The sequence below is a fragment of the Arthrobacter sp. STN4 genome (genome assembly GCF_024539665.1).
Taxonomy (GTDB): domain Bacteria; phylum Actinomycetota; class Actinomycetes; order Actinomycetales; family Micrococcaceae; genus Specibacter.
Genome location: NZ_JAKZGX010000008.1, coordinates 1 through 57,671, shown reverse-complemented (window position 1 = coordinate 57,671; position 57,671 = coordinate 1). Strand labels below are relative to the sequence as shown.

At 64.4% G+C, this 57,671-nt stretch carries 50 protein-coding genes, 1 tRNA gene and 3 pseudogenes (1 of these 54 running past the window's edge); 29 read left to right on the top strand and 25 right to left on the bottom strand.

Features of this window, described 5'->3' with window-relative positions; translation table 11 throughout:
- The 10 genes from MMF96_RS08185 to MMF96_RS08140 all read left to right on the top strand — a co-directional run.
- Positions 1-508: the 3' portion of a Trp biosynthesis-associated membrane protein gene (locus MMF96_RS08185; protein WP_256883212.1), read on the top strand. 89 nt of this gene lie to the left of the window's left edge; the window shows 508 of its 597 coding nt (coding positions 90-597); its start codon lies beyond the left edge, outside the window; the stop codon is at positions 506-508.
- Positions 509-597: 89 nt separating this feature from the next.
- On the top strand, positions 598-888 hold the full coding sequence (locus MMF96_RS08180; RefSeq protein WP_371130838.1) for an HGxxPAAW family protein: 291 nt from the start codon (positions 598-600) through the stop codon (positions 886-888).
- Between the two features lie 2 nt (positions 889-890).
- A complete protein-coding gene (gene trpC, locus MMF96_RS08175; protein ID WP_176615736.1) occupies positions 891-1,727 on the top strand; it encodes an indole-3-glycerol phosphate synthase TrpC in 837 nt (278 codons plus the stop codon).
- Between the two features lie 76 nt (positions 1,728-1,803).
- Complete coding sequence (trpB, locus tag MMF96_RS08170) at positions 1,804-3,222, top strand: tryptophan synthase subunit beta (protein ID WP_176615735.1); 1,419 nt, start codon at positions 1,804-1,806, stop codon at positions 3,220-3,222.
- On the top strand, positions 3,215-4,072 hold the full coding sequence (gene trpA / locus MMF96_RS08165; RefSeq protein ID WP_256883211.1) for a tryptophan synthase subunit alpha: 858 nt from the start codon (positions 3,215-3,217) through the stop codon (positions 4,070-4,072). The genes trpB and trpA overlap by 8 nt, the downstream gene beginning before the upstream one ends.
- Before the next feature lie 6 nt (positions 4,073-4,078).
- A complete protein-coding gene (gene lgt / locus MMF96_RS08160) occupies positions 4,079-5,305 on the top strand; it encodes a prolipoprotein diacylglyceryl transferase (RefSeq protein WP_256883210.1) in 1,227 nt (408 codons plus the stop codon).
- Positions 5,306-5,785: 480 nt separating this feature from the next.
- Entirely contained in the window at positions 5,786-10,432 is a 4,647-nt protein-coding gene (gene gltB, locus MMF96_RS08155) for a glutamate synthase large subunit (protein ID WP_256883209.1), read from the top strand.
- Positions 10,425-11,879, top strand: coding sequence for a glutamate synthase subunit beta (locus MMF96_RS08150; protein WP_256883208.1), 1,455 nt, complete (start codon positions 10,425-10,427; stop codon positions 11,877-11,879). The genes gltB and MMF96_RS08150 overlap by 8 nt, the downstream gene beginning before the upstream one ends.
- A gap of 69 nt (positions 11,880-11,948) precedes the next feature.
- Complete coding sequence (gene pyk / locus MMF96_RS08145) at positions 11,949-13,433, top strand: pyruvate kinase (RefSeq protein WP_256883207.1); 1,485 nt, start codon at positions 11,949-11,951, stop codon at positions 13,431-13,433.
- Between the two features lie 248 nt (positions 13,434-13,681).
- A complete protein-coding gene (locus MMF96_RS08140) occupies positions 13,682-15,781 on the top strand; it encodes a hypothetical protein (protein WP_256883258.1) in 2,100 nt (699 codons plus the stop codon).
- A 119-nt stretch (positions 15,782-15,900) separates the two neighbouring features.
- Here the strand turns inward: MMF96_RS08140 and MMF96_RS08135 are convergent, their stop codons facing one another.
- Positions 15,901-16,503, bottom strand: coding sequence for an ANTAR domain-containing response regulator (locus MMF96_RS08135; protein WP_176615729.1), 603 nt, complete (start codon positions 16,501-16,503; stop codon positions 15,901-15,903).
- A gap of 185 nt (positions 16,504-16,688) precedes the next feature.
- Here MMF96_RS08135 and MMF96_RS08130 point away from each other — a divergent pair.
- The 4 genes from MMF96_RS08130 to MMF96_RS08115 all read left to right on the top strand — a co-directional run bounded on the left by MMF96_RS08130 (position 16,689) and on the right by MMF96_RS08115 (position 18,922).
- Positions 16,689-16,769 (top strand) — tRNA-Leu (locus MMF96_RS08130).
- A 366-nt stretch (positions 16,770-17,135) separates the two neighbouring features.
- Complete coding sequence (locus MMF96_RS08125) at positions 17,136-17,273, top strand: hypothetical protein (RefSeq protein WP_256883206.1); 138 nt, start codon at positions 17,136-17,138, stop codon at positions 17,271-17,273.
- Positions 17,274-17,402: 129 nt separating this feature from the next.
- Positions 17,403-17,774 (top strand): hypothetical protein, encoded by a 372-nt coding sequence (locus MMF96_RS08120; RefSeq protein ID WP_256883205.1) that lies wholly within the window; start codon positions 17,403-17,405, stop codon positions 17,772-17,774.
- 470 nt (positions 17,775-18,244) lie between these two features.
- Positions 18,245-18,922, top strand: coding sequence for an SDR family NAD(P)-dependent oxidoreductase (locus MMF96_RS08115; RefSeq protein WP_256883204.1), 678 nt, complete (start codon positions 18,245-18,247; stop codon positions 18,920-18,922).
- A 257-nt stretch (positions 18,923-19,179) separates the two neighbouring features.
- On the opposite strand, the gene MMF96_RS19870 is transcribed toward MMF96_RS08115, so the two are convergent.
- The 9 genes and pseudogenes from MMF96_RS19870 to MMF96_RS08070 form a co-directional block, all read right to left on the bottom strand.
- Positions 19,180-19,836, bottom strand: coding sequence for a hypothetical protein (locus MMF96_RS19870; RefSeq protein ID WP_375141413.1), 657 nt, complete (start codon positions 19,834-19,836; stop codon positions 19,180-19,182).
- 439 nt (positions 19,837-20,275) lie between these two features.
- Entirely contained in the window at positions 20,276-20,644 is a 369-nt protein-coding gene (locus MMF96_RS08105) for an AAA family ATPase (protein ID WP_256883202.1), read from the bottom strand.
- The gene (locus tag MMF96_RS08100) at positions 20,641-21,000 is read right to left on the bottom strand and encodes an MmcQ/YjbR family DNA-binding protein (protein WP_256883201.1); all 360 of its coding nucleotides are present in this window, start codon (positions 20,998-21,000) and stop codon (positions 20,641-20,643) included. The genes MMF96_RS08105 and MMF96_RS08100 overlap by 4 nt, the downstream gene beginning before the upstream one ends.
- A 131-nt stretch (positions 21,001-21,131) precedes the next feature.
- A pseudogene (locus MMF96_RS08095) lies at positions 21,132-21,302 on the bottom strand (MmcQ/YjbR family DNA-binding protein); the annotation flags it as partial.
- Between the two features lie 303 nt (positions 21,303-21,605).
- Entirely contained in the window at positions 21,606-22,397 is a 792-nt protein-coding gene (locus MMF96_RS08090) for an SDR family NAD(P)-dependent oxidoreductase (protein WP_256883200.1), read from the bottom strand.
- A gap of 170 nt (positions 22,398-22,567) precedes the next feature.
- Entirely contained in the window at positions 22,568-23,389 is an 822-nt protein-coding gene (locus tag MMF96_RS08085; protein WP_256883199.1) for a sugar phosphate isomerase/epimerase, read from the bottom strand.
- A gap of 189 nt (positions 23,390-23,578) precedes the next feature.
- Entirely contained in the window at positions 23,579-24,997 is a 1,419-nt protein-coding gene (locus MMF96_RS08080) for an MFS transporter (RefSeq protein WP_256883198.1), read from the bottom strand.
- Positions 24,998-25,388: 391 nt separating this feature from the next.
- Positions 25,389-25,937: an AAA family ATPase gene (locus MMF96_RS08075; RefSeq protein ID WP_256883197.1), complete on the bottom strand. Its 549-nt coding sequence runs from the start codon at positions 25,935-25,937 to the stop codon at positions 25,389-25,391.
- Positions 25,934-26,581, bottom strand: coding sequence for a bifunctional 4-hydroxy-2-oxoglutarate aldolase/2-dehydro-3-deoxy-phosphogluconate aldolase (locus MMF96_RS08070; RefSeq protein ID WP_256883255.1), 648 nt, complete (start codon positions 26,579-26,581; stop codon positions 25,934-25,936). Before MMF96_RS08070 ends, MMF96_RS08075 begins: the two co-directional genes overlap by 4 nt.
- Positions 26,582-26,732: 151 nt before the next feature.
- Here MMF96_RS08070 and MMF96_RS08065 point away from each other — a divergent pair, with 151 nt between their 5' ends.
- The 6 genes from MMF96_RS08065 to MMF96_RS08040 all read left to right on the top strand — a co-directional run bounded on the left by MMF96_RS08065 (position 26,733) and on the right by MMF96_RS08040 (position 32,151).
- Positions 26,733-27,716, top strand: a complete 984-nt coding sequence (locus MMF96_RS08065) for a Gfo/Idh/MocA family protein (RefSeq protein WP_256883196.1) — start codon at positions 26,733-26,735, stop codon at positions 27,714-27,716.
- On the top strand, positions 27,703-28,698 hold the full coding sequence (locus tag MMF96_RS08060; RefSeq protein WP_256883195.1) for a LacI family DNA-binding transcriptional regulator: 996 nt from the start codon (positions 27,703-27,705) through the stop codon (positions 28,696-28,698). Before MMF96_RS08065 ends, MMF96_RS08060 begins: the two co-directional genes overlap by 14 nt.
- Positions 28,695-29,264, top strand: coding sequence for a VOC family protein (locus tag MMF96_RS08055; RefSeq protein ID WP_256883194.1), 570 nt, complete (start codon positions 28,695-28,697; stop codon positions 29,262-29,264). The genes MMF96_RS08060 and MMF96_RS08055 overlap by 4 nt, the downstream gene beginning before the upstream one ends.
- Before the next feature lies 1 nt (position 29,265).
- Entirely contained in the window at positions 29,266-30,168 is a 903-nt protein-coding gene (locus MMF96_RS08050) for a sugar phosphate isomerase/epimerase (RefSeq protein ID WP_256883193.1), read from the top strand.
- Positions 30,165-31,160, top strand: a complete 996-nt coding sequence (locus MMF96_RS08045; RefSeq protein ID WP_256883192.1) for a Gfo/Idh/MocA family protein — start codon at positions 30,165-30,167, stop codon at positions 31,158-31,160. The genes MMF96_RS08050 and MMF96_RS08045 overlap by 4 nt, the downstream gene beginning before the upstream one ends.
- 241 nt (positions 31,161-31,401) lie before the next feature.
- The gene (locus tag MMF96_RS08040; protein WP_256883191.1) at positions 31,402-32,151 is read left to right on the top strand and encodes an SDR family NAD(P)-dependent oxidoreductase; all 750 of its coding nucleotides are present in this window, start codon (positions 31,402-31,404) and stop codon (positions 32,149-32,151) included.
- A 1,375-nt stretch (positions 32,152-33,526) separates the two neighbouring features.
- On the opposite strand, the gene MMF96_RS08035 is transcribed toward MMF96_RS08040, so the two are convergent.
- The gene (locus MMF96_RS08035; protein ID WP_176618124.1) at positions 33,527-33,985 is read right to left on the bottom strand and encodes a MarR family winged helix-turn-helix transcriptional regulator; all 459 of its coding nucleotides are present in this window, start codon (positions 33,983-33,985) and stop codon (positions 33,527-33,529) included.
- Positions 33,986-34,048: 63 nt separating this feature from the next.
- Here MMF96_RS08035 and MMF96_RS08030 point away from each other — a divergent pair, with 63 nt between their 5' ends.
- Positions 34,049-34,417 (top strand): VOC family protein, encoded by a 369-nt coding sequence (locus MMF96_RS08030; RefSeq protein WP_256883190.1) that lies wholly within the window; start codon positions 34,049-34,051, stop codon positions 34,415-34,417.
- Between the two features lie 154 nt (positions 34,418-34,571).
- Here MMF96_RS08030 and MMF96_RS08025 read toward each other — a convergent pair.
- Positions 34,572-35,964: pseudogene (locus tag MMF96_RS08025) on the bottom strand (IS1380 family transposase).
- A gap of 754 nt (positions 35,965-36,718) precedes the next feature.
- Complete coding sequence (locus MMF96_RS08020; RefSeq protein ID WP_256883189.1) at positions 36,719-37,513, bottom strand: creatininase family protein; 795 nt, start codon at positions 37,511-37,513, stop codon at positions 36,719-36,721.
- A gap of 39 nt (positions 37,514-37,552) precedes the next feature.
- On the opposite strand from MMF96_RS08020, the gene MMF96_RS08015 reads away from it, so the two are divergent.
- A complete protein-coding gene (locus MMF96_RS08015; protein ID WP_256883188.1) occupies positions 37,553-38,179 on the top strand; it encodes a TetR/AcrR family transcriptional regulator in 627 nt (208 codons plus the stop codon).
- On the opposite strand, the gene MMF96_RS08010 is transcribed toward MMF96_RS08015, so the two are convergent.
- Together MMF96_RS08010 and MMF96_RS08005 are read right to left on the bottom strand one after the other, a co-directional pair.
- On the bottom strand, positions 38,174-39,565 hold the full coding sequence (locus MMF96_RS08010) for an MFS transporter (RefSeq protein ID WP_256883187.1): 1,392 nt from the start codon (positions 39,563-39,565) through the stop codon (positions 38,174-38,176). The genes MMF96_RS08015 and MMF96_RS08010 overlap by 6 nt on opposite strands.
- A gap of 525 nt (positions 39,566-40,090) precedes the next feature.
- Positions 40,091-40,654: a TetR/AcrR family transcriptional regulator gene (locus MMF96_RS08005; RefSeq protein WP_256883186.1), complete on the bottom strand. Its 564-nt coding sequence runs from the start codon at positions 40,652-40,654 to the stop codon at positions 40,091-40,093.
- A gap of 436 nt (positions 40,655-41,090) precedes the next feature.
- Between MMF96_RS08005 and MMF96_RS08000 the strand changes: the two genes are divergently transcribed.
- Complete coding sequence (locus MMF96_RS08000; RefSeq protein ID WP_256883185.1) at positions 41,091-42,005, top strand: MBL fold metallo-hydrolase; 915 nt, start codon at positions 41,091-41,093, stop codon at positions 42,003-42,005.
- Positions 42,006-42,723: 718 nt separating this feature from the next.
- Here MMF96_RS08000 and MMF96_RS07995 read toward each other — a convergent pair.
- The 4 genes from MMF96_RS07995 to MMF96_RS07980 all read right to left on the bottom strand — a co-directional run bounded on the left by MMF96_RS07995 (position 42,724) and on the right by MMF96_RS07980 (position 45,236).
- Positions 42,724-43,407 carry a hypothetical protein gene (locus tag MMF96_RS07995; protein WP_256883184.1) on the bottom strand — a complete coding sequence of 228 codons (684 nt, stop codon included), beginning with the start codon at positions 43,405-43,407 and terminating at the stop codon, positions 42,724-42,726.
- A gap of 90 nt (positions 43,408-43,497) precedes the next feature.
- Complete coding sequence (locus MMF96_RS07990; RefSeq protein WP_256883183.1) at positions 43,498-43,764, bottom strand: hypothetical protein; 267 nt, start codon at positions 43,762-43,764, stop codon at positions 43,498-43,500.
- 631 nt (positions 43,765-44,395) lie between these two features.
- Positions 44,396-44,818, bottom strand: a complete 423-nt coding sequence (locus tag MMF96_RS07985) for a hypothetical protein (protein ID WP_256883182.1) — start codon at positions 44,816-44,818, stop codon at positions 44,396-44,398.
- Positions 44,819-45,032: 214 nt separating this feature from the next.
- Positions 45,033-45,236: a cold-shock protein gene (locus MMF96_RS07980; RefSeq protein WP_256883181.1), complete on the bottom strand. Its 204-nt coding sequence runs from the start codon at positions 45,234-45,236 to the stop codon at positions 45,033-45,035.
- 1,209 nt (positions 45,237-46,445) lie between these two features.
- Here MMF96_RS07980 and MMF96_RS07975 point away from each other — a divergent pair.
- The gene (locus tag MMF96_RS07975; protein ID WP_256883180.1) at positions 46,446-46,763 is read left to right on the top strand and encodes a hypothetical protein; all 318 of its coding nucleotides are present in this window, start codon (positions 46,446-46,448) and stop codon (positions 46,761-46,763) included.
- An 808-nt stretch (positions 46,764-47,571) separates the two neighbouring features.
- Here MMF96_RS07975 and MMF96_RS07970 read toward each other — a convergent pair.
- From MMF96_RS07970 to MMF96_RS07950, 5 genes are all read right to left on the bottom strand, one after another.
- Positions 47,572-48,150: a DinB family protein gene (locus tag MMF96_RS07970; protein WP_256883179.1), complete on the bottom strand. Its 579-nt coding sequence runs from the start codon at positions 48,148-48,150 to the stop codon at positions 47,572-47,574.
- Between the two features lie 86 nt (positions 48,151-48,236).
- Complete coding sequence (locus MMF96_RS07965) at positions 48,237-48,599, bottom strand: hypothetical protein (RefSeq protein ID WP_256883178.1); 363 nt, start codon at positions 48,597-48,599, stop codon at positions 48,237-48,239.
- 154 nt (positions 48,600-48,753) lie between these two features.
- Positions 48,754-49,107: a hypothetical protein gene (locus MMF96_RS07960; protein ID WP_256883177.1), complete on the bottom strand. Its 354-nt coding sequence runs from the start codon at positions 49,105-49,107 to the stop codon at positions 48,754-48,756.
- A 225-nt stretch (positions 49,108-49,332) separates the two neighbouring features.
- Complete coding sequence (locus MMF96_RS07955) at positions 49,333-49,920, bottom strand: helix-turn-helix domain-containing protein (RefSeq protein ID WP_256883176.1); 588 nt, start codon at positions 49,918-49,920, stop codon at positions 49,333-49,335.
- Positions 49,921-50,185: 265 nt separating this feature from the next.
- On the bottom strand, positions 50,186-50,512 hold the full coding sequence (locus MMF96_RS07950) for a hypothetical protein (protein WP_256883175.1): 327 nt from the start codon (positions 50,510-50,512) through the stop codon (positions 50,186-50,188).
- Positions 50,513-51,099: 587 nt separating this feature from the next.
- On the opposite strand from MMF96_RS07950, the pseudogene MMF96_RS07945 reads away from it, so the two are divergent.
- The 5 genes and pseudogenes from MMF96_RS07945 (at position 51,100) to MMF96_RS07925 (ending at position 56,179) form a co-directional block, all read left to right on the top strand.
- A pseudogene (locus tag MMF96_RS07945) lies at positions 51,100-51,846 on the top strand (IS982 family transposase).
- 1,562 nt (positions 51,847-53,408) lie between these two features.
- Positions 53,409-53,636: a CsbD family protein gene (locus MMF96_RS07940; protein WP_176616672.1), complete on the top strand. Its 228-nt coding sequence runs from the start codon at positions 53,409-53,411 to the stop codon at positions 53,634-53,636.
- 164 nt (positions 53,637-53,800) lie between these two features.
- Complete coding sequence (locus MMF96_RS07935; protein ID WP_256883174.1) at positions 53,801-54,061, top strand: DUF4235 domain-containing protein; 261 nt, start codon at positions 53,801-53,803, stop codon at positions 54,059-54,061.
- 93 nt (positions 54,062-54,154) lie between these two features.
- Entirely contained in the window at positions 54,155-54,820 is a 666-nt protein-coding gene (locus MMF96_RS07930) for a PAS and ANTAR domain-containing protein (protein WP_256883173.1), read from the top strand.
- Positions 54,821-55,369: 549 nt separating this feature from the next.
- Positions 55,370-56,179: a GAF and ANTAR domain-containing protein gene (locus MMF96_RS07925; protein WP_256883172.1), complete on the top strand. Its 810-nt coding sequence runs from the start codon at positions 55,370-55,372 to the stop codon at positions 56,177-56,179.
- Between the two features lie 65 nt (positions 56,180-56,244).
- Here MMF96_RS07925 and MMF96_RS07920 read toward each other — a convergent pair whose 3' ends face one another.
- Complete coding sequence (locus MMF96_RS07920) at positions 56,245-56,664, bottom strand: hypothetical protein (RefSeq protein ID WP_256883171.1); 420 nt, start codon at positions 56,662-56,664, stop codon at positions 56,245-56,247.
- Positions 56,665-57,671: the final 1,007 nt, after the last annotated feature.

Below are 57,671 nucleotides of genomic sequence, written 5' to 3'. Positions count from 1 at the left end.
CACCACCCAGACCTGGCTCCACGTCTCCATCGCCCAGGGCGCGGTCCAGCAGTCGGACCTGAACATCCCGGGCAGCAAGGCTGCCGTCGCCGTCTCCGCGCTGGCCCTCGTGGCCCTGGCCGGTGCCTTGGCGGCGACCATCGCCGGCCGGGTGGCGCGGATCATCACCGGCGTCATCGTCCTGCTGGCCGCGGCGGGGATCATCGTCGTCGTCCTGGGTGTGCTGGCGGACCCCTCCGCGGCCGCCATGGCCGAGGTGGGCAAGGCCACCGGGGTGGTTGGGGTGGCCAGCAATGCCGCCACCACCTGGTTCCCCGTAGCTGCCGTGATTGCCGCCGCCGTGCTCGCCCTGGCCGCCGTGCTCATCCTGTGGGCGGGCCGCGGCTGGACCGTGCGCTCCAGGTACGACGCCGCTGCCGCCCCGGGTGCCCAGCCCGCCCCGGGCGCCCCGATTGACGAGGTGGACAGCTGGGACAGGCTCAGCCGGGGCGATGATCCCACGGCCTAGGCCGGGCAGTCGTCCACGGCGTGGCCGCGTTTCGGCTTCCACCAGCTTCTAATGGCAGAATGTATTGCAGTATCCGCAGCAAAGGGAGAATTACCATGAGCAACAAGTCGGCCACCACGTCCGCAACGGTCAGCACCGAGGGGCCCATCGACCACAGCATTGACCTGGGGCACGGAAACAGCCCCGCAGCCTGGACCTGCGTCACCGTCATGCTCGTGGGCGTCATCGTCGGATGCATCGCCTTCCTCATTGGCGAAAGCGCCACGATCCTGTTCTGGATCGGCGTGGCCGTGATCGTCGTCGGACTCATCGTGGGCCTGGCCATGAAGGCCGCCGGCTACGGCGTGGGCGGCAGCAAGCTGAAGAACAACGGCCACTGAGCGTGACCGTTTTGCAGGACATCATTGCGGGCGTCAAGGAAGACCTTGACGCCCGCAGGCGGGCTGTGCCGCTGGAGGAATTGAAGGCACGTGCCGCCGCGGCACGCCCCGCCCTGGACGCCCATGCGGCGCTTGGCGGGGACAGTGCGGTGCGCCCCGAGGTGCGCGTCATCGCCGAGGTCAAGCGCCGCAGCCCGTCCAAGGGCGCCCTGGCCGGCATTGCCGATCCGGCCGCCCTCGCCGGTACATATGCAGCCGGCGGCGCATCCGTGATCAGCGTGTTGACCGAGGAGCGCCGCTTTGGCGGCTCCCTGGCCGACCTCGACGCCGTGCGTGCCGCCGTGGACATTCCGGTGTTGCGCAAGGACTTCACCTGCGACCCCTACATGATTTGGGAGGCCCGGGCGCACGGCGCCGACGTGGTCCTGCTCATCGTGGCAGCGCTGACGGACGGTGAACTGCGCAACTACCTGGCGTTGGCGCACGAGCTGGGCATGAACGCGATCGTCGAAACGCACACGGCCGAAGAAATTGAACGCGCCGTGGCCGTGGACGCCAGGATCATCGGCATCAACGTCCGCAACCTGAAAACCCTTGAGGTGGACCGCGGCAACTTTGCCGCGCTGGCCGGGAACATTCCGGCCGGGCCGGTGGTCATTGCAGAATCCGGCGTGCGCGGCGCACAGGACGTGCGCCACTATGCCGGGCACGGTGCGAACGCCGTCCTGGTGGGGGAGGCGCTCGTCACCGACGCCACGCCGCTGGAACGGATCACCGAATTCCGGCAGGCCGGCGCGGACGCCATCAAGGCGCTGCAGGCCGGTGTGCGCCAGCCCTGAACCCGGTTCCGCCGCCCGCCCGGAAACAGCAACGACCCATTCGAAACTATGAGCAACGAACAGGACGGTGGAACTGATGGCCCATGAGCCCACAGCTTCGTCATCAGGACCTGCCGGCATGGAGGATCCCGCAACGGCGTTCCTGGCCGGCGGGCACGGACCGGACGCCGGGGCACCGGCGCATTCCCTGCGCCATGCGCCGGGTCCCTACTTTGGCAGCTACGGCGGGCGCTGGATGCCCGAATCACTCATCGCCGCCCTGGACGAGCTCGAGGACACCTTCGAAAAGGCCAAGGCCGATCCGGAGTTCCTGGCCGAAGTGGCCGAGCTGAACAAGAACTACTCCGGCCGGCCATCGCTGCTGACCGAGGCCAAGCGCTTCAGCGAACACGCCGGCGGCGCCCGGATCTTCCTCAAGCGCGAAGACCTCAACCACACCGGTTCGCACAAGATCAACAACGTGCTCGGCCAGGCGCTGCTCGCCAAGCGCATGGGCAAGACCCGCATCATCGCCGAGACCGGGGCCGGCCAGCACGGGGTGGCCAGTGCCACCGCCGCGGCCCTCCTCGGCCTGGAATGCGTCGTGTACATGGGGGCCGAGGACTGCCGACGGCAGGCCCTGAACGTGGCCCGCATGCAACTGCTCGGCGCCACGGTGGTGCCCGTGACCAACGGCTCCCAGACCCTCAAGGACGCCATCAACGACGCCCTGCGCGACTGGGTGGCCAACGTCGACACCACCCATTACGTGCTCGGCACGGTCTCCGGCGCCCACCCGTTCCCGGCCATGGTGCGCTTCTTCCACGAGGTGATCGGCGCGGAGGCCCGCGAGCAGATCCTCGAACAGCTCGGCCGCCTCCCGGACGCCCTGTGCGCCTGCATCGGCGGCGGGTCCAACGCCATCGGCCTGTTCCACAGCTTCCTGGACGACGCGTCGGTGAAGATCTACGGCTTCGAGGCCGGCGGCGACGGCGTCGACACCGGCCGCCACGCAGCCACCATCACGCTGGGCCGTCCGGGCGTGCTACACGGCGCCCGCTCCTACCTCATGCAGGATGAGGACGGGCAGACCATTGAGTCGCACTCCATCTCCGCCGGCCTGGACTACCCGGGCGTCGGCCCCGAGCACGCCTACCTGCACGACGTCGGGCGCGTCACCTACGAGCCCATCACCGACGTCGAGGCCATGGACGCCTTCAGGCTGCTGAGCCAGACCGAGGGGATCATTCCGGCCATCGAGTCCTCGCACGCCCTGGCCGGTGCCATCAAGGTCGGCAAGCGGCTGACGGAAGGCGTGGCAACGCCGTCGGACATCGTCATCATCGTCAACCTGTCCGGCCGCGGCGACAAGGACGTGGAAACGGCCGCGGAGTGGTTTGGCCTGCTGGATGAAAACGGACACGTCAAGGGCACCACCTTGTCCACGCGGCGCGCCAAGGGTGCCGCACCGGCCGCCGGTGCCGATGAAAACGCAGAGGATGCCACCCATGAGTGAAAGCAACGCCCCCGCCGCCGTTGACGCCAGGTCCACGGTGAGCAAGTCCGCCGCAGCGATCGAACGCGCCAGGGCGGCCGGACGCAAGGCCCTGATCGGGTACCTGCCCGCGGGCTACCCGGACAAGCAGACCTCCATAGATGCGGCCATCGCCGTGGCCCGCAACGGCGCCGACATCATTGAAATCGGCATCCCCTACTCTGACCCGGTCATGGACGGAGCGGTCATCCAGGCCGCCACGACACAGGCCCTGGCCAACGGCTTCCGCGTCGCGGACGTGTTCGACGTCGTCGCCGCCGTCACGGCCGAAACCGACGCGGCCGTGCTGGTCATGACCTACTGGAACCCCGTGCTGCGCATGGGCGTGGACGAGTTCTCACGCCGGCTCGCCGAGGCCGGCGGGGCCGGTCTCATCACCCCCGACCTCATTCCGGATGAAGCGGCCGAATGGTTTGCCGCCTCGGACAAGTACGGGCTGGACCGCGTGTTCCTCGTGGCGCCCTCGTCCTCGCCGGAACGCGTGGCCATGACCGTGGAGGCCACCCGGGGCTTTGTGTACGCCGTCTCCATCATGGGCGTCACCGGTGCCCGCGCCTCGGTGTCCAGCACCGCGCAGGCCGTGGTGGCAGCGGCCCACGCCGCGGGCGCCGAGCGCGCCTGCGTCGGCCTGGGCGTGTCCCGTCCGGAGCACGTGCGTGAAATTGCCGCCTACGCCGACGGCGTCATTGTGGGCACCGCCCTCGTGGCGGCCCTGCGCGACGGCGGTGTGCCCGCCGTGGGCGCGCTGGCCAGGGAACTCAGCTCCGGCTTCGGCACAGACGCCGCCACACCTTCCAGCACGGGAGCATAACCGCCAGTGACCTTTACCGCCATCTCCCAATCCCTGGCAGCATCTGCGGCCACGGCCATTCCCGCACCCGTGTGGTCCGGCTTCAACGTCGGCCCGCTGCGCATCCACGCCTACGCGCTGTGCATCCTGCTGGGAATTGTCGCATCGATCTGGCTGACCAACATCCGCTGGCGGCGCCGCGGGGGCCCCGAAGGCTCCATCTGGGACATCGCCATCTGGGCCATCCCCTTCGGCATCATCGGCGGCCGGCTCTACCACGTGTTTTCCTCCCCGGACGCGTACTTCGGCCCGGGCTACAACGGCACGGGCGACCTGTGGTTGATCCCGCAGATCTGGCGCGGCGGGCTGGGGATCTGGGGCGCCGTGGTGCTGGGCGTCCTCGGTGCCTGGATCGGCTGCCGCCGGGCGGGCGTGCGGATCTCCGCCTTCATTGACGCCGCGGCGCCGGGAATCCTGCTGGCCCAGGCGATCGGCCGCTGGGGCAACTACTTCAACCAGGAACTGTTTGGCGGGCCCACCACCCTGCCCTGGGGGCTGCATGTGGACCCCCAGTATGTGCCCGCCGGGTTCAGCCCGGACACGCTCTTCCACCCCACGTTCCTGTACGAATGCGTCTGGGACGTGCTGGGCGTGGTGGCGCTGCTGCTTATTGACCGGCGCTTCCGGCTGCGCCGGGGGCGGATGTTCCTGATGTACGCCATGGTGTACACTGCCGGCCGGCTGTGGATTGAAATGCTGCGCATTGACGCCGCCGAACACATCACCTTCTTCGGCATCACGGCCCGGCTGAACGTGTGGACCAGCATCTTTGTCTTCACCGCCGCGCTGATCGTGTTCCTGCTCCTGACGTTCATCCGCCGCAAGTCCGTCACGCACTCCGTGTTCCTGCCCGGCCGCGGACCGGCCGCCGCCGTGGCCGGCGGCGTGTCCACGGAAACGGACATGGGGGCCCGGGCCAAGGGGTTCCAGGAGAAGGGTGCCAGGGACACGGACGCCCCGGACAAGGCCGCCCCCGAGAAGGCCGCCCCCAAGAACGGCGAGGGCACCGGGGGAGCCGCCACGGCGGACGCACCGGACCAGGACTCCGGCGCCCGGCACGCCGGGCCGACGGCAACCGACGACGCGGCCCTGCCGACCACCGGCGGCGCAGCGGACGACACCGCCCCTGGCGCTGACAGGCCCACCGCCAAGGACGCGGCGACACCCGAGGAAACCGGCAAGTCCGGCCACTGACAACGCACGCAGCCGGCCCGGCTGCACCACTCAATCTGGCGGCCCCGAAGCTTCGGGGCCGCCATTTTTGTGCCGCTTTTGTGCCGCGGGCAGCTGGCCCGGCGGCGCAGCCCGGGCCCGCGGGCACCAGTGACGTGCGGTCCGGACGCCCGGTCGGCCCCTTCCAGCAGCCGGGAACACGTCTCTTTCCCGCTTTTTATTACTGATCTTGCATATGCTTCCAAAATGTAAGATCGAAGTATTCAGCGTCGATCGATGCCTTATATAGTGAAAACCGCCGCACAGGACGGGCGCGGGACTTGACCGGGCCCAATTGTGCACTTGCACCAAGGAATGACATTCCGGATGTGCCAGCCACAATGTGCGGCCGTGCACCACCACGGTTACACACCGAAACCGCTTCCCGGGGAACCCTCCCCGGTCGCCATGGGCCACTGTCGTCCCCACTCACCACTCGACCAGGGGAAGGACTTCACCGTCATGACTCGATTCACCCAGCAGCCCGCCGGCCGCGCCGTTTCGCCCTTCGTGCGATTCGCCGCCATGCCGGGGCAGGCGGGCCTGTACCGCCCCGAGGCCGAGAAGGACGCCTGCGGGCTGGCCATCGTCGCCACCCTGCGCGGCACGCCCGGCCACGACATCGTCCAAAACGCCCTCACCGCCCTGCGCAACCTGGAGCACCGCGGCGCCGTGGGCGCGGACGAGGGGACGGGTGACGGCGCCGGCATCCTGGTTCAAGTCCCCGACGAATTCTTCCGCGCCGTCGCCGGCCTGGAGCTGCCGAAGGTGGGGGAGTACGCCGTGGGCACCGCGTTCCTGCCCAGCGAGCCCAAGGAGCAGGAGTCGGTGCGGGCCGGCATCGAGGCCCTGGCGGAACGCGACGGGCTGGCGGTGCTCGGCTGGCGCGAGGTTCCCGTCGTGGCGGAGCTCGTGGGCACCAGCGCCCGCGCCTGCATGCCCCACTTCAGCCAGCTGTTCCTGGCCGAAGCACCCGCCGCAGACGGCCACACCGGCCCGGCCAAGGATGGGGCCCCAAGTGCCGCCCACGAGCTGGACGCCAAGGCCTTCCGGCTGCGCAAGCGGGCCCAGCACAAGTTCGGGGTCTACTTCCCGTCCCTCTCCTCCAAGACGATCGTCTACAAGGGCATGCTGACCACCGCCCAGCTGGAGCCGTTCTACCCGGACCTCTCCGACAGCCGCTTCAAGACGCTGCTGGCCGTGGTGCACTCACGCTTTTCCACGAACACCTTCCCGTCCTGGCCGCTGGCCCAGCCGTTCCGCACCATCGCCCACAACGGCGAAATCAACACCGTCAAGGGCAACCGGAACTGGATGCGTGCCCGCCAGTCCACCATGTCCCACCCGCTGCTGGGGGATGCGCCGGAGGAACTGTTCCCGATCTGCACCCCGGGCGCGTCGGACTCGGCCTCCTTCGACGAGGTGGCCGAGTTGCTGTGGCTCTCCGGCCGGCCCATCACCGAGGCCATCATGATGATGATCCCCGAGGCCTGGGAGAACCACGCCACGATGGACCCGGACCGCAAGGCGTTTTACGAATACCACTCACTCATGATGGAGCCGTGGGACGGCCCCGCGGCCGTATCCTTCACCGACGGCACGCAGGTGGGTGCCACGCTGGACCGCAACGGCCTGCGCCCGTGCCGCTACTGGGTGACCGACGACGGCCTGGTCGTCTTCGCCTCCGAGGTGGGCGTGCTGGACATCCCCGCGGACAAGGTCGTGGAAAAGGGCCGCGTGGCGCCGGGCAAGATGTTCGTGGTGGACACCGAAAACGGCCGGCTGATCCGTGACGGGGAAATCAAGGCCCAGCTGGCCGCGGCGAACCCGTGGGCCGAATGGGTCAAGGAAAACACCATCCGCCTGGCCGGCCTGCCCGAGCGCGAGCACGTGGTGCACACCGCGGCGTCCGTCGTCCACCGCCAGCGCACCTTCGGCTACACCACCGAAGAGCTGAAAATCCTGCTCGGCCCCATGGCGCAGACCGGCGGCGAGCCGCTGGGTGCCATGGGCACCGACACGCCCGTGGCGGTGCTGTCCAAGCGCCCGCGCCTGCTCTTTGACTACTTCGTCCAGTCGTTTGCCCAGGTCACCAACCCGCCGCTGGACTCCATCCGTGAGGAACTGGTCACCTCCCTCAACACCGCCATCGGCCCGCAGGGCAACCTGCTCTCGCGCGCCAAGGTGACGATGCCTCAGGTGGCCCTGACGTTCCCCGTGATCAACAACGACGAACTGGCCAAGATCGCCAACATCGAGAGCCCTGCCAACGCCGACGGCACCGGCGGGGAGCGCATCGCCATGAAGGTGCGCGGCCTGTACAAGTTCGACGGCGGCGAGCCCGCCCTGCGCGCCCGCCTCACCGAGATCTGCGAGCAGGTCTCCGGCGCCATCAACCGCGGCGTGCAGTACGTGGTGCTTTCCGACCGCGACTCCTCCGCAGCCTGGGCGCCCATCCCGTCGCTGCTGCTGCTCAGCGCCGTCCACCACCACCTGCTGCGCAGTTCCAACCGCACCAAGGTCTCCCTGGTCGTGGAAGCCGGCGACGTGCGCGAAGTCCACCACGTGGCCGTGCTGATCGGCTTTGGCGCGGCCGCCGTCAACCCGTACCTGGCCATGGAATCCGTGGAGGAACTGGTCCGCAACGGCGACATTTCCGGCGTCACCGCCGAGCAGGCCGTGCACAACCTGATCAAGGGCCTGGGCAAGGGCGTGCTGAAGATCATGTCCAAGATGGGCATCTCCACCGTGTCCTCCTACTGCGGCGCCCAGACCTTCGAGGCGCTGGGGCTGTCCCAGGAACTCGTCAACGACTACTTCACCGGCACGGCTTCCCAGCTGGGCGGCGTCGGGCTCGATGTCATTGCCGCCGAGGTCGGGGCCCGGCATACGCTGGCCTACCCGGTCGACGGCGTCGAGGTCCCCCACCAGCCGCTGGCGGGCGGCGGCGAGTACCAGTGGCGCCGCGACGGCGAACCGCACCTGTTCAACCCGGACACCGTGTTCCGGCTGCAGCACGCCACGCGGGAACGCCGTTATGACATCTTCAAGAAGTACACGCAGGGCATCGACGAGCAGGCCGGGAAGCTCATGACGTTCCGCGGGCTCCTGAAGTTCCGCGACGGCGTCCGCCCACCCGTGCCGCTGGATGAAGTGGAGCCGGTCAGCAGCATCGTCAAGCGTTTTTCGACGGGCGCCATGAGCTACGGCTCGATCTCCCGCGAGGCCCACGAAACCCTGGCCATCGCCATGAACCGGCTCGGCGCCAAGTCAAACACGGGCGAAGGCGGCGAGGACGTGGACCGACTGCTGGACCCGGAGCGCCGCTCGGCCATCAAGCAGGTTGCCTCGGGCCGCTTCGGCGTCACGAGCCTGTACCTGACCAATGCCACGGACGTCCAGATCAAGATGGCCCAGGGCGCCAAGCCCGGCGAGGGCGGCCAGCTCATGGCCAAGAAGGTCTACCCGTGGATTGCCGAAACCCGGCATTCCACCCCCGGCGTCGGGCTCATCTCCCCGCCCCCGCACCACGACATTTACTCCATTGAGGACCTGGCACAGCTGATCTACGACTGCAAGAGGGCCAACCCGGAGGCGCGCGTCCACGTGAAGCTGGTCTCCGAGATGGGGATCGGCACCGTGGCGAGCGGCGTGACCAAGGCCAAGGCCGACGTCGTGCTGGTGTCCGGGCACGACGGCGGCACGGGCGCCAGCCCGCTGAACTCGCTCAAGCATGCCGGCATGCCGTGGGAGCTGGGCCTGGCCGAGACACAGCAGACGCTGCGCCTGAACGGGCTGCGTGACCGCGTGGTGGTGCAGGTGGACGGGCAGCTGAAGACCGGCCGCGACGTGGTGGTGGCGGCGCTGCTGGGCGCCGAGGAATACGGCTTCGCGACGGCACCGCTGGTGGTCTCCGGCTGCGTCATGATGCGGGTGTGCCACCTGGACACCTGCCCGGTGGGCGTGGCCACGCAAAACCCGGAGCTGCGCAAGCGCTTCAGCGGCAAGCCCGAATTTGTGGTGAATTTCTTTGAATTCCTGGCCGAGGAAGTGCGCGAGATCCTGGCCGGGCTCGGCTTCAGGAGCCTCGAGGAGGCCATCGGCCAGGGCGGCGTGCTGGACACCCGCCCGGCCCTGAACCACTGGAAGACCCAGGGCCTGGACCTCTCACCCATCCTGTCCGACGCCGGCGTCCCGGCGGCCACGCCGGTGCGCAACTTCACCACGCAGAACCACGAGCTGGAGAAGCACTTTGACCAGCAGCTGGTGGCCATGAGCGCCGAGGCGTTGGCCGAGCGGGCCCCGGTGCGCATCAGCGTCCCGGTGGTCAACACCGACCGCTCCGTGGGCACGCTGCTGGGCTGGCACGTGACCAAGACGTTCGGCATCGACGTGCTGGGCCCGGACACGATCGACGTGACCCTCACCGGCCAGGCCGGCCAGTCGCTGGGCGCCTTCCTGCCCGCCGGCATCACGCTGCGGTTGTTCGGCGACGCCAACGACTATGTGGGCAAGGGACTCTCCGGCGGGCGCATCACGGTCCAGCCGGACCGTGCCAACGCGTTCACCGCGGCGGAGAACGTCATTGCCGGCAACGTGATCGGCTATGGCGCCACCAGCGGGGAGATGTTCCTGCGCGGCCAGGTGGGCGAACGCTTCCTGGTCCGCAACTCCGGGGCCACGGCCGTGGTGGAGGGCATCGGCGACCACGGCTGCGAATACATGACCGGTGGGCTGGCCCTGATCCTGGGGCCCACGGGCCGCAACTTCGGCGCCGGCATGTCCGGCGGCACCGCCTACATACTGGACCTGCAGGAGAGCAGCGTCAACAAGGCCGCCCTGGACTCGGGCGAGTTGCAGCTGCGCCCGCTCGACGCCGGCGACGCGGACGTTGTGCACACACTTCTCACAAAGCACCGCGACGAGACCGGCTCGGAGGTGGCCGAGGCGCTGCTGGCGGACTTCCCGGCCACCACGGCGCGCCTGGTGAAGGCGCTCCCGCGCGACTATGCAGCAGTTTTGGAAACCCGCCTGGCAGCAGCCGGGCTGGGCGAGGACCCCGACGGTGACTCCGTCTGGCAGAAAATTTTGGAGGTTACCGGTGGCTGATCCCCGCGGTTTTTTGAAGAATCGGGAACGCATCACCCAGGCCCGCCGGCCCGTCCCGGTACGGATCATGGACTGGAAAGAGGTGTACGAGTCCCAGGAAAAGGGCGTGCTGAAGGCCCAGGCCGGGCGATGCATGGACTGCGGCGTGCCGTTCTGCCACCAGGGCTGCCCGCTGGGGAACCTGATCCCCGAGTGGAACGACCTGACGTGGCGGGACAAGGGCCAGGAGGCCATTGAACGGCTGCACTCCACCAACAACTTCCCCGAATTCACCGGCCGGCTGTGCCCGGCACCGTGTGAGACGGCCTGCGTGCTGGGCATCAACCAGCCGGCGGTGACCATCAAGCAGGTGGAGGTCTCCATCATTGACGAGGCCTTCGCCCAGGATTGGGTGCACCCGCTGCCGCCGGCCCGGCTCACCGGCAAGACGGTCGCCGTCGTCGGGTCCGGCCCGGCCGGGATGGCCGTGGCCCAGCAGCTCACGCGCACGGGCCACACGGTTGCCGTGTACGAACGGGATGACAGGATTGGCGGGCTGCTGCGCTACGGCATCCCGGACTTCAAGCTGGAGAAGGAAACCCTTGACCGCCGCCTGGAGCAGATGGCGGCCGAAGGCACCCGCTTCCGCACCGGCATCGAGGTGGGCAAGGACATCGGGTGGGAGGAGCTGAGAAGGCGCTACGACGCCGTCGTGGTGTGCACCGGGGCCACGGTGCCCCGGGACCTGCCCATTCCGGGGCGGGCGCTGGAAGGCGTGCACTTTGCGATGGACTACCTGGTGCAGTCGAACAAGGTGGTGGCCGGGGATGTGGTGGAGAACCAGATCGACGCGGGTGGCAAGCATGTGGTGATCCTTGGCGGCGGCGACACCGGGGCGGACTGCCTGGGCACGGCGCACCGCCAGCAGGCGGCGTCGGTGACCACGCTGGCCATCGGCAAGCAGCCGCCGGCCGAGCGCACCTCCGCCCAGCCGTGGCCGACGTTCCCGAACCTGTTTGAGGTCGCCAGCGCCCACGAAGAGGGCGGGGAGCGGACCTACCTGGCCTCCACCGTGGAATTCCTGGGTGAAAACGGCGTGCTGACCGGGCTGAAAATTGCCGAGACGGAGTACGTCGGGAACCGGCGCGTGCCCAAGGAAGGCACCGAGCGGACCATCCCGGCCGACCTGGTGTTCCTGTCGCTGGGCTTCACCGGCCCGGAGACCGCAGAGCTGACCCACCAGCTGCCCGTCGAGCTGGACGGGCGCTCCAACGTGGGCCGCGACGGCTACTACATGACCACCCGTCCGGGCGTGTTTGCGGCCGGCGACGCCGGCCGTGGCCAGTCGCTGATCGTGTGGGCCATTGCCGAGGGGCGCGCCTGCGCCGCGGCGGTGGACAAGTTCCTCATGGGGGAGACGTTCCTGCCGGCGCCCGTCTCACCCAGTGACTTGGCTATCAGTGTGTAGCAGCCAACCGCTAGGCTTGAGGCAGGGACCAAAGTTTTCCACTGTCAACCACACCCATAGGTAGGTAAATTGAGACGCGCTAAAATTGTGGCCACATTCGGGCCGGCCATCGCCAGCTACGAAAACACCCTGGCCGCGCTGGATGCCGGCGTTAACGTTGCCCGGATGAACATGAGCCACGGCGACTACACCGTTCACCAGAACACGTATGACAACGTGCGCAAGGCGTCGGGGCAGCTGCACAAGACGGTTGCGATCATGGCAGACCTCCAGGGTCCGAAGATCCGCCTGGGACGCTTTGAAAACGGCACGGGCTACGAATTGGCCGTGGGCGACGTCTTCACCATCACCACCGAGGACGTCCCGGGCACCAAGGATATCTGCTCCACCACGCTGAAGTCCCTGACCGAGGACGTCAAGGTGGGGGACACCCTCCTCATTGACGACGGCAAGGTTTCCGTGCGCGCCACCGCCGTTGACAAGGTCAAGGTCGTCACCGAGGTCACCGTTCCCGGCAAGGTGTCCAACAACAAGGGCATCAACCTGCCCGGCGTGGCCGTCAACGTGCCCGCACTGAGCGAAAAGGACGAGTCGGACCTGCGCTGGGCGCTCAAGTGCGGCGTGGACCTGGTGGCCCTGTCGTTTGTGCGTGACGCCGCGGACATCAACCGCGTCCACGAAATCATGGACGAGGCCGGCCGTCGCGTTCCCGTGATTGCCAAGATTGAAAAGCCGCAGGCCGTGGACAACCTCGAGGCCATTGTTGACGCGTTTGACGCGATCATGGTGGCCCGTGGCGATCTGGGTGTGGAGCTGCCCCTAGAGGACGTGCCGCTGGTGCAGAAGCGCTGTGTGGAAATGGCGCGGCGCTGGGCCAAGCCGGTCATCGTGGCCACGCAGGTGCTCGAATCCATGATTGACAACCCGCGCCCCACCCGCGCGGAGGCCTCGGACTGCGCCAATGCGGTGCTCGACGGCGCCGACGCAGTCATGCTGTCCGGCGAAACGAGCGTGGGCGCCTACCCCATCGAGACCGTCAAGGTCATGGCCCGGATCATCGAGGCCACCGAGAAGGACGGCCTCAAGCGCATCCCGAGCCTGGGCTCGGAGCCGAAGACCCGCGGCGGCGTCATCACGGCCGCGGCCGTGCAGATCGCCGACCAGCTCGGCGCGAAGTTCATTGCCACGTTCACCCAGTCCGGCGACTCGGCCCGGCGCCTGTCCCGCCTGCGCCCGTCCAAGCAGGTCTTTGCCTTCACCCCGGTGGAGCAGGTCCGCAACCAGCTGGCGCTGACGTGGGGGATCGAGCCCGTGCTGGTGCCCATGGTGGCGCACACGGACGCGATGACCGAGCAGGTTGACCACACGCTGCTGGAGAAGGGACTGGTGGCCGAGGGCGACATGGTTGTCATCGCCGCCGGTTCCCCTCCCGGACAGGCCGGCTCGACCAACCTCGTCAAGGCACACAAGGTGGGCGACCTCTCCGACATTGGCAAGGCATCGGACGGCACCCCCGTGAAGCGGGAAAAGGTTGGCCCCTGGCCCACTGCGTAAGGACGGATATCCGGCCACAGCGCACGGCACGACGGCGGCACCCACGGCGGGTGCCGCCGTCGTGCGTTAAGCGGTGGTCGAGACCTCCGGCGGTCGAGCTTGTCGAGACCCTCCACCGGTGGCCAAAGTTATCCACAGGCGGGCGGATTTTCCGGGTTTCCGGGTGCCCGCGTGCCTTACGGTTTCCAGTATCGGATGAAGCGGCGTTTGAGCTTTTTGGCGGGAGTGGCGGACTGGAGGCGATGGATGTGGGGCGCAGGAAAACGGTGTGGGCGGCCTGCCTGGCTGGCGCCGGGTTGCTGGCGGGCATGGCGTGGGGCGGGGTCGCGCCGGCGGCTGCGGTCCCGGGTGACGAGGGTGCCTCGGTGGATGTCGTGGAGCCGGGGCGGGCGCCCGTTGTGCTGAAGGCGGGACCTGACGGCAAGAGTTATTGGGAACTGACGGTGGAGGGCGGAGGTGCCTACATTGCCTCCTGGGAGCGTTCAAGCGGGTTGTGGGGGAGTGCCGGCGAGGCGGCTGCAGCGCTGAAGGGCATGTATGACTGCAGGAACAATGCAGTGTTGAAATATGCCAGCAGGTTTGCCACCTATGGGGCCTTCAACCGCGCCGCGGGGACCAAGCACGGCGCCGGCACCGGGCTGAGCTTCACGGATCCGGCAACGGTCAAGGCGTTTGCAGCATGCATGAAGGACTCCCACATCAGTTCGGATCAGGTCAAGTCCGTCAGGGCCAAGGCGGGCAAGGGAAAGCCTGCTGCTGCGCAGGTGATTCAAATCCCGGCGGCCCTGACAGGCCCGGGCACGCACGAGCTGTTCATTGCCAGGTACTCCCTGCTGGCCTTGGGCAACCCGATGTGTCCGCGAATGACGTGGGGCTCCAGTCCGGGAGTCGAGGGCGGAACCATCACCGGCAGGTGCAATCCCAGCCTGAAGGACCTCAAAACGTTCACGGTCACGATCCCGCGTGAAGCGTCGGACACGGTCCTGGGCGGGCCCGTGGTTGAGCCGGGCAGCTGGTTCGAGCCGAGCTCCTATAGCAATTTCCGGGCGTTCACAGCGCCTGCCACAGGGTCTTCGGCTCCGTTCCCCGCCGGGTTGTGGGCGCTGGCATGGCCCATCCTGTTGCTGGGCATGGTGGTGGCGCTTCTGCTGGCCGGCTCGACGTCTCTGCTGGCGGCGGGCGCTGGCCCCGGGACCGGGCGCCTGGCAGCGGCCGTCCGCCGTGTGGTGCCCACGGTTGGGCGGGACTTCGGCGGGGCCGCCGGGCGGGGTATCAGCCTGGGAGCGCGGCCGGGTTTCACCAGGGCCGCCGGAGCACGTGGGGTTCCTGCTGCCGAGCCGGGGGTTGGCACTGGCGCTGCACCGGGTGCTGATCTTGCGGCCGCCGAAGCGGAGGCCGGTGCTGCGGCACCCGGTGCTGCTGACGCCACCACACGCCGCGATTGGCGGGTCCCCGTGCTGGGCCAGGTGCACGGCCCGCTGGCCTTCCTCATATTGCTTGCGTGTGCCGCGTTGGCTGCAGCCGGCCAGGAAGGTTTTGCCTGGAGCCAGGGGGCGGCCCGCATGGCGTTTTCCTTCCTGGCGGCGTTCCTGCTGTTGAACCATGGTTCCATGGTGGTCCGGTGGACCGTGGCGCGCCGGCACGGGCGTGGTTTTTTTCCGCGGGTGGCCGCAAGGCCTGTCTACGTGGCGGTGTTGCTGGCATCACTTGCCTTCACACGTGTGGCCGGCCCGGAACCGGCGTTGGTTTTTGGTGCCGTCTTGGGCGTCGACTACAGCCTCAACACCAAGGATGCCGGGCATCGCAGGCTGGCGGTGGCAGCCATTGCAGGCAGCGTCTACATGGCGGTGGTGGGCCTTGCCGCCTGGGCCGGATACAGCTTCCTCGCGGCCAACGATGTCGGATCATTCATCAAGTGGAACGAGATCCAGCCGGACTACGTGGCAGCCGTCAGCGACGCAGGGGGCTTCACCACTCTTGCGGCAGGGGAATTGCTCGCCATTGTCGCGGTGTTGGCCCTGGCGGCGCTGCCGGTCACCTTGTTGCCGCTCGCCCCGTTCGAGGGGGCGCTGGTCTGGGCCTGGAACCGGGGTGTCTGGATCCTGTGTTACATCGCCGCGGTTGCCCTGTTTGGTTTTGTCCTGCTGCCCTGGCCGCGGGACGGCCTGACAGTACCCTTAGCGGCACGGGCCGGCCTTTACGCGGCCTACGCGGTTGTTGCCGGCGCGGTGTGTGCCGTGATGGCCATTGGCAGGCGCCGGCAGCGGGAGGGCGTGGCCCCGGCGGTGGCTGCTCCCCGGCAGGTGGGGACCCCCACCGGCAGCGCGGCGGCGGGGGACCGCGGTTAAGGGGAGCCCGGTTGAAAGGCGACTCTTAAAAGGCGACGCCGGCACCCGAGGGGGTGCCGGCGTCGTGCGCCAGAAAGTTGCCGTGTGGGCAAGTGGCCGCGGCAGCCGGTGTCGGGGAGTTAGTTGACCTGGTTGATGATGGTTTCGGCGACTTCGCGCATGCTCAGGCGGCGGTCCATGGAGGTCTTTTGGATCCAGCGGAAGGCCTCGGGTTCGGACAGGCCCATCTTGGTGGTCAGCAGGCTCTTGGCGCGCTCGACGAGTTTGCGGGTGGCGAATTGTTCCTGGAGGTCGGACACTTCGTTCTCGAGGGCCTTGATTTCCTCGTGGCGGGAGAGTGCGATTTCGAGGGCGGGGATGAGGTCGGCCGGGGTGAAGGGCTTGACCACGTAGGCCATGGCGCCGGCGTCGCGGGCGCGCTCGACGAGTTCCTTCTGGCTGAAGGCCGTCAGCAGGACGACGGGGGCGATGCGGGCCTTCACGATTTGTTCAGCCGCGGAGATGCCGTCCATGACAGGCATTTTGACGTCCATGAGGACGAGGTCGGGCTTGAGTTCCTTGGCGAGTTCGACAGCCTTTTCGCCGTTGTCAGCCTCGCCAACCACCTCGTAGCCCTCGCCGCGGAGGATTTCCATGATGTCCAGACGGATCAATGTCTCATCTTCGGCAACGATGACGCGGCGTGCGGGGGTGGTGGATGCGGATTCCGATTGTTCGGACACTAATGGCTCCTTGGAGGCTGCGGGATGTCAGCTCGGACGCTGGTCCCGAAATCGAGACGCGCGAGTGGAACTGGTTCTACGAAACAGCCTATCTGCATGTAGAGTGGTTTCGCGCACTTGTTCGGGAGCGATTCCCCAATGGGCGCGTGATCTTTGTAACGGGGCCTTCCGGGCACCTTGCATTGGCCCGAGTGGCGGAATGGCAGACGCGCTGCACTCAAAATGCAGTATCGAGAGGTGTGTGGGTTCGAGTCCCACCTCGGGCACAGTAAAACCGCAGGTCAGGGCGGTGTAAGCGCTTAACGTGTGTACAAAGAGGTGGGTTCCGTGGACACGGGACGTGAAAATTGCCGTGTGTCGAGCATCAGGAACTGCACGAAAAGTCATGGTTCTCCCTCGTTCAAGGTCTGATGGCGGGGCCCGGAAATCACACAGAACAGGTCTGTGGTTTGGTGCCGAGGTCGAGGCGGTGGTGCTTCAGCGCCTGCTGGGTGATAACGGATAGTCGTTCGCGGTGGCCCAGGACGCCCTTATCGGGCAGGGACAAACGCCCGGAGAGTGGCCTTGATCATTGAGGGGCACCGGAGCCATCTCGTCCGGCCGTCCACGGCGGGGTGAGGACGTACCGGGCCATGCTGGAGCGGCATTTCGCACCGGCCCTGGGTTCGATTGCTGCGGAGGAACTGGACCGCCGCCACGTGGTGGAATGGATCCGGGCCAGGCTGGCCAAGGGCCTGAGTGCAAACACCATCCATAACGGCACGCGCTGATTTTCTCCGCCCTGACAACCCGTGCCGCGGGATCGGGCTGCCGCGCACGGAAGGAGATAGGGGACGACGCCGTGTTCCTCACCAGTGGTATTTCGGGACGTTGTTGGAGTTCGTGGACGAACGCTCCAGGTGTTCACCGAGTTCCTGGTGTCGGCCGGGGCCCGCTTTGGCGAGGCGGTCGCCGTCACCGTCGCTGACCTGAACCTGTCATCGCGTCCGGGGCCGGTGCGGATCACGAAGGCGTGGAAGCACGTTGACCGCAACAGGTACTTCGTTTCGGCGACCAAGACACGCACGGGCAAGCGGACAGTGTTCCTGCCCGGCCATCCGGTCATGGCCCTGGTGCCGGTCATGGCGGGCCGGCAGGGGCGCGCATTGTTGTTTACGGACGTCGATGGTGACCGGATAACGCGCGTGGAGCTTTGGCGGCAACGCTGGCTGCCAGCGATCACAGCCGCTCGGGAGGCAGGGCTGGGCACGGCTCCCCGGTCTATTATCTGAGGCATACGCATGGGTCCTGACTGCTCCAGGGAAGGGTGTCGTTGAATATGGTTTCCCGCCGGCTGGGGCATTCCTCGACGCGTGCGAATGAGCAGAGGAACGGCCACCTCTTGCCTGAGGTCCTCCAGGAAGCCGCCGATGGCATCAACCTGAGCGCAAAGCGGGGCGGGTGTAAGGCGGACAGCTGCCGCTTGGGGGCTGTATGAACGGGCGGTATTCTCTGCCGAACGTGTAGTGTCGGCGGTGACTGGTCGAAGTCCGGGGAAATTTGCAATAGGGACGTTGTGCCGGGCAAGCATTGACTTCGATCAAGAGCTGCGGGTGTCCGGGTTCTCCAGGGACGGTTAGAGGGAGGGGAGGCGTCCCGAGGGCCAGCTCCCGGTCGTCACCTGGTCGCGGGCGAGGCCGGCAAGCGTGTCGGCGACCGCCTGACCTGGAATAGTTCCGTTTATCGACGTGTTGCGCCAGACATGGACCTGCTTGTGAATAACCGTGTCATTCTGGTCGTCGGCGGTACCGGCCTGGTTGGCTCTGCAGTGGTGGAGCAGCTACGCTCTGAAGGCGCTACTGTGATCGTTGCATCCCGCCGCGGTTCTGGAGGGATCACACTCGACGCGGGTGACGATGCTTCGGTTTCGAAAGCGATTGCGCACGTGCTGCAGGAGCACGGACGGATCGACGGCCTCGTTGTTGCAGCGGCTCCGCCTGCCCAATCCTTGGACCCGGCGCGCAGCTCGGAACCTAACCAAGTTCTCAGCGCTGTCGATGGCAAGGCCATGGCGTTCCTGCGCGTCGCGTCCGCGGTGATCCCATCGATGCGGGAGTCGGGTTTTGGTCGAATCGTTGTTGTCAGCGGCCAGAACGCATTTATCACTGGAAACATCACCGGCTCGGTCCGAAATGCGGCCACGACCATTATCGCCAAGAACCTTGCAGATGAGCTCGCCGGAAGCGGCGTCACAGTCAACTCCGTCAGCCCGGCCGTGGTGACGGTCACCCCGAGCGCCACGGTCGCCCCCGGCCGCGGAGGAGATTCAACACCACAGCAGATCGCCGACCTCGTCGCATTCCTTATTTCGCCGCTCTCCGGCGTCTCCGGCGAGTCCATCGCGGTTGGACACAGAATGCTGGGAGCAACTCTAATTTAGTCACCCTGCCGGAACTGGCTGCCAGTCCGAACGGACCACCGGTTGTGGTCGCCTGCTAAAAGCCAAGGGTTTCCGGAGGAGTGCGGGAAGTTGGGTCCCATGGGTATGTCAACGCATACCGTGCGTTCTCATGGAAAAGCGTGGGTGAAACGTGACGAGGCTCTGCCATATATTGCCAAGCCGGTTGTCTACTGAATCCGTTATCGGCTTCGAGCCAGCTGGTATCGCCGACTTGGAGCTGACCGGGGCCTTTCCGGTCATAGGGTAGCTCGGGGTTGAACGGCAGCAAGGTGGGGCGGCGGAAGCGTTCCGCGGAGCGGAGGCGTACGGGATCTTGAGCCAGGAGCGTACGGGGTGAGGAGCGGAAGCGGCAGTCCTGTCATAGGTCCTTTCGGGGATGGGTCAGTGTGTGTCGAAATCGGAAGTGGGGTCGGAGGTGTCGCCATTGCGCAGTTGGGCCCAGTGCCGCAGTCATTCGGTGATGGCGCGTTCGTAGCCGTTATTGGTCGATTCGTAGAACGTTTCTCGAGCCATGTTCTCGGGGAAGTAGTTCGCTCCGGAGAACCGGTGTTGGTGTCGGGGTCGTATTTGTAGCCGTCACCGTGGCCGAGGTCCTTCCTGAGGCGGGTCGGGGCATTGAGGATGTGCGCCGGCGGCATCGATAATCCGGTCGTTTTCGCTTCCCGCATGGCATGGCGCAGTCCCCGGTACACGGCGATCGATTTAGGGGCGGTTGCGAGGCACACCACGGCTTGGGCGATGGCGAGTTCTCCGTCGGGCGAGCCGAGGCGTTCGTAGACGTCCCAGGCGGAAACGGCCTGCTGGACGGCGCCCGGGTCGGCCATGCCGATATCTTCGGTGGCGAAGCGGGTGATGCGTCGGGCGATGAACAGGGGGTCTTCGCCGCCGAGCATCCGTGCCAGCCAGCAGAGGGCGGCATCGGGTCGGAGCCGCGCATGGATTAGTGGAGCGCGGAGATGAGGTTGTAGTGGCCCTCTTGCGATTTGTCGTACAGCGGCGGGCTATTTCTGCACTGCGGCTGCGAGCACGGCCGGGTCGACGTGTGCGCGCGTGGCATGGACCTGTCCGATCATGTTCAGCAGGTACCGGCTCTCGCCGTCGGCCATCGCCATCGGCGCCTGGCGGGCGTCATCGGTCAGCGGTAGCGGCCTGCGAATCAGTGCTTCGGCGCGGGTGATGAGGGCGCCGAGTGCGGCCGGCGTCGAGGCGCTTCAAGACGAAGACCTGCCTGCGGGAGAGCAGTGCGCCGTTGAGTTCGAAGCTGGGGTTCGCCGTGGTCGCGCCGACGAGGATGATGGTGCCGTCTTCGACATAGGGCAGGAAGGAGTCCTGCTAGACCCGGTTGAAGCGGTGGATCTCGCCGACGAACATCATCGTCCCTCGACCAACCTCGCGCCGACGCTTCGCATTGCTGAACACGTTGCGGAGGTCCGCGACACAGGAGAAGGTGGTAGAGAGCGGTGCGAACGCGAGGTTCGCTTCCTTGGCCAGGAGCCTAGCGGTGGTGGTCTTACCGCAGCCCGGCGGCCCCCACAGCACCATCGAAACCAGCCGTTGGGTGTCAACCATTCGTCCGATCGCCGCGTCCACGGCGAGAAGGTGGTCCTGCGCCAGGGCTTCCTGGAGGGTGCGTGGACGGAGCCGGTCGGCCAGGGGCCGCGAGGTGCCGTCGAGGTCGAACAGTGACGGTGTCTCACTCATGGCTGCTGCTTCCGGTGCCGCTGGTCGGCCAGGTCATGGGAATCGTGCACCAGGTCTGCGATGAGTTGCTTCGTGATCCCGACGCCGGGTCCGATGGAGATCCACTGTTGCTTGTTCAGGTAGCGGCCGATCGTGATCGTGGCGAAGTCGCGACGGAGCGCATCCCCACGGTGCGGCTCTGCCTTAACAGTGAAGATTTGCAGGTCCGGATCATTGTCGGTGACGATGAGAAAGACCTTGTTATGTACCTTCCACACGTCGAGGTGCACCGTGAAAGGGCGTCCATGGGTGACGTTCCCGAGCGATGCCGCGATGTCGCGGGCGTGTTGCAGCAAGCGCTCGCCCGTGACGGTCACAGGCCCCTCCGGTCGCCGAATAGTTCGGGACCGACGGGACGTTTCGCACGAGGAAGCTTCGCGACCACGAGCAGGTAGGACTCCGTGACGAGGTCATCGACGAGAACCTTTGGCAGGTCCCCCTCCCGGGTTCAAGGTGATCCAGTCCTGTTTGTCCATGTGGTCCGCGGCGTGATGTCATCATGCTGCTCCTGGAGCGCCTTGCCGTCCTCCGGATCCGTCTTTACGATGACGATCGGCTCACCGGTGACATCCGTCATCAGCATGAAGACCTTGTCGCGGACTTTGAACACTTCCCAGGCGGGCCCAAAAGGATGCTACAACCCAGCGCCTGGAGGCTCCTCGACACGGTTCCGGGCGTGCTGTTGCAGTGTGCCGCCGTCCATGTCCTCCTCCCGGGCCCACTGACCATCTCTGGGCTCGGTGGATTTGCGTTTCATGATATGTTCATTGCTTGGCGGCGAGGAAAAGCGCTGAGTGGAAGAGAAGGCCAAATGCCTCGGAGCACGCCACACAGATGCTTCGTGCCGGGCTGGCGGTCATCGCGCCGGATGAGCGCCCTAGATCTTGACGCCGCCCGGCGCGGTATCGATATAGATCGGGCTTCAAGATTGAGAGCTGGGTCGGCCGGGAATATGGCTGAGAATGGACTTGGTGAAGCCACCATCGACGCAGATGTCTTGCCCGGTGACGTAACCCGATAATGGGCCCACAAGAAATTCGATCACGTTCGCAATGTCCATGGGGGCGCCGATTCTAGACAATGGGATAATTTCTTCCCTGGCTTTCTTAATTTCGGGATCGGCATACATTTTTTCAGTCATCCGTGTATGAGTCATACCCGGCGACACCACATTTACACGAATTCCATCAGACGCCCATTCCAGCGCAAGTGTTTGGGCTAGCATTGTCAATGCAGCCTTGCTGGGGCTGTAAGCACCGGATCCGGCATGTGGTAGCTGGCCAGACATTGACGAGGTAAAGCAAGCGGAACCGTGGCTAAGCCTCAAATGCTCGTAGCTTGATTTGGCAAGAAGCCATGCGCCGCGGAGGTTGACGGAGAACATGGCGTCCCAGTCTTCAATGGAGAGGTCACATATAGCACCAGGGCTAGCAATTCCAGCATTCGCTATCAACGCGTCCAGTCCACCAAATTCGCCTATCGCAGCTTCCACCAGTTGACTTGGCACATCGGGGTCACCGAGGTCGCCCACCAATGCGGTGGCGGTGCCTCCCATTGATTGGATGGAACGAACAACTTGCTCTTGGCTAGTGTTCGCTTCATGTCCACACACCGCAATCATCGGCTGCTCGCCCCGGCCAAGAGCTGCCTCTGCGAGTCTCAGGCATGTAGATGCGCCTATGCCGCTACTGCCTCCGCTGACCAAAGCTCTCATTGCAAACACTCCTATTAATCGGGATTCAGGGGAATAATTCTTAAATTGCAAAAATAGTTAAGTATCATGGACCGCAAAACTCTAGTCGATTTGTGATCCGGTTTGTACCGAAAAAAGGTTATGATAGTACGCGAGACCGTGGGGAACCAGCTGCAGCCTCTGAAATAAAGTTAGTTTCCTAGTTTCCAGCCCTGAATTTTGAGGTCCTGCATCGCCTTCTTGAATTCACCCAAAGGGTTTTCTTCGCGAATGATCTCGAGAACAACGTTGTTGACTCCACACGTTGCTTCGACTGCGTTGCCCAATCCGTTCCAGTCGATCACTCCAGTGCCGATTGGATCATGGCCCCAGGATTCCGTGCCCGTATCAGAAATATGAATCAGTCCGATTGATTCGTGATTGGAGAGCAGGCCGTCTACGGGGTTCTCGCCTATGTAGGCAGCGTTCGCGACATCGTAGACGATCTTGAGCGAATCGTCGTTGACAGTATTAACGATGCTTGCCAAGTCTCCGATGGTAGGAGTGAAACAATAGGGAGTGTTTTCGAAGAGAAGTCGTGTTCCCGCCTGCTTGGCCAGCGGAATCAGATTCTCCAGGCTCTCGTACATCCACCCATAGGTTTTTTCAACTGAAGGTGAAATCATCGGGCGTCGCGTGCCCGGGGAGATCACGACCTCGGGTACACGCCATGCTGCGGCCAAGTCGATCACCGACTTAATGTGCTCAATACTTTTGCGACGCATGCTAGCGCCGGGGCTGGCCAAGTTGATGTCATATCCACCGGCATTCAGCGACCTGATAGTGGCACCGTGCTGCTTAAGCCGTCCATAAATTGCCGAGCGTTCTGCCGGGGATATTTCATCAGGCCAACAATGTGGCGAGCTGATGGGGACTTCGAAAGTCTGATATCCGTTGTTGGCCAATTCCTCAATGGCATCAATTGCCGTAGATGACCATAAGTAGGAAAATGTATTAATAATCATTTGTTTCATTTGAACGTTCCGTCTCAGATCTGCATCCGTGTAGAGAAAATGCGTCATTCCTAGCGCCAGGCGAATTTGTGGATTTTGAGTAAAGGGCCGTTGCGCCGTTGGCGGGCCTGGCGGCCCGATGGGATGGGGGAGCAGGTCCGCCCCTGCCTGCCCAGTCGAGCCGCCACGGCATCCTCCCGAGAATTGTGCCTACCGGGAAGGCTTGGCCGTGTCGGTAGCCGCCGGGGCGCTCTGGAGCAGGTGCCCGCCTTGGAGTACTTCTGGGTCGGCGGGGGCTACGGTGGCCCGGCCGGCCCGGCTCCCGGTCTCGGGAAGGGTGAAGTAGGCGATGAGGCAGAGGGCGACGATGGCGATCATGTAGATTGCGACGAACATGGGATGTCCGGCGCCGACGAATGCGGCGGCGATCAGCGGCGCTGTGCCACCGAAGACGGCAATGACGATTTGGTGTGCGAAGCCGATGCCCGATACCCGAACCGCGGCGGGGAACAGTTCGGCCTGGATGGTCGGGTAGACGGCCTGCCAGATGGCGAGGACCACCCATCCGGATGCCGTGACCAGGACATAGACACCGAAGCCCGGCTGGTTCAGCAGCAAGAGCAGGGGGTAGAAGAGAACGATCATGCCGATGGCGCCGATGATGGGGAAGATTTTGCGCCGACCGAGCCGATCAGAGAGGGCGCCGCAGATCGGCACGATGATAACGAGCAGCGCCAGTCCGATGACGCTCCCGGTCAGGGACGATGCGAGGTCGCGGCCGGTGGTCAGCTTGGCGTAGGTGGGAAGAAAGGTGGCCCAGGTGTAGTAGGCGACGGCCGGCGCAGAGAGCGCGGCTGTTTGCAGCAAGGCCTTGGGGTGTTCGCGAAGCAGGTCCCACAAGCGTGCCGGTGCGGACTTTTGGTCGACGAGGGCAACCGCCTCGAATTCAGGGGATTCGTCTGCGCGCATGCGCAAGATGAGCCCGATGATGCCCAGGACGCCCCCCGCGATGAAGGGGATGCGCCAACCCCAGGCGGCGAGTTCTGCCGGGGCAAAGGCTGATGTCACCATTGCCGCAGCGCCGGTCGCTGCCAGGGTCGCCAAGCCGCTTGCGGCGTTGGACAAGGAGCCGAACAGGCCCCGCCGGTTCGCGGGGGCGTGTTCAACCATAAAGGCGATGGCGCTTTGTCCCTCACTACCGGCTGAGACGCCCTGGAGGATGCGTGCGAACAGGAACAGTGCGGGCGCTGCAAAGCCGATGGTCGCAAACGAAGGGGTGAGGCCGACTATCAGGGATCCTAGCGCCATCCCGGAGATGGAGAGCGTCATGACGGCCCGTCGACCATAGCGGTCGGCCAGCGGGGAGATGATGATGCCACTGAGCGGGCGGACCGCAAACCCGATCGCGTAGGTCAGCAGGGCTGCCACGAGGGATGCGAAAGCCGAGTGGCTCGGAAAAATCTGTTGCGAGAACACAGCTGCCAACAGCCCATAGACGTACCAGTCGTACCACTCCACGAAGTGGCCGATCGTGCCGGCCACCATGTTGACTGGGCGGCGAGGGTGAGTGGACACTTCGGGAAGTCCGGAAGGGTCTGGAATGTCGGTGGCTTCTTTTGAGGTCTTCATTGAACTCTCCATTTTTTCACGTTTGCTGCGGAGGTGTCTTGGAATTATTCCCGGACACCTGAATCGGTGTGCGGGTCTCGCCCGGCAGTAGCTCGGTTCGACGGGACAACCGACGGCCAAGGCCAACGGCTGGCAGGACGCTAGGGTGCTGCCTGGCGTGCAGTGGGAAAGAAGTTGATCGAGCCTCTACCCGTGAGATCGATTGCAACCGTTTCATGAATGAGATCGGTTGCTGAGATCGGTTGCAAACAACGATACGTAGACGCTGCAGCTCTGTCAATGGTCATTTTTGATCGAGGGTTGATTCGCAGATGTGGAGGTCCAAACGATTTGCCGGCGCGGAAAGGCGGGACAAGCGGGGGACCGATCCGCACGAGTAGGGTTTAGCGGGTCATCCTTGTAGCGGCAGGTGCTTGTCATTGTTCAGATCAAGGAAATGGACCCCGGACCAGGTGCAGTTCACGCTGCCGTACGATGCCCAGTACTCCTCCCAATGCGCAAGTTTCCACCGGTCCCTCTCCAGATCCCGCTGAAGGAGTCGCCTCCGGAGGATATCCTGGGGGACCTGTACGCGCACTACAGTGGTCTTTGAGGGGGGCCAGTGGAATTCGTCCGCGACGCGCGTCAGGTAGTCCGGCGTGGCGAAGTACGCGCCGAAGGGGGCGTCGAGTACGACCGATCGTCCCAGTCGCAGATTCGCGCCGGCTACATCCATGAGCGTCTCGTACTCCAGCGGCAGAACGTTCTCCCGGTAAAACCCGTTGGATTCCCGGTCGCTCGGGGCGTGTCCGGCTACCTGCAGCGCAAGCTCGACAAGGCGGCCGCAGAGCCGGTCCTTGTCCAGATAGGCAGCTCCGTGCTCCCTTGCTGTCTGCTGGGCAATGGTCGTCTTTCCAGATCCGGCCGGGCCGATGACAATGAAGACTTCGGGGACCGTCATTGGCGGGCTTCCGCCACGGCCGAGAGAAACACCCGTGCGGCGTCGGTGACGCGGGAGAAGTCGCCGTCCGGTTGCCAGGCTTTTGTCACGGCACTGCCTACGCCAACGCAGGCGACGCCGGCGGCGAACCATTCGGCGACATTGCCGGGCGTGACGCCGCCCGCCGGCATAACCGGCAGGTGCGCCAGGGGGGCGAGTACCGACTTTGCGTACGGGATGCCGCCGGCTTCGGTGGGGAAGAGCTTGAGGATGTCGGCGCCTGCTTCGGCGGTCTCGACAAGCTCGGTGGGTGTATATGCACCGCTGATGGTCGGCACCTGGTACCGGTTGGCCATCCGGATCATCGCCGGGTTCAGCTGCGGGCTGACCAAGAAGTCGGCGCCGGCGCGGATGCACTCGTAGGCTGAGTGTTCGTCCAGGACCGTTCCGGCTCCGACCGCCACTCCATTGGGCCCATGCTTGGCAGAGAGCCGGCGAATCACGTCCACAGCGCCCGGGATTGAGAGCGTGATTTCAAGGGCGCGAAAGCCTCCGGCAATCGCCGCTTCCGCGACGCGTTCTGCCAGATCTTCGTTTCCAAGGCGCACGATGAGGACGGCGCCGGACCGGTCAATCGTCTCGAGGGTGCGAAGTTTCTTATACATGGCTGGCCTTTCTTCTGGCCCAGGCAGTTTCCCCTTTCCGGGGCACCCCTGGGCTAATCTTGATGTGTCGTTGACAAACTCTTCCACCATTCATAGTCTTATTGCAACCGATCTCAGCAATCGATCTCATATTTGGCAAAGGAGCTGGCAGATGAGTGGACCACGCACGATCATCCTGGGCGCTTCGCACTGGCACATCCCGCTCTGTACGCGGGCGATCGGCGAAGAACACCAAGTCGTCGGCATCAGTGACGAGGACGTATCGCTGGTCCGTGGACTTGCCGAAGTTTGGGACGCTCCCGTAGAGGCTGACTGGCGGAGCCTGGTGGATCTGCCAGATCTTGGGCTTGCCTATGTCTTCGGCCCGCACAGTGGCATGGCGGAAAAGTGTCTTGCCCTGATCGAGCGCGGCATTCCGTTCGTGGTGGAGAAGCCTCTGGGCACCTCCCTTGCGGAACTTTCCGAGGTGCGGAAGGCAGCGGAAGCTGCCGGCGTGCCCGCGACGGTCCCGTTAGTTCAGCGGGGCGGCCCCATCGACCGTTGGCTGGCCAAGGCCGGTCGGCCGACGTACCAGAGGACCTCCTTTATTGCCGGGCCGCCCTCGCGCTACCTGGACAACGGGAATCCTTGGATGCTGGACCCTGCCGCTGCAGGTGGTGGTTGCCTGGCGAATCTGGCACCGCATTTTGTCGATCTGTTCCTGCAGGGCAGTAACGAGTCAGCGGAAAAAGTAGATTCCCGGCTCTCTTTCGTTCTGCACGGCGCGGGTGTTGAGGACCATGCCAGCGTCATTATTACCACCCCGAGCGGGCGTGAAGCCATTATCGAGGTGGGGTACGCATTCCCGGGTTCGCCGTTGAAGCGCTACTGCAGCTACACATCGGCAGGGGAGGCGGGATTCGCCTCCGTCGACTCGGACGGTTCTGCCACGTTCACTGCGCTGGACGGGGCGACGGAGTCAGCCGTGATCGGCGTTGACAGTGACCCTCTCTATGATGCGTTCGTACGACGTGTCGCGAAAACGCTGGACGATGGATTCCAGGGCCTGCCGACACTGGCCCAGCTTGAAGATGCGATGCGCCCGATTTGGCAGGCATATGACGACCACGGAGGAAGAGAAAATGGCAGACCTTAGTATTGACGTTGTCGCGAAGGCGGCCGGCGTCCACCGCTCAACGGTTTCCCGGGCGTTCTCCCGGCCGGAAGCGGTAAAAAGCGAAACCCGGGAGCACATTCTCCGGGTCGCCGAGGGGCTTGGCTACACGATGAGCCCGCTTGCCCAGGCCTTGCGTCGAAAGACCAGCACTTTTGTCCCTCTTATCGTGCCTGACATCACCAACCCGTTCTTTGCAGAACTTGCCAAGTCCATGACGCAGGCCGCTGATGAGCGCGGCTACCAGCTGCTGCTGTGTGTCACGAACGGAGATCCTGCCAAGACCGAGGGGTACTTCACCGCCATGCAGGCCATGTACGCCCCCTTCGGAATCGTCGCGCCCTCGACGAAAGTTGATACCGACGCCCTCAAGCGCTTCGATTTTGGCCACCGGGTGGTAGTGATCGACCGTGTGGAAGACGATTCCTCGGTTCCAACCGTCACCGTCGACAGCCGCCGCGGAATAGTCATCGCCCTGGAGCACCTGCGTTCCCTGGGGCACACCTCGATCGGCTACGTTTCCGGTATCTCCGGAACCCACACTGCGCAGGATCGAATGGATGCGTATATGGAGCTTTCAGCGGAAGGCAGCGGCACGCCCCTTGTACTTGACAGCGGCTCCGATCCGGACGCAGGGGCGCGCGCGGCCAAGCACTTTCTCGGGATGGTAAATCCCCCGACGGCGATTATCGCCGCCAATGACATGGTCGCCTTCGCGGTGATTTCGGCCCTTGGCCAAAGCGGTATCCGAGTACCGGAGGACGTATCGGTCATGGGCTTTGACGGCCTGGCGTTGGGCGCCCGGTTCAACCCGGCTCTGACTACTGTCCGGCAGCCGATCGCTGACATGGGAAACATCGCGATCGAACTGGCAGAAAAGCAGAACCTGAACGGATCGATAGACCACGTCGTTCTGGAACCTGAACTTCTGGTGCGCTCCTCCACCGCAGGGCCGCGCAAATGACCGCGGTCAGCGCAAGGACGCTGCGCCGGCTGCCCGGGCTGAGGCACACGGACCACGTCGGTCTGACAGTTCCGAACCTCGAGGACGCAATCACGTTCTTCGTCGAGGTACTCGGCGCCGAGGAGTTGTACCGCTCCAACCGCGGACCTGACGCCGCGTTCATGCCCACGAACTTCGATGTCCCTGCTGATGCCCGGCTCATCCTCGCCATGCTGCGGCTGCCTCCGAACCTGAATATCGAGCTTTTCCAATGGAGCAGCGCTGAACGGCGGGAAACCCCGCCACGGCATTGCGACGCAGGCGGGCACCACCTGTGCTTCGTTGTGGACGACGTCGACGAAGCGGTCGCCGTGCTGCAGGAAACCCCCGGAGTGCGCGTGCTCGGGCAACGCAAGGAAGTCGCCGGTGACAGTCCACGCGTGGCGGGCAACCGCTGGACTTATTTCACTACCCCCTGGGGGCTGCTGATGGAAATCGTCGACCGGTCCCGCGTCGCATCCCCACCGCGTCTGGTCGGTCCCGCGGACTGGGCAGCAACTCAAGACACTTTCAGGAAGGACGCCTAACATGCGACTTGCAGGCCACACGCTCGGTACTCCGAACCATACGGTCCCCCAGGCAATCAAGCTTTTTCGAGCCGCAGGGCTCGATGCTGCAGAAGTCATTTACCAGGACGGCTACACTTCAGGTCTCCCTCAAGGGGACCGGCGCGCCGCCAAGGAGGCATTGAGGGCGGCGGAAGACGAGGGCCTGCCCATCATTGGCCTTACGCCATACACCACGGCCATCAACGCCCTGGACGAGAATGAATGGCGCGACGGAGTAGACGAATTCCGTGGCGCTATAGAGACCGCCCATCTGCTCGGCGCCGACCGGGTGCGCGTGTACGCGGGATCCTGGCATCCGGGAGACGGCGACCATGCGAGACGATGGGTGAGACTGCGGGAGGCCCTGCAGACCCTGGCGCCGGAGGCTGAACAGGCCGGGGTGCGCTTGTGCGTGGAAAATCATTTTGGCACCATGACCCAAACGGCGGCCGAAACCGCGGCGCTCGTCCGGGAGGTTGCGCACCCAGCCGTTCGTGTTCTCTATGACCAGGCCAACCTCACCTTCACCCACGACGAGACGTTCGAACAGGCCTTTGATGTTCAAGGCGAGCTGATCGGTCACGTACACGTCAAGGACCTCGTGTTCACCGATTCCTCTGCGGCCTTCCGCGCAACGGAAACAGCGCGCGTCAATGCATCCGAGCGTTCCGTCCGGTCAAAAGTTATCGGCAGCGGCGTCCTTCCCTGGCCCGAGATTCTCGCCGCGCTGCTGCGCCAAGGCTACGACGATCTGTTGAGCATCGAGTATGAGTACCGCTGGCACCCGCAAGACCTCCCGAACCCGGAGGACGGGTTCCGTGAATCAGCGGCCGCCCTGCGTGGAATGCTTTCCGATCTTACCGAAGTGCAGGAGGCACGATGAACGCCCAACGCCTGCGCGTCGGCGTTGTTGGGGCGGGCAATATCGCCTCCATCGCCCAATTGCCCACACTCGTACAGCGCGACGACGTTGAGTTGGCTGCCCTGGTGTCCCGGCGCGAAGATCCGGGAAACCTGGTCCGGCGGTGGGGCTTCGGTGCCGCATATCCGTCAGTGGAGGAGATGCTGGCCTCCCAGGACCTGGACGCCGTCTTCGTCCTCACGCCGCGGTCCGAGCACGCGCACGCCGTCCAGCTGTGCCTGAACCATGACGTAGACGTGTTTTGCGAAAAGCCCCTGGCCCCGTCCACCGTGGAGGCGGGACGGTTGGCGGACCTCGCCGACGAACGCGGCCGGATCCTGATGGTCGACTTCAACCGCCGCTACGCACCCGTCTACACGGCAGGGCGCGAGGCGTTCGGTGAGAAGGGCGCAACCTTCTGCGTCGCGCAAAAGAACCGCCCCGGTTCGGAATACCGCGCGACGTTCGAGAACGCCATTCACATGGTCGACCTGCTCCGCTGGTACTGCGGCGGCGAACCCGCCGACGTGGCAGCGCATGCAGCCGGCGATGACCCTTGGGAAGAAGACGGCGTCGCGGCCATCGTCCGCTTCAGTACAGGCAACACCGGAGTGCTGACGGCAGCTCGAACCGCAGGTGCCTGGAACGAAAAACTAGATGCGTATGGTGGCGGAAAGACCGTGGAGATACGCGCCCCCGAAACAGTGTCGACAACCGTCAACGGAGTCACCACATCACGCGAGCTCAGCGCCGAGGCCTACGGTTGGGCGACAGCCACCGACACACTCGGATTCTCCGCGGCCGTCCACCACTTCCTCGACAGGGTCACGGACAGGGAACAGCCCCTTACCTCAGGTCGCGAAGCCGTTCACACCCAGCGCCTGCTCGACCGGATTCTCGCGGCCTCCGGGCTACCCGCCAAAGAACAAGACGGCCGGCAATGGGAAAGCCACGCCACAAGTGGCAAAGGCTGATCAGCTGAAAAGCAAAGGAAACACGTGCCTGGCCCCTGGAGCGTGACCGCAGACGGCCTGAATGTAGTGGCAACGGCTTCTGCAGGTCACTTGGGAGCGGCCCAGTGCAAGCAGCCAAGCCCCCCAACCACGGCACACCCCAAAACACACACGGCACGAAAGGCTTAATGAATATCACGACAGCAGCTCACACACCAACCGCAGCGGAACAACAGGACAGCCACATGAATGGACAAATCAAATGAGCGTCAAAGACCAGGTCGTTTTGGTAACGGGATCGAGCGGCGGAATCGGCAATGCAGTGGTCGATGCGCTCACAGCCGCGGGCGCCGTCGTCGTCGGAGCCGACCGCAGCCCCAAAAAAGGTCAGCCACTGGCGGCATTCTTCGCGCTCGACGTCACCTCTGAAGAGCAATGCGCCTCTATCGTCAGTGACATCACAACAAAGTACGGCCGCATCGATGTCCTCATCCACGCAGCGGGAATCCTGGGAAGCACTCCAGAAATAATGGAGACCAAGACCGAAGAGTTCGAATCCATCATGCGGATCAACGCCTCCGGGACGTTCTCGATGGTACGTGAGGCGGCACACTCCATGATCGGCACCGGCACGGCCGGCGCGATCGTGATCCTCTCCTCGGTCGCAGCCAAAGAAGCCCGCAGCAACTACCTGCCCTACAACGCAAGCAAACTCGCAGTGCTGCATATCATGTGGTCATTCGCCGAGATACTCGGACCCAACGGAATCTCAGTCAACGCCATCGCACCAGGCCCGGTCAACACACCCATGTGGGCTCAATTCGCCAAGGACTCCGGCCCGGACGCAGCCGCCAACCGGGCCAAGCGCGCCGCGCAACTGCCAATGCGCCGCTTCGCAGAGCCCGATGAAGTCGCCCGCGCCATCCTCTTCCTGGCTGATCCGGACAACCGATACATCACCGGGGTGACCCTCGACGTGGCAGGAGGGGCACACCTGGGGATGGGAACCTAGGATCCGTCAGTACTCTATTGGCGGGCATCCGCCGATATCCGCCGCAGAGCGCATGAGCCGTCAATTGCCCCGGTATCGGGGACCAGGACGCAGCCAACAACGGATGCTGCGTGAACATTCAACCGAATCAACGTATGTTGGTGCAGAGCCGGGACCTCCTCACGAAATTCACATGTTTCACCACCGATGCAGGCTTATGAAAGCCTAAAAGCCTAGACGTTGTCTACCGGCAACCCACGGCCGCTGAGACACAGATGGTCCAGGACTCCACCGAAGGCAGCCAAAGCCCATGCCCATCCGGGTATAACGACATCTCGCCGGGTGGCCCCGCCTCGCCCCGCCACGACGACGGAGACCCGCCAGCCCCAAGCCGGTGGCGGGGGACCCTCCGGCGACAGGGGCTGCCCCGGACTGCAGAAAAGAGCGTAGGCAAAAAAGGGTGTGTACAACGTACACACCCTTTGGCTTTGGACTGGTTCGGACTGGCTTGGATTCGGGAACTTTTCTGATATTCACTGCGTTTGTAGGGGGTGTCGGCTGGGTCGAGTCCCACCTCGGGCACAGTAAAACCGCAGGTCAGGGCGGTGTAAGCGCTTTAGGTGGTGTGTACGCGGTACACACCTGCTAGGCAGCCCGGCGGATGGTCATTCGGTTGCTGATTTAGCGTTCGTTAAGTGGCTGCTCCTTCTTGGCCCCGGTACGTTTTTTCCTTACACCTGTTCATGGTTCGCCGGAGCCTTTACAACGTGAGCTGGTGGCATGTTTTTGATTTTTCTTTTCGGCTGTCGGTAGTTCCCCTGTTTCTGGGGAGACTGGGTTCAGAATTGCTGACAAGGCGACCTTTCGTACACGGTTGAATAAGAATGGGGCAGCGTCGTTTACGGAAAGTTGGCGGGACCCGGGGGCGAATACGCAGCAGGACGTGAGCGACTATGTTCGAAGGCGCGGGACTTTAGGTTGATGCGAGAGCAGGTGTTGTTGGTGCTACGGGGAGCGCGCTGGATGGCGTTCAAGGCGTCCATAGGGGAGACCCCGGCACATGTGCCGATGTGATCATAAACGGTATGTCCGCCGGGCTTCGAGGAGTCTGCTTAGGCGATCGAGAGGTGTGCCGACCAGGTCATGCAACTTTGCGCCGTCCGGGATGGACTTGTATCCGGGGTGGTCAAGCTCAGGCCCGTCGACGCCATGATTGCAGGTTGCATGACGTGCGATCCATAGTGACGGTCTCGAGGATAAGCCAAAGGTTGGGTACTTGTAGAGCCCAATTTTCGGCGGTGAATGACGGCGTTTTCGCACCGCTAATTGGTGGTGGGTGCAGCCCGGTTGGGGATCCTTGTGTGTTCGCGGTGGCGGACTGTTCCGCGGGAACGATTTATGCATCCTCGTTATCGTCGCGCAGGGACTGGATCATGCCTTGCAGGATCCGAAACGCCTCCGCATGCTCGTCTTTCGACAGGCCGCCGAGCATTCTGTCCTCGACGGATCGGACTGCTACGGTCGCCTTCTCCAGGCTGCGCCGACCCCGTGGCGTGAGCCGCGTGGGAAGAACTTTCCCGACCGGGGCCTGGGCCGGCCGGGTCACGTAGCCGTCCCGTTCCAAGCCTTGCAGCAGCACGTTCATCGACTGTCGGGTCACGAACGCTCCGCGTGCCAGCTCCGAGTTCGACAGGCCCGGGCGCTGTGCCAGCAGCTCAAGGCAGGAGTAATGCGTCACCGTCATCCCGAGCGGCCGCAGCACTGCCTCCATGGCAGCGCGAAGGGCGCTCGACGCCTCTTTCAACAGGTAGCCCAGGGACGTCTCGAGATCGACGCCGATAAAATCTTGACTCATGTCAACATTCTGACATAGATTAGCCCATGTCAGAAAACTGACATATAGAAAAGGAGCGTCAACATGCCCGCAACCGGCCCCGACTTCATCTCACTCCAGGCAAGCGATCTCCACGCGTCGCAGGCGTTTTACGAACAGTACCTCGGCCTCGTCCGCTCCCCGGCGGGCCCGCCCCATGCCGTCGTCTTCGAGACCACGCCCATTGCGTTCGCGCTGCGGGACCTGGTTCCGGGGACCGATCTTGCGACCGTTGCCCAGCCAGGCATCGGTACCGCGATTTGGCTCCATGCCACCGACGTCCAGGCTATTCACGACGCCCTCGTCGCCGACGGCCACAAGATCGTCTCCGCCCCGGTCGACGGCCCATTCGGTCGCACGTTCACCTTTGCCGACCCCGACGGCTACCACGTCACCCTCCACGACCGCGCCTAAGCTTCGATCCACCGAGCCGTCTTCGCGGTCTGTTTGATTTCGGATCGCGGGGGCCGTTTCGTTTTTGGGGATGGACAGATGACCCTCCTTGCTGCCGTTGGTGTTCCACGTTTGGGTTCCTGCAGCGTGCCGGCCTCGGCCGGGTGGGCAGGTTTTATGTTGCTTGCGGTGGTGCATGGGTGACAGCGACGAGCTGTTCCCCGGCAATTTGCCAAGGCCATTTCTCGGGCAGGTGGTCCCGTATTCCTCGGGCCGTGGACACGATCCGAGCAGGGACGTTGATCAGCCTGGCCCGGATCGTTCCCGTTCTGGATCTGGCGGACAAGCACTCGGCAAGAATCCCAGCGGTGCGGGTGAGGTTGTAGGCTATGACCGCGGCGGCCAGCCTGGCAGGGTTCGCGTCGAATGCCCCGAGGGCAGGTGTGCCAAGGCGCTGTCCAACAGAATCGGCGTCGACCCGCTCAATAGCGGTGTGCTTCCGATGGATCTTATCGGCAGCGACTGCTCCCAACGTCTCCACTTGGACGGTGGGGGAAGAACGCATGGAAGCGGTGCGTGTCAAAGAGGGCGGGTTGCCCGTCACCGGCTTTGGCGCTCAGCTCGCCCGATGCGGGGCACGACCATCCGGCCGGTGACCCGCCCGCTCTTCTTCCTGCCCGACAACGTCGTGAACGGCACTTCCTTGACTTCCGCGGCCGAGACCCACCCTTCGTGGCCTCGTAATAGACGGCGTTGGTGTACTGGATGGGCACCCACGCGGACTCCGCAATGGTGGCGATGGCGCGTTTGACGGCAGGGTCCATGCGTCCCGTGACCGTGACATCGGTGCCGCCGGCCAGTGCGGGACTGACCGCGGGGCAGCCGTACTAGGCCAAATCAAACCGGCACACCACCGGCGGCTGCACTCCGGTGCGCTTGAGCGTGCCCGATGCTTGCGTAACGGATTTCCTGGCCTGGCGGGCTGAGTTCGCCGCTCCCTTGCGCACGCGCTTGCCCTTGATCGTCAGCGCCGTGCCCTACAGGGTGGCAGCGGCGAGGACGGCATTGAGGCCGTGGACCCCGCCAGTACCTGCATTCGGAGCCCTGCTTCTGATACCAGTGCACTTCGATGATGGTGTAATCGGCGTCGACTAAGACGAAGTCCGCCCCGGACTGTGTGCCGAACAGGGGCGCCTTGCGGGCCAGGCTGGCCGGCCGCCGGAAGTGACTGCGTCGAGTTGGCGCTCGTGCCCGAACGTGAAGGACCGCAGGAAGGAGCCCAAAGTGGACGGGGCGAAGCTGCCGGCTAAGGGCTCCTTCATCCCTCCAAGGCGCAATAGTGCCATGTCATCAATGCCGTCAGCCCCGGCGACGATGCCCGCTAGCAATGCGAGTCTAAACCCAGGGTTCGCGCCCATGTCCGTGGGCACGGACAACCATGCATCGGTCGGTGCGTGTAGCGGCGCCTCCCGGGCCAGGCATAGCACCGGCACCAGCCCGGCCGGCGACATAAGGTACTCCTCGGCAAGGAAAACGGACCCTGCCGCCGGGGTATTGGAAACGTGCATTTACGAGATGATCTCTTTTGGGTATGGAAATTTGACTGTCGTAAGCCTATTTTCCTCTGAAAGACGGGATTTCGTGCTTAAAACGCCGTAGGGCCACCCGCTCGGATCGGTGAATCGAGGCTAAGCATCAAGACCCGCAACGCAAACGCGACGACTTCACCCTCATCCCCTTCGGCGCTTGAGCAGCCACAAGCGGGCCCGTTATGGACATCATTTTGCAGTACGCCATCCCGGCCCCAAGGCTACCTCAAGCTACAAACTGGCTCCCGCACAATAGGTCAAAACACCATAGTCCTCTTTTTACTTGGCCTAAATGGCCCGATTTTGAGTCGGAGCGGACAGTCCCGACTGGCTGGACGGCGTCGTTGGAAACTTCAACAACGATCCGCTCGATAAAGGCCAATGACCCATGTGTAGCATCTTGGATGAGCCGGTCCAAGGCCGTCCCAGGAAGCCTGGATGGCCTGGGAAGTTCAGGCAGGGCGCAATGAGTCAGTTGTCGAGGCCTCGCAGCTGTCGGCCGCGCTCGTAGAGACATGGCCGCGATCCGCAGCTCCCGACCAGGAGAGGGACGGCAAGGATGTCCAGCGTAAGATCTATGCGCCTTACGACGACGGTCCAAACTATGTAACGGGTGGGTCCCTTTTGAGCTTCAGCCAGATCAGGGCGCTCGGGAGTCTGAGGAAACGGGGCTCAGAGTAAAGCCAAGGCGCTTCCATGCGGCCTGTTGGCGTACTCTGAGCCCCATTTCTGCTTAGGTTAGTTTCGGGTTCGGCGGCGCAGTGCCCGGTTCGTGTCCGCCGTCGACCATGATCTGGTGCGCCAGGGCCTCGGCGCAGACGTCCAGGAGCCGGGTGCCCTTGTCGGCGGTGGCGCCGCGGGCGTCCCCCGAGACGCCGTTCGCCGTGACGTCGCGGAAGGACCGCCATCGGTACAGGGGCACGGCATCTGACCGGAGGCCCGAGACGGGGCCTGTGGCGCGGGAGAGCATGCCAGTGGCCACGAGTTCGGGGAACGCGGCGAGCATCATGGATGTCTCTCCCTCGCAGGCGTGCATGATGCTGTCCTGTGTCTCGAGGATCTCCTCAATCTGGTCGCGGGCGACGGTCACGTAGGTGGCCACGGAGATGTCCGCTCCCGGCAGGTCGAGGGACAGCTGGTCGACGATGGCATTCAGGGCGGAGATGTTCCCGCCGTGCCCATTGACGACGACGATCCGCTGGAAGCCGGACCTCTGGATGCTGGCACACACGTCCCGGATGAGCGCATAGTACGTGGTGAGCGGCAGTGTGAGCGTGCCCCCGAACGCCATATGGTGCTCGGAGAGGCCCCAAGGCAGCCCGGGAGCGCACACGACGGGCATTCCGGCTTCCTCGAGGATGGCGGCCGCCCTCAGGCAGGCTTCTGCCGCTAGGAACAGGTCGACTCCTGTGGGGAGGTGTTCCCCGTGCTGTTCGGTGGAACCCACGGGGAGCATGACCACAGCATCGTGCTCTGCGTGGTATTTAAGCGCCGGGGCACTGAGTCGGTTCCACTGGTATTCGGTCATGCGATACGCTCCTAAGATGGATTGGACGGTACAGTCGAAATGGGAGAGGTTCTTGATTTGAGTGAGGCGGCTTCTTCAAAGTTGCTGGACGCGGCCCGCAGGCTTTTCCTCGCCCATGGCTACGACAGAGTCAACCTCGAGCGGATTGCCAAGGAAGCAGGAGTGTCGAGGCAGACTCTCTACAACAGGTTCGGCAGCAAGGAGACTGTCTTCCGGGCGATGTTACAGCGTCATTGGGATCAGCTCAACGTATCTGCATTCCTCGAGGAGCTCAATGGGCCCGGAGGTGTTCCGGAGGCCTCCGAGGTGCTGCGGGCCTTCGCGCAGCTGCTTCTGCGCTTCGTCCGGGAAAATGACCAGGTTGACGTCATCAGGCTCGTCATTGCCGAATCACGGCGGCTGAGCTGGATCGCGGAGGACTTCTACAGGGTGGGGAAGGCGCCCCTCCTAGATGCCCTCGCCGCCGCCCTGGACCGGCTCAGCGGGCTGGGCCGGCTCCAGTGCACCGACGCCTTCGTGGCCGCACATCAGTTCTTCGGGCTCGTTCAGGAGATGACCCTCTGGCCCGCGGTCATGGCAGCCCCTGCAGCACGGGACCACTTGCCGGCGGAAGAGCGGGTGATCGACGAAGCGATCCTGACATTCCTCAGCCGCTATGCTTCATGACCTAAGTTCAGGGGAGATCTCCTCGACGCTCAGCCCAGTCGTCCGCACTCCGGCGACCACGACGGCCAACGCGGCCACGAGGCAGGCCGCTCCGACCAGCGTGAAGACGGCGCCTGATCCGGCGTGCTGCAGGAGGGGAACGAGGTAGAAGGGCGCCACGGCAGTCGAAAGGCGGCCGAGGGAGTACAGCCATCCGGTCGCCGTTGTGCGGATGCCGGTGGGGAACTGCTCGAGCTGGTAGACGTGCGTGGCGTTTGACATGACATTCGCGACGACGGTGAAGCAGAACCCGAAGACCACGATCACCGTAGGGTCCTGGGCGTTGCCGAAGACTATTCCCAGCACGGCCATCAGCGCCAGAGATCCACCCAGCAGCAGCTTGCGCTCCATGCGCTCCATCAGCCACATCGACACCGCCGACCCGACCGGGTACCCGATGAACGCCAGGGAGGTGTAGAGCAGCGAGCTGGTCACGGTGAAGCCGCGTTCGGTGAGCGCGAGCGTCGCAACAGAGCTGAACCCGTGGTAGCCGATCACCGCCAGGATCCAGACCAAGGCCATCAGGACCGTCCGCTGCACCAGCGGCCTGCGCAGCAGTGCCGACGCCGGCAGGGGCGTCGCGTGGGGCAGGGTGCTGTCCGCGGGCTCCAGGGCCTCGGCACCGTCCCACCCTTCGGACCGGCTCGCCTCCTCCAACCGATGGGTGACCTCCTCGGCCTCGGCCGCACGTCCGACCGTCTGCAGCCACCTTGGTGACTCGGGCAGTTGGCGGCGGACCAGGAACGTGATGATCGCCCCCGCCGCCCCGAACGCGAACATCCACCGCCAGCCGGCGATTCCCCACGGGGCAGCGGCAGTCATTCCCAGACCGAGGAAACCGACCACGGGTACCGCCGTGTAGGCGACGGTGAAGGCCCACGCCGCAAAGTACCCCCGACGCTTCGCGGGCAGGATCTCCCCTAGGAATGAATCCGTCACCGGGAGCTCGCCCCCCAGACCCACGCCCGCAATGAACCGGCACGCCACGAGCATCCACAGATCCGAGGAGAACGCGGCCGCGAGGGTCGCGGCGGAATACAGGGCGAGAGTGATCATGTACGCCTTCCGCCTGCCGAGCCTGTCGGCGACCGGGCCGATCACTACCGCCCCAAGGAAGGCCCCGAGGAACGGTGAGGCCAGAACCAGGGAGAGGCCCGCCCCTCCCAGCCTAAACTCGGAGCTTAGCGTCGTGGCCAACACCCCGGAAAGGAACAGCTCGTAGATCTCGAAGAACGTACCGAGGGCGATGATCACGATGATGCGCTTGTGGGCCCTCGTCACGGGCAGCCTGTTGAGGCGGTCGGAAATGGACGATCCCGCGCGGCTCGCGTGGACTTTAGGGGACATTCTGGGCTCTCCTGACGATCGGCGGCTCTGGCCGAGAGGAAGAAGAATGGCCAGAATTAGACTTTACAGTAAAGTACAAAACTGGCTGACGTCAAGGGTCTGCCGCGCTTGGCTAAGTTGTGTAAGTCGGGCCATTTCGAATCGCCCCGGGAACAGTCCAGGCTCAAGACCATCGACAGCCCAATGGCCGGACTCATCCCACTCGCCTGCGACATCCTCACCGTCGCGGGCGAGGAGCTGCGGATCATGGTCTATTCACAGCCCAACCCGGCACCGAACACGCCGACCGGTTCTTCCTTGTGGTCCTCCTGGGCACCCGGTCGCTCATCGACTGGCGCACCACCGCCTCAAGGGCCTCACCGGGAACCATGGGGTGGGATCCTGCGCGACCGAGATGTCCCGCGCTGCCGGCCAAACGCGGCGCGGGAGAAGACGGATGCCATGACAGCGGCCCGGCACGGCAGAGCACACCCCTCCACAAGACCCTGGGGCCGGCGAACGCGAAGAAATCCGGTCCGCTCCAGGTTACGGGCCGGCGGGGCCGAGGATTGATCCCACGAGCCGGCGGGCGTACGCGGCGTCAAGCCCGGCCGGGCGGAAGAGGATACGGTACATCAGGGGAGCGACGACGTGGTCGATTATCGTCTCAACGCCCGGGGCCTTCTCCCCGCGTTCGGTCGCGCGGGTGAGGATCACGTTGATCTGTTCGGCTGCGTAGGCAGAGCACTGCCCGGCGTTGCTGCCGTCCGGATTGCCGAGCAGGGCGTCGCGGATGTAGGCGCGGCCGGCGGGGGAGGACATCTCGTCGAGGAACTGCTCGACCCACGCCGTCAGGTCGGAGTGCAGGGTCCCATAATCCCCGGGTGCGGTCTCGGGCCGCAGGCGCTCGACCGCTACATCCGACAACAGCTCCTGCAGGTCCCCCCAGCGCCGGTAGATCGTCGAAGGTGTCACCCCCGCGCGCTGGGCGACCAGCGGCACACTCAGGGCATCCCGGCCGAACTCCGAGGCGAGTTCGTGCACGGCGGCGTGCACCGATGCCTGGACCTGGGCGCTGCGCCCGCCCGGGCGCACCATCTGCCTGCTCATAGAAACCCATCTTAAAGCAAAATCATTGCGTCTATGAACCACGCACGCCCCGGTGCGTGCAACTGGCCGCCGTTCGACCGCCTCCTCGCCGGCCCTTCGTGAACTTTAGCGCCGCCGCAGTGTGCCCCCGCGCGAGAAAAGATCTTCATGGCGCTGACGGCTTACCCGCGCCTGCCGCAAAAGGCGACGTGGGGGACTTGGGCCGGTCGTCCGCTTGCGGTGCGAGACCTGCGGACATGGGCTTATCCCTTCTCGGCTGAAGTGGCGTCCCCCAGCTCAAGGCTAAGGCTTTACTTAGCCTTCCGTGGGCCCTAAAGTGTCTTAAAGCAATTCCGTAGCGTTTAGTGCCAAGGGCCGATGTCCACCCCCACACCACTGGTCCTCGCGCCACGCACACAACGATCTTCCGTAACGAGATTCAAAGGACTGAACGATCATGAGCACTGCCCCCGGCTTCGTGTCTAGCGCCGCAGTTTCCTGGACCGTGGGCGAGGTCACCGTTCACCGCATCGACGAGGTCCTCCTGCCCCCCGCCACCGGACCGTGGCTACTGCCCGACGCCACCCCGGACCTTGTCGCCGCGCAGGGCTGGCTGCATCCCCACTTCGCCGACGACGAGGGCATCCTCCGCATCGACAGCCACAGCTTTGCTTTCGCCCTAGGGGGCCTGCGGATCCTGGTCGACACCGGCATCGGCAACGGCAAGGAACGGGCGAATCCCGCTTGGCACAATCTGAACACCGACTACCTGAGGGACCTCGCCGCCGCCGAATTCCCCGCGGACTCGGTTGACCTCGTGATCCTCACCCATCTGCACGCCGACCACGTGGGCTGGAACACCCGCAAGGTAAACGGCGGCTGGGTGCCCACCTTCCCCAATGCCCGTTACGTGACCACCCGCACTGAGCGGGAGTTCTGGGCTGGATACGACATGGAGGAAGCACGCGAGCAGATGTTCCGAGACTCCGTGATCCCGGTGGAGAAGGCAGGGCTGCTCGACCTCATCGACGTCCCCGCAGAGGGCGTCCCCGTCACCGAGGGCCTGCGCCTGCTCCCCACTCCCGGCCACACCCCCGGCCACGTCGCCGTCGAGCTGACGAGCCGCGGCCGGACTGCCCTAATCACCGGCGACTGCATCCACCACCCCATCCAACTTGCCCACCCCGCCATCGGCGCCTGCGTCGACATCGACCCGCACCAGTCCGAGAGCTCGCGCCGAACACTGCTCGCCTCACTCGCCGACACTGAAACCCTACTCCTGGGCACCCATTTCGCCCCGCCCACAGCCGGCCATGTCATCCGCCATGAGGGCGGCTACCGGCTCTCACCCGCCCCTGCCGACTCGCTCTGACCGGCGCTGAGACGCCTCTGGTGGCGACGCGACGTGAACCGGCCGAAGAAATCGGAATCGACCGCCGCCGCGACGGGCAACGACGGCGCCCGGGGCCCGTGTCACCGACGAAGGGCTACTGGTCTTCGCCCGCGCGCCGAAGAACCGTGACCGATACTCAAGCAAGTTCCGGGATATGGATTTGAGGGAGACACTCAACAGAGGGCAATGGAATCGAGACGAGACGTCGAACCATCAATCCTCAGGCTGGGTGGCAGCGAAAGGCTCCTCCAAAATCATCCCGTAAAGCGGTCGGCCAGCGGCGCAGGAGTCACCGAAGTTTCCCGGATCAAAAATGGACCGCTACCGCGGTCGCCAGATTCCGTAATAAAGCCCGCAAAAAGCCGGGTCACGGCGCTAACAGGTACATTCGAATACCACGACCGGACTGCTGATCGGACAGGCTCGCGTATCCACCAACGGCCAGGGCCTCACAGCACAGAAAAATGCGTTGCTTGCCCGGGGTGTCACCCGAGCAGACTTTGACATGGACCGGCCCGCGCGGAACCCGTCTTTTGATTCGGGACCGGCTGCTACACATGGCGGCTTCATCCACTTTCGTCAGGCGCCGGCTTCGTCCCATGCGCTGCATTAGTGTTGGCATGACGCTGCGTGGGAACCCGGACTTGAGCGCGTGGATGGGAGGTGGCCGGGTGGGTTTGCGCCTTGGCTTGCGGGGTCAGGTTTGGGTTTGGAGGGCAGCCAGGACACCGATGAGTTGCTGGATTGATTCGTCGGGGAGTTCTGTGAGCGGGGTGTTCTTGCGGTTGGCGAACACAGTGGCGGACAAACGTTCTCCGACGCGTTCCATTCCGGGTATGCCGGCGACGGTGGCCGGCAGCTCTGACAGGCCGGCAATGGTTGCACGTTGTTGCGGCTCCATGCGGGAGACCCCGTAGAAGTCCAGCTCGACGCTGGTGTTTTGGCCGGTGTAGGCGATCAATGACAGGGTGCCCAGCCGGGTGTTGTCCGGGGCGAGGATGGCAAAGGTGGCTGTGGGGCTGATGCTGGTCGAGCCGTGGAAGGTCAATCCTGAGGCCGCGGCTTGGGCGGTGAAGTGGTTGAATTTCTCGAGGTTGGAGGGCGAATTGGTGCCCAGCCAGGACCGGAAGCTCTCGATGGTCCAGGTGGGTTTTCGGCCGGCGTCCGCGGCGGATTTGGCTTCGGCAAGTTCCTCGCCGTAGATCCGGGGCATGAGGATGTCGGTTTCTTGGTCGCTCAGGCGCGCGTAGGCAACGGCAATGATGGACGTGGCCGGCCCCGACATGGCGTTGAGGTATTCGACCATTCGCTTCAAGTCCGGGTTGATGGCATCCACGGCGAGCACGATCCGGAAGCGTCCGTCGCTGAGGTTGTTGGCCACCCGGGTTCTTAGCTCCGAACTCCGTGGCAAGACGGTCAGGGTGAAGGCGGCGTTGCGACGGGGCGGGCGGTCCCGGGCTGGTGTCGGCCGTCAGGCCGGATGTCCAATCGAGGTTAGTGGAACAGGGCTGGTGTGGCGCCGGTTCCCGGTCCCGAGGTGGTCAGCGGGGGTTCCCCGGGTGGTGCAGACGCTGATGTTGGCTGTGCCGGCGATTTCGCGAAGGGCAAACACGCCCTCCAGTGCGGCTTTTTCCGACAGGAAACCAATGGTCACGGCGATGGTGTTTCCGTCATCATTGACCATTTTTACGTAGTAGACGCCGTCGGGGCCATGATGCAGTTCGATTCGTCCGGTCATCGTTTGTCTGCTCTCCAATTCATGGTTGTGTGGTTGGCCCCTACCTGGTGCCGGCGCTTCGTGACGGTTCGGTCCCTGCTGTCCGCTGTCTGGTTCGTGCCCGGCATCAGGGCTTAGGGGCGGGGTTCTTGGCGGTCGGTGGTGGATCCGGGGAGCCGGGCGGTGCGGGGATGGATATGCCCGATCATTCTTGCCGGGCCTGAAGGCACGGACCGTGGAGCATGTGATGCAGCCGTGTCCGGTTGCGTCCGCGACTTTCCTCCATGTGCCCGTTGGGCTGGCGATCGCCGCTGTTGCCCCCGTTGCGGATCGACGGTGGAGGAATGCGGGTGCTCGCGTCCCTCGATTCGGACATCGCGCTTGGATGCCCGGGCTGCGCCATGATCTTCGCGTAGGTGCATTTGCGGCGGACCCAGCCCGGTGCTGGACGTCCCCGTGCCGGTGCCGGTATCGGTGGGGTGGCTCGGACGCCGGATCTTTTGTGACGACGATCCTTGTGCCCGGAAGACCTTTGCCGACCTGGCCCCGCCGGCGCCCCGTTTCGCACGGTGCACGGCCATGCGTCCCAGACGTGGAGACGGAACAAACATCCCAGGTGTCGCGGTCGGGACTGTGGCACTGTGGGGAGGGTTCATCGCGGCGCGTCCAGCTGGAATCCGCAGTGGCACTTGAGCAGGCGCGTTCGAAGCGAAATCGTGGCAGGCAGGCCGCTTTCGCTGCCCCAGGGGTCGTTGAGGCATGAGAGTCCCTCCCCGGTTTCCTCCATCGGTTCACCGCAATGGATGTAGTGGTGCCCGAAATGCAGGACTCCCGGTGCCGTGGCGCCTGCGTTGAGGAGGGCGGCCACCTGCCCGACGCTGGCGTCATGGCCGTAGAAGGAGCCGCAAGACAAACATGAGTACTCGAGGGAGACCTGGCCAGGGAGCGCGGGACTGGTGGCTTCGATGGCCTCGATGACCAGGTCATTGCCGGTACCACATCGGGTGCAGATTAACGCCGGCACCCCGGCGTCGGCGATTCCCCCGGACAGATTCCCGGCTGGCAACGTGGTCATGAAGATCCTCCCAAAAGACGTCCACGAGGGCGGTGCTTAATTGTCAACTTTCCACTACACCAGGCAGCGGCAGCCTCCCGTCAGGCGGGTCGACCGGGCTGCCGTACTTGGGCGGGATCAGCGTGTTCCACTGTGAGCGCAGGTTTCAAAGGGGTGGTCGCGCAACGGGCCGGCCCGGAAGGGCAGGCCGCCATAACCAGCACGCGGACGGCGCTCACAACGGGCGGACGTTCTCGGCCTGGGGGCCCTTGGGACCCTGGCCGGGATTGAACTGCACTTTTTGGTTCTCATCCAGGGAACGGTAGCCGCCGGTGTCGATGGCGCTGTAATGGACGAAAACGTCTGCCGACCCGTCGTCGGGGGCAATGAAGCCAAAGCCCTTCTCAGCGTTGAACCATTTAACTGTGCCTGTGGCCATGGCTGCGTTCCTTCGTGGGACCTTCACTCGCCGTCAGCGCAGTGACGGCCACGGACACCGTCGTCCGTGTTCCCTTAATGTACGGGGCAGCGACGCAGTGTTCAAGGGAATCGACGGCCCTTTTGGAGAAAAGGCCTCCCACACAGGGAGCCATGATATAACGCGCTGCACCACCGTTTGACCGCCGGTCAAAGACCGGGACGGACGACGAAATCCAGTCCTCGGAGTGCGGACGGCACTCGTCAAAGTTGCCGGGTGCTTGTGAACGGTTTTCAGTGTCGTCGTCATCGTGACGCCTGTTGCTGGGCATGGCAAAGCGCGGTCGCGCCGCTTGTTTAGGTGCGCAGGGGTGGGCTGAGCAGGTTACCTCGTTTGAAGTACCCGATCACAGTCCAAGGGGGTAGCTCGGCCCTTGCCACGCGGTTGAAGGCCAGTGCGGCGCCTGCCAGGATGTTCAAGCAGTGGCCCAGTAGGCTCGGCCACTGCTTGGGGCGGAAGATCATGTCAGGGTTGAGGCGGAACGCATGCTGCACTGCCGCTCATGAAGCCAGTGGACGTGTGTTTCCGGGACCCGGCGCAGCCAGTGCCGCACCGTCGAAACAGGCCGGCCCAGTCAGGCGGCGATCGGGCGGTGGCCTTTGCCGGCAGCCTTGGCCGCAGGCCTTCCCGATGACCTCCACGGTGTCGGCCCGGCGCAACGCCAAGGAGGCCGGTAGCAGGACCTGGGTGCGCCCGCAGCTGGCACAGCGGGCGCGCCGCGGCTGTACGGTCAACCGCTCCTGGCCCAGGCCGCGCACGGTCCGGGTCCGGGCTTGCCCGTGGGGGTGCAGCAGCGCCGAGCAATGAGGGCAGCGTATTTCGCCGGCCAGCAAGGCTGTCTCGGTTTGCTCGGAGCTGCCCACGACCATCATCGTGCCCCCTTCTGTCGCTCCGCCATACCCCATGCCAATGACTCTTGCCTACCACACCCCGGCAGGGAAGGGGCCACTTCGTGTGTAACCAACAACGCCCGGAACGGATGACTCACTCCACCACCGGCCGGAGGGGCAAAATCACGGCGCCAAGCAGGCTGCCAAGGAATCTCAGATGCCCGTGGAAGCGGCCGCTTTCGTCGTCACATTGACGCCGCCAACTAAGCCCAACCGGTAACAGGTACATAGTCGCCCACAATGACCACTGCGTCCCCAAACAATGCGACGCGTAACAGACATGGATGGCGATACTGAAGCGTCGGTGCAAATTGGCGGGCTCAAGCAGGCTGATCTCATACGGAAGGAAAACGAAAGAGCGTCATCACGGTTCGTGGCGTTGTTTCCAGCAATGGGGGAAAGTTTATCCATCGACTCCCCGTCGATTTTGATCATTGCGGGCATCTGTGTGTTTTGCCTCTTGCCGGTGTTGTTTCGGCCATTCTTCAGCTTTGACAAGTGCGCCAATGACATTGAGGTCCAAAATCCTGATGTTGCGAAGGCTATCCGAGATGCTCGGCGCGATATTGATCGTGGCCGAGGTCGTTACGGTCCTTAGGAGCAACGTTGGGATCACCGCGAAGTGCGGCCCTCCAGGCGTCTTCAACGCGGCCCGCGTACCGATCCTTGGGAGGGGCTCCTGCCGATGGAAGGATTCTGGCTCCGGGGAGTGGATCAGTCACCGATCAGGGACAACTTCAATGCGTGGTTGGTTGGCTGCACGCAGCGCCTCGAACAGTGAGCTTATGCGAGGGGGCGACCATAGCGTCCTCGACGCCTACCGTCTCTGCGATCTTTGCGGCAATTACAGCCATTGAATCGGCCGCAGTGCATAACCCGCTTCGGGGAGTAGGCAAGACTGGTGTGGGACCGGAATACGACCGAACGGTGCCTTTCCTACGAACTGTGGGCCGAAGCTCTCCGTGAGTGTGGATCATTTCCTACGGCGCACAACCAACACGATGTATAAGGCCGCACCAACAGCTACCAAGGCGCCAACGCTGATTCCCATGATTTCTCCTCCGTATCGACCTTGAACCTCTTCGCCGGTCGAAACTTCCGTCCCCTCCTAGCATAGCTCGCCAGCCTCCGCGTAGATGGTGCATGGGGAGCGACGCACAAACATCCCTACCCCCGGTTTAAATGCGTTGGCGCAGGGGACCCCATGAATTACCGGACTGCACTATCTCCGGCCTGCCGCACTTCAAGGGCACCATCCCGGGAATTCCGGCTGCTCAACCACAGGAGTAGTCGCTGCCACCGCAGGGCCTGGCTTAGCCGTGAACGTCTGCGGATTCACCATCTTCTTGGCCTACCCTCAGGGCTCGGACCTCTTCCATTTCAGCGACAACGGGCACGCCCTTCGGTTAGCCCAAGACGTCGGGCGAACCGGGAGGGTTGGTGATGAACTGTCGGATCTGCGTGGCGTGTGCGGTGGTATGGCCGATCAGACTTGTCACGATCCAGGCGTAGGCCCTGCCCTTATAGCGGTGCGCCGGCGGCAGCGGGGTCACCGCCCTGGCCTCGGTCATGCCGGAGAGCGTGTCGCGGACCCGCTGTCGGCAGTAGTCGATATACCCCCGGATCTCAGGCTGCGACCAGGGGACGGGCAGGCTGGTGAATGTCTGCCAGTGTGGCTTCCCGGCGAACGGGGGCGGCGGGGACCAGGGGTCCAACTCGGCGGCGAGGTCGTAGTCGAGGACTTCCAAGGCATGCCAAGCCACGCTCCACGGCGTCGACCACCGCTGGACCAGCGCCTCCCGATGAGCCGGATCGGTCACCGGTTTGCCGCTGGCGTCGCGCACCTCCCCGACAATCTCCGAGGCCTGTACCCGCCACATGGGAGTCCGCCATAGTTCGTCCGGGCAGTCCCGCACGGCTGCGGCCAGCAGCTCCAAGGCTTCCTCGTGGCAGCGCCCGATGCTCTCCACCCATATCGATACCATGGGGAAGAACTTTAGCACTCCGCGGCATGAGCGCTTCACGCCTAGCGTTCCTTGGGGGTGAGGGCTTTGATGTTTGTCTTGAGTTTTTAGGCCGGGTTTCCGAGCCGTGAGTTGTCGATGTAGCGGCGGATGTGGCGGTCGATGGTGGCCAGGGCTTGGCGGAGCGGTGCTGGTGCGGGGGCTTTGTCGGCGGCCAGGAGCGGTCGCAGGATCCGGTTGTGGACCTTGGTGTGGAACAGTGCCACGCGTTGGCCCTCGGGGGTGAGGGTGTAGGTGTTGCTGTGGGGGCGGCGTTCAATGAGTTGGTTCAGGCGTAGCCGGGCAAGGTCGTAGCTCATTTGGTTGGTGCTGTAGTTGGTGCCCAGCAGATGGGTCCCTCGGGCGCGCAGGTTCCGGCGGGTGAATCCTTGGACAGTGAGGCTTATACATAGGGCGCCGAGCAGGGCCATGACCCGGGGATCGGGCGAACCGCAGGGCCGGGGCCCTCATGCCATCCTCGGTGAGGGTGGACTGTGCGACCCGCTTAAAGGCTGGGCTCGCAAGGACATGGCCCTGCCCGACACGTTCAGTGTCGAGCAGGCGGTTGTTGATGTCACGGGGTTTTCATTGCAGTTCATCGAGATGTTCAAGGCGCCGGGGACACCGCAGGTCGTCGGGTGAGTTGACGACTGTCTCAATCCTCAGCGCCCGGCCGTCCTTGAGGTACTGCATGATGCGGGAGTACTTGTAGAACGCGTTGAGGGTGACGTCGGTGTCGCGGGTGACGACCTTGGTTTTGAACACGTCCTGGGTCCGGCGCACCCGTCCGCGGCGGATCTGCCGGCGAAAGATCAGTTCCAGTGTTTCTGGCCGTCCCAGGTCGAGGTTGTCACCGATGAGTGATTCAAAGAAGGCGCGGGCATTCCGGGGTGCGTCGAAGACCAGGGTCCGGGAGGCCTCGAGCTGGCGCGTGGACAACTCCCACCAGTAGCCGGCGTCCGCGTCCGCATCGGTCAGGGGTGTTGACTGCCGCGTCGTTTGACGATAGCGGCGTCGCCTTGAATGGCGATGGGAATGGTGGGTTTGGTCGTCATGGTGGCGTGGTGGTTGTCACTGCTGACGGGTTCTTGGCAAGAGATTTCAGCATCGTCGTCATGTCGATGTCTGTTTCACGGCATGGAAAAGCACTGGTCTCGCCGCTTATTAGGTGGGCAGTGGTGGGCTGAGCAGGTTCCCTCGTGTGAAGTACCCGATCGATATCCAAAGTGGCATTCCGGGGTCCACCCGTTGTCGGTTGGCGAGTGCGGCGCCGGCCAGTATGTTCGGGCTCCTGCCGAGGAGGCTCGGCCACTGCTTGAGACCGGCCAGCATCTCTGGGTTGAGGCGGAATGCATGCATGACGGCCTGCTCGTGCAGCCAGCGGACGTGCGTCTCCGGGACCCGGCGCAACCAGCGGCGCACCGTCGAAACAGGCCGGCCCAGCATGGCTGCGATCGTGCGGTGGCCTTGGCCGCCAGCCTTTGCTGCCAGTGCGGTGCCGATCACCTCAACCGAGTCGGCCCGTCGGAACGACAATGATGCCGGAAACATGACTTGGGTGCGCCGGCAGCCGCTGCAGCGGGCGCGCCGTGGCTGCACGGTCAGCCGCTCCTGGCCCACGCTGCGGACGGTATGGGTGCGGGCGTGTCCGTGGGGGCGCAGCGGCGCCGAACAGTCAGGGTAGGGTATCTCTCCTGCCACCAAGGCTGTCTCGGTCTGCTCGGGGCTGCCCACGACCAGCATCGCGTCCATTCCTCTTCCTCGGCCAAAAGTTCATGTCAATGACTCTTGCTTACCGTGCCCACAACGGGGAAGTGGCCAGTTCGTGTGGAACCAGCAGCACCCGGAATGGATCATTCAAACCACCGCCGGCCGGAGGGGAAAAACCACGGTGCCAACCTGGCTAGTGATATATTTTGGGCCCCGGCAGAAATGGCGGATCTGGTCGTCACGCTGACGCCGCCAACGAAGCTCAAACCACTGCAGCTGCATCGTCACCCATGATGACCAATGCGTCTCAAACAATGCGACGTCTAACAAGGGGCAGCGGCAGCAGGGCCATCCAGCGCTGGAAGAAGACGCCGATGGCGCCGGGTCCGAGCCGGTTGCAGATCTCCTGCAGGGCCGCCGGGTCCTCACAGGAAGCGAAGCCGTTGGAGAGGGCGGTGTACCCGATGCCTGCCTGGGTGGTCTGGTGTTTGGCCCACTTGTGGCCGTTGACACACAGCTTGGCCGGGTAGGGGAAGTAGGCGCAGACCTTGATGAACGCAGCCCCGAAGTCGGCGTCCCAGAGGTAGAAATAAAAGCACGTCACCCGCCGGTCGGCGTTGGTAAATGAAAACATTGGTAAATGAAAACCAGGGGATCCCGTTGGACGCCTGCCGCTGGGACCAGGTGAACACATTCTGGTACTCCTGGGCCACACCGGAGCGGCCCGTCCTTTCCTGGGCATCCAGATAACGGTGCATCACCTCGTTCTTGCGCTCTCCCTTGCGGAAATGGATCAGCGGGATGTGGTTGTCCCCGGAGAATGCATTCACCGAACGCCTAAAGGCCGCTCCGATCTTTTCCATGATTGCCGGCGCCGGGATCGGTACGCCCAGGTGGTCCCTTAGGAACGTCACCGCCTTCCCGCCCATTTGCAGTTTGGGCACGTAAGCATTCAAATAGATCCGGTCCAGGCACTGGATATCCAGGCCGACATGACCCTCCAGGACCTCATTGACGTTCACCACCACCACAACCACCACCACCACCATCGCCCTGAACCCATCGCATACCTCCAGAATGCGCCACCACGAAGCCGACGACACCAACGCAACACAACCCGCCACCTCGGCGGTCAGAGGGGGGCTCACTGGATGAGTAAGTCCTATTGCCGGGGAGGGCGTGGGGGCTTTTAAAATAGACAGGAGAGGGTTGAGCCGGGTTTTGAACACTCAACTAAACACTCTCCTGACTACACCTAACGTCTTTTCCGCTGACCAGATCCTGCCGGATCTGGGTTTCTCCCGGGTCTGGCGGCCGGGCCGGAAACCCGCGTTGAGCGATGCCGAACCACTCTGCCTGGCCGTGGCCCAACAGCTACTGGGCATCTTCTCCGAGACACGGTGGATCCGCTATGTCCGCGCCCACTTGATGGGCAAGTTCCCCGGGATCCCGCACCAATCCGGGTACAACAAGCGCCTGCGCGCCGCGGGGCCCTTGACCGCGGCGACGATCACGGCCCTGGCCCGGAACATGCCGGGTACGGCTAGTGCACCTCGCACTCCCGCTACTTCCGGGGATTCCGGCTTTGCCTGATCAGTACCCCGACGGCATGCCGGTCCTCCGGGACCTGGCCAACCCGAAATCAGCGAACGCGAACTAACCCAAGGCCTCCCGGAACACGACCACCACCTCACCCCCGACGGACAGGCCATCCGCGGCGACAGGGGTTTCGCCGGCAAGGACTTCGAACGGTTCATCACCGAGGACCTGGGCGCCACCTTGATCCGTCCGGACCGCAAGGACGAGAGGCCACGCTTTGGCAAACCCGGTGGCATCCGGCAATGGATCGAGTCCGTCTTTGACACCCTCAAGGGCCAACCCAGCCTCGAGCATCACGGCGGCCGCACCCTCTCCGGCGTCTACACCCGCGGCGCGGCACGCCTACTCGCCCTCGCCGCCGGCATCTGACACAACTGGCGCATCAACGCACCCCGCAAACACTCACTAACCGACTACGACGACTGACAACGGCGATGGAGCTTGTCAGGAACGCTCGGGTGCTGAGACGGGTCACAAGTTCAAGAGGTACAGCACCGCGATCCGAGGCGCAACAGAGTCTCGACGATTGAACTGGAACCCGTCTCACCATGGGGTGGCCCAGGTGATGACGGCTTGCAGGACAGTAGCTGACCGACGCGTTTGGGCAAGAATGCCACACGCCGGTGGCCAGCCCGCGCCATTGTCTTCTGGTATTGAGGCTTCGAGCGACTTTCGTTGCGGCGTTTGTGGGCTTCGTTGACGTAGGGGCAGGGCCGCCTGCGGCGGAACCTTTGTGCTTTCGGTTGGCTTTCTTCCCGTCGTTGTCCGGGACGGCGCACTGGATGCCGCGGGAGCGCAGGGAGGACCGGAGTCGTTGACCGTGTTGCCGCAGTCCGCCACCGTGTCGGTGGCGACCGGACCCGGTTCAACGTTGCCAACTGCCGGTCGCCTGCCGCCGCACTCATCGCCACAAACCGGGCATGAACCTCCATGCTGTAACTCGAAGGCGCGTTGCCCAGGGAACCGGAGCCGGCCTGCGCGTACACCGTGGCCAACGTGGTACACACGGTCGCGGCCGGATAGTTCCCACATGGCTTCCCCGCCATCGCCCAGACCTGGTTGGTCGAGCAAGTTCATCGTGTCGTAGCCGTCCCTTGGCCGGCCCCGGCCGGCTCCCCACCGACCGACCCGGTGTGCATCACTTGATCGCCTTGCCCAATGGGCGGTGGGCATTCGCCCGGTACCTGCCGATCCCGGTACCAGCCGGTCCAATATGGCACCCTTGGACCTCTTCGACGCCTTCACATGCGCGGCGGCTTCACTGTTTCGTGATTTCCCTGCGCGCAGAAAAGGGCACCTTGTAGCCCACCCATCCAATGCGCCACGGCACCCGAACATGCGCCAATGCTTTCGCGGGCACAGCCCAAATGAGGCACACACGGCATTATCGAACAACTACCTTTTATGAGTCTCGCTGCGGTCTTGACGCAGGCCCGCAATCCGGCCATCGTTGTATGCGTTGAGCATATTCCCGCAGTTGGCAGGAGGAAGCATGACGAATCCCCGCACGCCCATTCAGGGCGCACCGTCCTCGAAGAGTCCCGCGATGCACGAGGCAAAGGATCGGCGCCAACTGCTGCCTCCCAAGCCGGACCAGCGCGGCCCGGACCTTGTGCCCTCGACCGGCACTCCCACGGGCGGGTTGAGCGGCTCCCGGAGCCCACCCGATCGTGGCTCCGCATGGGGACAGCTCCCTCCAAGGGCAAACCGGTCCAAATTAAGTGTTCATCTATCCGTTCGATGAGGTTCGACGCCGTCGTGCCGGCCGGGCCGGGGCACGCGCCTCCGGGATCCGCGAAAGAATTCCGGCACGCAGGAACGCTCGGAGGGTCGGCAGGGCGGTTGGGGCGGTGGCGGATGGTTGTCACGGTTTAATCAGGGTCACGAAGCGCAGGCTCACGTGACCGTAGGCACAAACAAGGAGGAATGTGATGGGTCTGGGCGACAAGTTTGATGCAGCGAAGGACAAGGTGGCCGGCAAGGCCAAGGAAACCATCGGCAAGGCGACCGATGACAATTCCATGGTCGTCGAGGGCAAGACGGACCAAGTCAAGGGAACCGTGAAGGACAAGGTTGCCGACCTCAAGGCCCACCTCCACGAGGACGCGGACAACCTTAATAAGGACGACACCGAAGGCGGGGCAGCCGGTCCGCAGTAGCGTGCAGTTGCGCAGGGGTGGACGGTGAATCAGTGGCCGCCCGCACCCTGTTCCCCACTCCGCCGGGCCGGCAGTCGCGCGGCAAAGCCGCGGCTGCCTGCCCGGCCGGTGTCGGCAGGGAATCCCGGAGGAAACAATGACCCATGGGAAATGGAGACAGTGCCATGACAATCTTGATCAAGGTCCTGAGCATGGGCGCCGCCTTGGCGGCAGGCGCAGCCGTTCGCAAGGCCCTGGAAGCCGGATGGCGGAAGGGCACCGGGACCGAACCTCCCAAGGACGCCGGAAACCTCAAGAATCCTCTGCCGGGCGTCATTGCCTTCGCGCTGGCCACCGCGGTCTCGGGCGCCGTCATCCAGGTGGTGACGAAGCGGCTTGGGCGGAAGGCAGTCCTCCGGCTCGAGCGGGGTGCCGCCGACGGGTAGGACACGATGCGGTGATGTGTGAAAGACCAGGGGCCGGCAGCATTGATGGATCGCCCCTCGCAGCCAAGTTTGAGTCAGAAAGGAGCGTGCGTCATGCGCAAAGTGGAGTCATTGGTCACCGGGTCCCGCGTGCTGACCGGACGGAACCATACTTTTTCCTATGTTCTCCCGCCAGGTGACGGCTTCGCTGTCGGGAATTTTCGGTTCGATGTGGACTCCGGGGCCTGGAACTGGTCCCACGGCGCCTTCACCATACATGGATTTGAGCCCGGCGACGTGGTCCCGACCATGGGCTTGGTCCTGGCGCACAAGCATCCCGCGGACCGGGATGAGTTCGAGCGGATTTTCCGCCGCGTCATGACGGACGGCGGAACCATGGTCAGCCATCACCGGATCATTGACGGGCATGGCCGGACACGCCGGGTCATCATGGTCGGCCAAGGCGTGGAGGATGCCGCCGGCCGGATATGTGCCGTCGACGGGCACTTCATCGACCTGACGCGAATCATGGAAGCTGAAACGGCAGCCGGCGCCGATGCGGCGGTACAACGGGCCGTGGAGAAGCGCCACTTCATTGAGCAGGCCAAGGGCATTCTGATGGGACGGCACCGAATTAACGCGGAAGCGGCCTTCGGCATGCTGGCGCAGGTCTCGCAACACTCGCACAGGAAGCTTCGCGACGTTGCGGTGGACCTGGTGGCTTCGGTGGTCCAGGAAGGTGGCTGCCCCGAACTGCCCGGGCCGCCGGGCCGGGGCTGACGTCCGGTACCGGAGCGGGGCGGGCCCGGTTTCCCGACGGCGCAGACGGCGGCCTCGGGTGCTGCTGCCGAAGCTGCGCCGCGGGACGCTGTGGGCGTCACGCTTCCGGCACGGGTGCTTCGAGCCGTGTCGGGTCCGGCAGCTGCCGAGGCCCCCGGCCGCCCTTTTCCGTCCACCTCCCGAACCTCTTCCTCAACGCAGTCACGACCTGCTTGGCTGTTCGATGCCGGCCAGACCGGTTTTAGCGTCAAGGCTGCCTGGAACCTGCTCCGCCGTCGCGCTGGACGGCAGGTGGAATGCGCGGAAGGGAAGAAGGGGGCGCTCCCCGGCCGGGCCGGGGAACCGACGGCGAGGTGCCCAAGTGTGGCTTCCGTTCCCGGTTCTGCGGCGTGCTGGCCTAGGGGGCGTAGACTGCGGGCAGGTCTTCAAGCAGCGGGGGCCCGCGACTGCATGCAGTCCCCGGCCTGCGGAGGTCCCTCCGTCCGCGCCGGGTGTGCAAGCGCGGGCCGGCATTCCTGAAGTCTACCCAAGCCTGACAAAGGAATGCTGATGTCAACGAGAGTTTCTGACGACGAACACCCGGACTTTGACCCGGAAGGGGGACTTGAAGGCTTTCAAGGGCAGGACGCGCTCCTCTCCGCGGTCACGGTTTCTGAGCAGCTGCAGGATCTGGTCCTTGACAGCGGGGACGTGGGTGAATTTCTTCGGGAACTGTGCGTCTATTCGGCGGCCCTGGCTTCCGTGGACGGCGACGAACCCATGGATTGTGCCGTGACCCTGTACCGGCGTCGGCGGGCGCTGACGGGAGGGGGGAACACAGACAAGGCACGGATGCTCAATGAGATTCAGGCACGCATGGGTGAGGGTCCTTGCCTGACGGCACTGGTGGAGCAGCACACGGTGGTGGTTGACGAAACGCGGACGGACCTGCGCTGGCCGGAATATGCCGCGGCCCTGGTTAAGGAAAACGTCTACAGTGTCCTGGCCGTTCCGCTCGTTCTGGAACAAGGGGCGGCTGCTTCGATCAACTTTTTCTCCTCCACACCATTTGCCTTCACGGCGGGAATCGTGGCGAGCGCCGAACAGTACGCGGCACAGGCCCAAAAGGCGCTGCGCCTGGCTGTGCGCATCGGCAGCAAGCAGCAGATTGCCGAGGATCTCCAGGAAGCCATGAAATCGCGCACGGCCATTGATCTGGCGGTCGGTGTCATCATGGGGCAGCAGCGCTGTTCCCAGTCTGCTGCCTTCGAACTCCTGAGCCGGGCATCGTCGTCGCGGAACCAGAAGTTGCGCGAAGTGGCCGAAGCTCTCCTGGCAAACATCACCAAGTCCACGGTGGCAACGCACTTCGAGGAATGACCTGCAGGCCTGTCCCGCGGGTACCCCGGCCGGGACGGGCAGCACGCGTGGGCCGGCTGCTGGTCCTAGTCCGCCGGTATGGACATTTGAAAGCCGCACTGGCAGCGCAGGACCACACTCGGAAACGTCGCCTTCACATCCGCAGGTTCCCCGTCCCGCGGGTGGTGGGTGGAAAAGCGGATCTCGCCTTTTTCCATCGGTTCGCCGCAATGGATGTAATAGCGGCCGAAATGCAGGACTCCCGCACGGCCTGGCTGGTTGGCCAGAAGCTTGGCGACGTCTTGGACCGATGCATCGTGCGCGAAAAACGCACCACAGCTCCGGCATTCGTATTCCAGGGAGACCAGGCCGCTGGTCCGTGGAATGTGCGGCTGGATGGATTCAACAATCAGGTATTCGTCGGTTTCGCAGTTTGTGCACGTGAGCGACGATTCCGCCCGGCCCTTGCGATCGCCGCTGGCATGTATGGAGTGGTTGGCAGGCATCGAATCTTCTCCTGGAATGGAGGATTGCTATCAACGCGCCGGACCAGCCACGGCGGCCAGCCGGAATTCCGGCTTCCACACATGCCTGCCAGGGGCATCGATTGGGTGACAGGGCACCCTGCCGTTTGCTTAGGCCGTCGAGTGTAGTCTTCGATAGCTTCGTTTCCTTGTCAAGCACCGTCCCATTCCTTGAACGTTGTCGGAGTACCGGCACCTGCGCCACGCCCGCCACTTCGGCCGCCCTCGCCGACATGGCCTGCGCATACTACCGGCGCTCCCAACCCGGGTGGTTCCGTGCACATGCGTCGCCTGAAGAAGCGATCGAGGCCTTTCCTGCTCGATTGGCCGAAGAAGCGGATGCCAGGGTTTGCAACTTTTACCGGAGCAAAATCCTGGCCTGGGCCCCAGGCCCAGGGTGTGTCGTCCAACCCATCCCCGTCGCCCATCGCCGGCTGCTGCACGAATGGGGGGCGCCTACAGGGGAACCGGAAATACGTGACCCGTTGGCTGCACAGCTTGGCGGATGTTTGCGACCGCGGCCCATCTGCTGTCCACGGTAACCGATGGCCAGGTTGCCTCGTGGGAAAGCCCGAAGACGCCCACTGCGAGTGATGCCCACCAGCCCATTTGGCGCTGTCGGAACCCGGGGGATCGGAGGATGCGAAGATTCTGCCGCCGCGGAACCGGCACGGGCCACCAGTGCCGGCCCTGTGACAGGGGCGCTCCGGGGCACCGTCACACCAGCAGAAGGGCCGTCACCGCCGCAGCCACTGTCGTAGGGACCAGGTGCCCGTCACCGGCCGGCGTCCCGTCCACCGTCCAGCCGGGGGCCGGGACGAGGCCACGTTACCCGCGGTCCACGATCGCGTGAACTGCGCCCCGGGTTACGTCCATTAGCGTGGTGTAACCGGCCCTGATGGGCGTGTTGCCAGATGCGAAGGCGGTCACCGCGTGATCCTTGGAAATGACAGTCCAATGTCTTTCCTGAAGGAGAACTCCGCGATGAC

Coding starts and splice junctions, on each gene's coding strand:
- MMF96_RS08125 (WP_256883206.1), top strand. CDS start 17,136: ATGCTGGAGCGGCATTTCGCACCGGCCCTGGGTTCGATTGCTGCGGAG.
- MMF96_RS07930 (WP_256883173.1), top strand. CDS start 54,155: ATGCGCAAAGTGGAGTCATTGGTCACCGGGTCCCGCGTGCTGACCGGA.
- MMF96_RS08040 (WP_256883191.1), top strand. CDS start 31,402: ATGAGCGTCAAAGACCAGGTCGTTTTGGTAACGGGATCGAGCGGCGGA.
- MMF96_RS08060 (WP_256883195.1), top strand. CDS start 27,703: ATGGCAGACCTTAGTATTGACGTTGTCGCGAAGGCGGCCGGCGTCCAC.
- MMF96_RS07940 (WP_176616672.1), top strand. CDS start 53,409: ATGGGTCTGGGCGACAAGTTTGATGCAGCGAAGGACAAGGTGGCCGGC.
- MMF96_RS07985 (WP_256883182.1), bottom strand. CDS start 44,818: ATGACCACGTTGCCAGCCGGGAATCTGTCCGGGGGAATCGCCGACGCC.
- MMF96_RS08045 (WP_256883192.1), top strand. CDS start 30,165: ATGAACGCCCAACGCCTGCGCGTCGGCGTTGTTGGGGCGGGCAATATC.
- MMF96_RS07990 (WP_256883183.1), bottom strand. CDS start 43,764: ATGACCGGACGAATCGAACTGCATCATGGCCCCGACGGCGTCTACTAC.
- MMF96_RS08105 (WP_256883202.1), bottom strand. CDS start 20,644: ATGAGTGAGACACCGTCACTGTTCGACCTCGACGGCACCTCGCGGCCC.
- trpA (WP_256883211.1), top strand. CDS start 3,215: ATGAGTGAAAGCAACGCCCCCGCCGCCGTTGACGCCAGGTCCACGGTG.
- MMF96_RS07980 (WP_256883181.1), bottom strand. CDS start 45,236: ATGGCCACAGGCACAGTTAAATGGTTCAACGCTGAGAAGGGCTTTGGC.
- gltB (WP_256883209.1), top strand. CDS start 5,786: ATGACTCGATTCACCCAGCAGCCCGCCGGCCGCGCCGTTTCGCCCTTC.
- MMF96_RS07965 (WP_256883178.1), bottom strand. CDS start 48,599: ATGGCCCTGCTCGGCGCCCTATGTATAAGCCTCACTGTCCAAGGATTC.
- MMF96_RS08010 (WP_256883187.1), bottom strand. CDS start 39,565: ATGTCCCCTAAAGTCCACGCGAGCCGCGCGGGATCGTCCATTTCCGAC.
- MMF96_RS07975 (WP_256883180.1), top strand. CDS start 46,446: ATGGATGGCGATACTGAAGCGTCGGTGCAAATTGGCGGGCTCAAGCAG.
- MMF96_RS07935 (WP_256883174.1), top strand. CDS start 53,801: ATGACAATCTTGATCAAGGTCCTGAGCATGGGCGCCGCCTTGGCGGCA.
- MMF96_RS07955 (WP_256883176.1), bottom strand. CDS start 49,920: ATGGACGCGATGCTGGTCGTGGGCAGCCCCGAGCAGACCGAGACAGCC.
- MMF96_RS07920 (WP_256883171.1), bottom strand. CDS start 56,664: ATGCCTGCCAACCACTCCATACATGCCAGCGGCGATCGCAAGGGCCGG.
- MMF96_RS07970 (WP_256883179.1), bottom strand. CDS start 48,150: ATGGTATCGATATGGGTGGAGAGCATCGGGCGCTGCCACGAGGAAGCC.
- MMF96_RS08035 (WP_176618124.1), bottom strand. CDS start 33,985: ATGAGTCAAGATTTTATCGGCGTCGATCTCGAGACGTCCCTGGGCTAC.
- MMF96_RS08115 (WP_256883204.1), top strand. CDS start 18,245: ATGGACCTGCTTGTGAATAACCGTGTCATTCTGGTCGTCGGCGGTACC.
- MMF96_RS08080 (WP_256883198.1), bottom strand. CDS start 24,997: ATGAAGACCTCAAAAGAAGCCACCGACATTCCAGACCCTTCCGGACTT.
- MMF96_RS07925 (WP_256883172.1), top strand. CDS start 55,370: ATGTCAACGAGAGTTTCTGACGACGAACACCCGGACTTTGACCCGGAA.
- MMF96_RS08085 (WP_256883199.1), bottom strand. CDS start 23,389: ATGAAACAAATGATTATTAATACATTTTCCTACTTATGGTCATCTACG.
- MMF96_RS08050 (WP_256883193.1), top strand. CDS start 29,266: ATGCGACTTGCAGGCCACACGCTCGGTACTCCGAACCATACGGTCCCC.
- MMF96_RS08070 (WP_256883255.1), bottom strand. CDS start 26,581: ATGTATAAGAAACTTCGCACCCTCGAGACGATTGACCGGTCCGGCGCC.
- MMF96_RS08020 (WP_256883189.1), bottom strand. CDS start 37,513: ATGACCGAATACCAGTGGAACCGACTCAGTGCCCCGGCGCTTAAATAC.
- MMF96_RS08055 (WP_256883194.1), top strand. CDS start 28,695: ATGACCGCGGTCAGCGCAAGGACGCTGCGCCGGCTGCCCGGGCTGAGG.
- MMF96_RS08015 (WP_256883188.1), top strand. CDS start 37,553: ATGGGAGAGGTTCTTGATTTGAGTGAGGCGGCTTCTTCAAAGTTGCTG.
- trpB (WP_176615735.1), top strand. CDS start 1,804: ATGGCCCATGAGCCCACAGCTTCGTCATCAGGACCTGCCGGCATGGAG.
- MMF96_RS08030 (WP_256883190.1), top strand. CDS start 34,049: ATGCCCGCAACCGGCCCCGACTTCATCTCACTCCAGGCAAGCGATCTC.
- MMF96_RS08065 (WP_256883196.1), top strand. CDS start 26,733: ATGAGTGGACCACGCACGATCATCCTGGGCGCTTCGCACTGGCACATC.
- MMF96_RS08090 (WP_256883200.1), bottom strand. CDS start 22,397: ATGAGAGCTTTGGTCAGCGGAGGCAGTAGCGGCATAGGCGCATCTACA.
- MMF96_RS08005 (WP_256883186.1), bottom strand. CDS start 40,654: ATGAGCAGGCAGATGGTGCGCCCGGGCGGGCGCAGCGCCCAGGTCCAG.
- MMF96_RS08000 (WP_256883185.1), top strand. CDS start 41,091: ATGAGCACTGCCCCCGGCTTCGTGTCTAGCGCCGCAGTTTCCTGGACC.
- MMF96_RS08075 (WP_256883197.1), bottom strand. CDS start 25,937: ATGACGGTCCCCGAAGTCTTCATTGTCATCGGCCCGGCCGGATCTGGA.
- MMF96_RS19870 (WP_375141413.1), bottom strand. CDS start 19,836: ATGCTCGGCGGCGAAGACCCCCTGTTCATCGCCCGACGCATCACCCGC.
- MMF96_RS07950 (WP_256883175.1), bottom strand. CDS start 50,512: ATGTTTTCATTTACCAACGCCGACCGGCGGGTGACGTGCTTTTATTTC.